Consider the following 57671-nt stretch of genomic DNA (forward strand, 5'->3'; position numbering starts at 1 on the left):
GTAATAAAAACGGAACTTGTTAACAAAACTGTAAAAGCATTTTTTTGGTTTATTTCGGCTTGGTATTATGATTAAACTCAGCCTTTTTGGCGAATTAAAATGATTGTAATTTTAAAGTGCAGAATTGTTTTGTGTTCTATTTTAGGAATTATAAACAGATTGTTAATCATCTAGATTTTGTTTCGTTTTTAATTTTTGTTTTTATAAAGCGTTGTCTTTTAGTTATTTATTTGTAAATTGATGGGGTGCAAAATTATTTAACACGAGTTGTGAGCTTGTAATTTTTAAATGTTAATTTTTTTGTAAAAATGGAAAATAAATGTATTTTTGGTAAACCAAATTGGTTATCCAGTTTGGTTTACCACTAAACACCGACTTTAAGCTGCTAAAATCTAGCTGCCTAATGTAAAGCTAAATAAACTTAAACTAAATTATTATGACAAAAACTCTACCTTTAAAAAAAGTCAAATCCTATAAATTAGCTCTGGCAACAATTGCGTGTCTAGTAGTTTCGTTGTCTTGGGGGCAACAAGTTATAGGTGAATTCCCAATTATGGATGGTGGTTTTGAAGCGCAACCAGCAGGAACAATGGGTAATGCTGGGTCTAATCAGGCTGGAACTGCTCAAACGGAATGGACTGTTTCTTCTTCTTCGCGAGCTGCAATTAGAGAAATCGAAAACGATGCTTCTAAAGCGCGTTCGGGAAACTACTCAGCTACAATGAAATTATTAGCTTCAGCTGGAGACAATATAAGATTGCAGAGTATTTCAACAGTTTCTCCTCAAGACATGAAAGTGTCTACAGAATATACAATTCAATTTTTTTATAAAGCAGCTGCAAATCCAGGAGATGATTTAGATCCGGGAATCTATCTAAATAATACAAGTGGTGGTAGCGCTGGTAATAAAACCGACCTAACTGCTTTTGTAGCGAACACATATACAAAAACTTATGCAACTAGAACTTCCGCTGATACCTTCAACGCTTCTAACTGGGCTGTAGCCAGAATGTCGGGTAGTAATGAAACAGAAGTGACCTTTGATGATTTTGTAGTTTATTCAGGTGCTTTAGATGAAACTGCGCCAGATGCTCCTACGGGAGGAACATATGATGTTTCTGGAAATATCGGATGGACTGCACCAGCAAGCGGTATAGATAACGGTGGATATGTAGTAGTTAAATATACAACTATGCCAAATGCAGATAACGATCCTAATCAAAATGGTATTTATCAAGTTGGAAACACCACAAATAATGGTACTGGTGGTTTGTCTGGAGAAATTGTTTATGTAGGAACATCAACCGCATTTACAGATACCTATGTTGCAGGTTCATATTATAAAGTGTATACAGTTGATAAGGCATTTAATTATTCTGAAGAGCTTGTTATTTCAGATTCTGTTTTAAGTGTAGATGAAGTGTTTGCTTCAAATTTTAAAATTTACCCTAACCCAGCAAAAGATTTTTTAAATATATCGACCTTAAATAATGTTAACATTGAATCTGTTAAACTGTTTAATTTGATTGGTAAAGAGGTGTATTCAGGAGGTTCATCAACACAGCAAATAAATATTTCAAATTTAAATAAAGGGTTGTACCTGTTAAAAATTGAAGCTGATAGTGGATCTCTAAACAAAAAAGTTATTGTTGAATAATTTAATAGTTGAATTAGTCTTAGAAAGAAAGGTTTAGTTTTAAACCTTTCTTTTTTATGTAATATAATGTTTTAAGAAAATTTTAAAAGTTAAAATGAATTTATTGAAAGTTTTAAAGAGGGTGTCAATGCTTATGGCGTTGTTAATTATGTTAGCTTGTAACGAAACAAAAAGCTTAAAAAAAGTAAGTGTTGATGGTGAAACAAAAGTCTCGCATCCAAGTTTAATTATAACAGCACAAGGTGTAGAAGATATTCGTAATAACCTAGGTAGTATACCCATTTTCGATAAAACTTTAGAAGAAACAAAGGCAATTGTAGATGCCGAAATAGAAAAAGGAATAGATGTTCCGGTTCCAAAAGATTATTCTGGAGGTTATACACATGAGCAGCACAAAAAAAATTATGTTAACATGCAAAAAGCAGGTGTGTTGTATCAAATTTTAAATGATGAAAAATATGCCAAATATGTAAAGGATATGTTGTTTGCATATAAAAATTTATATCCTACACTACCTGTACATCCTCAACCGCGATCGTATGCAAGAGGAAAACTGTTTTGGCAGTGTTTAAACGATTCAAATTGGTTAGTTTATACAAGTCAGGCTTATGATTGTATTTACAACTATTTAAGTAAAGAAGAACGTGATGATTTAGAAATTACATTATTTAAACCTTTTGCAGATTTTATATCAATAGAAAATCCACAATTTTTCAATCGTGTACACAATCATAGCACTTGGGGTAGTGTAGCTGTAGGAATGATTGCTTTAGTTATGGAAGATGATAGTCTTTTAAACAGAGCGCTTTACGGTATTAAAGGTCTTGATATGGATCCAAGCATGAAAGATAATGATGGTGGTTTTATAAACAAGGATGGTAAAGCTGGGTTTTATGCAAATTTAGAAGAGCCTTTTTCTCCAGATGGTTATTATACCGAAGGTCCTTATTACCAAAGGTATGCATCATATCCTTTTTTAATATTTGCTCAAGCTTTACAAAATAAAAAGCCAGATTTAGGCGTGTTCAAATTTAAGGATAGCGTACTTTTAAAAAGTGTAAACGCTTTACTTAATTTATCGGATGCAGACGGAGATTTTTTTCTTTTAAACGACTCTCAAAAAGGAATGTCTTACTACAACAGTGCTTTGGTTTCTGCAGTAGATATTGCATATCAATTTGGCGGAAAAAATCCTGAGTTGTTAAGTATTGCTAAAAAGCAAGACCAGGTTACTTTAGATGATGCTGGATTATCGGTAGCATTAGGTATTAAAAACGATTTAGAAAAACCTTTTGTAAAACGTTCAGTTCAGCTTACTGATGGTCCAAATGGAGATCAAGGGGCAGTGGGTATTTTAAGAAAAAATCCTATAGAGGTTGTTTTTAAGTATACAGCTCACGGTTTAAGTCATGGCCATTTCGATAAACTATCATTTGCATTATTTGATAATGGTGATGAGGTAGTGCAAGATTATGGTTTAGCGCGTTATGTTAATATAGAACAAAAAGGAGGGGGAAATTATCTTAAAGAAAATAAAACTTGGGCCAAACAAACTATTGCACATAATACCTTAGTACAAAATCAAACTTCCCATTTTCAAGGAAAATACAGTATTGGAAGTAAGTATCATTCAAATCAGTATATTTTTAATGTATCTAACAATAATGTTCAGGTAGCAAGTGCTAAAGAAAGTAATGCATATCCAGGAACAAATATGCATCGTACAATGGTTTTAATACAGGATGAAAATTATACAAATCCAATTGTATTAGATATTTTACGAGTAAATTCATCAACACAAAATCAATACGATTTACCTTTTTATTATTTAGGGCAATTAATGCAAACTAATTTTGAGTATAATAAACTAGAGGTGCCTTCAGTATTAGGGAAATCAGATGGATATCAGCATTTATACAAAGAGGCTACAGCAAAATCTTCAGGTGATAACATGCAATTAAATTGGTTACACAATAATAAATTTTACACTTATACTGCAGTAACTAATGCTGCTGATGAAATTATATTAGCTAGAATAGGGGCTAACGATCCTGAGTATAATTTAAGAAACGAACCAAGTTTAATAATAAGAAAAAAAGGAGTTAAAGATGCTTTGTTTGTTTCGTCAATAGAGTCTCACGGAACCTATAATCCTGTTACAGAACTGGCAATTGACGCTTATAGTAATATAGATAAAATTGAAGTAGCTTATAATTCAGTAGATTATACAGCTGTTAGAATTATAATGAAATCTAAAGAAGAAAAGCTCTTTGTTATTTGTAATAATGATAACCAGGAAAATAAAACGCACAGTATTACTTTAAACGGAACGACTTACAGCTGGAAAGGTGTTTTTACTTTAATCTAGCTATAAATCATAGTTAAATTAAAATCTTCTAAAGCTAGCTAATTATGTTGTTAATTTAACAATCTCTTCGTTTAATATTTAAGATTAAGTGTAGTATATACCTAATTATATGAAGATTTTTATGGAATTAATGTTAAAATTTTGTTTTAGTTTTTATTAACAAAAAAATAACATATATTTGGTAAACCAAATTGGACAACCAATTTGGTTTACCAATAACTGAAAAAGACATAAAACTAAATTCGTATATGAAAACAAACTAGATACTCTAATGCCCGCATTGTTGGCTAACCATAAGTTTTTCTTCAGGTTAACAACATTACCATTCGTAATTAAAATTACAAACTTTTTAAATAGAACTATAACGATTTAGTTGGCATGGTTATTTGCCACTTTATTAACATATTTTATTAAACTAAAACAAACAATGAATTTAAAAAACAAATTAACTCTAGTTGCCTTGTTGTTTTTTGGTTTTACGGTTCTCGCTCAAGAAAGCGTTCTTAGTGGAACTGTTGTAGCCGAAAAAGATGGCATCCCTATTCCAGGTGTAAACGTTATTGTATTAAACACCACAAAAGGAACAACAACCGATTTTGATGGAAATTTCCAAATTAAAGTCGATGATGGCGAAGTTATTCAATTTTCTTACATTGGATTTCAATCTAAAACTGTAATTGCAGCAGGTCAAAAAAATCTTAACATTAAACTTGTTGAAGATTTAGCTAAGCTTGACGAAATTGTGGTGGTAGCTTATGGAGACCAAAAACAAAAAAACGTAACCAGTGCATTAACCAAAGTATCATCAAAAGATATTGAGGATGTTGCGGTTTCTCGTGTAGAAGATGCGCTACGTGGTAAAGTTGCAGGTTTACGTATTCAAACTGTGGCATCAGAAGCAGGTGGTGATCCAAAAATTACCTTACGTGGTCCAGGATCCATTACAGGAGATTCTTCTCCTTTGATAGTTGTAGATGGAGTAGTATTAGGTAATGATGCCGATATTTTAGCTTCTATTGATAATAATAATATTGAATCTATAAGTGTATTAAAAGATGCATCATCTGTTGCTATTTACGGTTCTCGTGGTGCAAATGGTGTAATACTTGTTACGCTTAAAAAAGGTGTTACAGGAAAAACAAGATTTTCATACAACACATTTACAGGGTTTAAATACGCTACAAAAAACAGTAATTTTAATACAACCATAGGTCAAGAAAGAGCTCGTTTAGATGGATTGCAGTCAACTGTAAGTGCAATAACAAATACAGATAATTACGATAGAATTATAAGTGATTATAATACAGCATATGCAGAGTTGGAGGCTATGGAATTTATAGCATCTCTTGGTGATGGATGGAAAAACTGGCAAGACGAAATATTTACAGGAGGTACAATTACTAACCATTCTTTTGCTGTTCGTGGTGGGTCAGAGCTTACCAATTATTCAGCTTCTTTTGGTTATTTAGAAGATGAAGGTATAACTATAGCAGATAATTTTGAGAAATATAATGCTAGGATAAAAGTTGATAGCAAATCAAAAAATAAGAAAATTAGATTTGGTGGAAATTTACGTGTTAACTACAACGATCAAGATAGATTACCAGCAAGATTTACAGATCCGTTAAGACAGTACGGTCATATTCCATTATACTTAAACGAAGATCATTTAGATTACGTAACAAACTTTTCTACAGCAGTAGGTGTATCTACAGATGCTGGTAAATTATTTGAAAATTTAGGTGTAGGTAGTTATGGCTTTTCTAGAGCATTCGATCATGTTTTTACAATAGATCCAAATAACCCACAATCTATCTTAAGAGATTCGAGCACAGGATTACCTGTTGCTAGCGATTTAACTTCTGGAGGGTTAACGCTTTCTACAACTAAAAATGTTCATCCTTTAGTGCACTTTTTAGAAAGATCTAGAAAACGTAAAAAATTAACACTAAATGCTTCTTCTTATATCGATTTTGAATTAGCTGAAGGTTTAAATTTCAGACAAACAATTTCTGGAGTGTTTAGACATAATAAAGCAAACGATGCAGATTATTATTACGGACAAGAAAACAGAGATCAAGAAGCATACAGATTAGAAAGTAGAGATGAAGTAAACCAATATGCATTCGAATCTATTTTAAAATACAATAAAAGTTTTGGGAAGCATAGTTTAAACTCTGTTTTAGGTTTTGAATATACTAGAAGAGATTTTTACACTCAAGAATCTGAAGCGGTTGGCTATACCAACGATTTTAACAATAATATTGCTTTAGCCGACGGCGGAACAACATTTACAGATAACGGTACAGATAAGTTAGTATCTTACTTTGGAAGACTTGATTATAACTACGATGAAAAATACTTATTTCAAGTTTCGGCACGTACCGATGGTAGTTCAAGATTTGGTTCTAATACAAGATTTGGGTTTTTCCCAGCAGCATCTTTAGGTTGGGTTCTTTCTCAGGAAGATTTCTTATCATCTAGTGATGTAATCAGCTTTTTAAAATTAAGAGCAAGTTATGGTGTTTCTGGAAACAACGAAATATCTAGCAATGTTTACGACTCGTTATATAGATTCGATGAAACATTTAGTACTGTAGGCTATAACTCGCTAACAGCAGTAAAAGCAACAACTTTGGCAAACCCTAACTTAGGATGGGAAAAACTTATAGAATTTAACCCAGGTATCGATATTACATTTGGTCGCGGATTGTTAAACTTCTCGGCAGATTATTATACTAGAACCAGTGAAGATTTAATTCTTTTTGCTCCAGTAGCTGCCGTTTACGGTGCAGATAACTGGTTACAAAATATTGGTGAAGTAAAAAATTCTGGTGTAGAATTAGAAATCGATTCTAGAATATTAAGCAACGAAAGCTTTAGTTGGAGAGTTTCTGGTAACTTCGCGTTAAACAGAAACGAAGTTGTAAGTTTAGGTAATAACGATCAAATAATTTCTACAATAGATCAAGATACAAGGCCAACTCAATTTATTGCTAAAGTAGGTCAACCAATTACATCTTTTTATGGTTGGGTTTACGAGAAAGAAATACCATTAGAGTGGGTAGATAATCCATTTAACCGTTTTAATAATGATTTTGCAAACGTTTATGTAAAAGATTTAAACAACGATGGTATAATTGATGATGAGGATAGAACAGAATTAGGAAGTCCTTATCCAGACTTTACTTGGGGCTTTAATTCAGATATAACTTGGAAAGCATTCGATTTTGCATTCCAATGGCAAGGTTCTCACGGTGCTGAAGTACGAGTAGCAGATTTAGATCAATTATATTACGCAAGTGAATCAGCAGTAAATCCAGTTTCAAATTTCCCAGATTTCGATTTAACTGTACACAGACGTTTTACAGACGATCATATTCAAGACGCATCCTTTGTGGCGTTACGTAATGTAACCGTTGGATATACTGTTCCAGAATCTTTTACATCAAAATATTCAATAGATAGATTAAGATTCTATTTAACAGGAGAAAATTTACTGTACTTTATGGCGAGTGACTATGAAGGTTTTAACCCAGAAGCACAAGGACAAACGTCAGATAATGCAAATACCCCATTAACATCTGGATATCAAAGAGGTGATGGACCTGTGGTAAGATCAATTTCAGCAGGAATTAACTTTCAATTTTAATTAATTATGAAAAAGATATACAAAAATATAATCATTTGTTTTGCATTCTTAGCCTTATTAACGAGCTGCGAAGAAGAACTTGATTTAAACAACCCAACAGCACTATCTTTAGAAGAATTGTTGCAAACTGAAAATGGTTTTGATTTGTTGGCAAATGGAGTTTTAGATGCTTATCAAAAAGTTCCTGCTAACGAGTTTTTATTAACAGAATTAAGATCTGATAATGTACGCGCAAACTCAGAAAACGGAAACTTTCCTGACATCAATGCTTACATTATAGACCCTAGTAACGGAGATGTAGCTACATACTATTCGAATAACATGGCTACAATTAAGCACGCTAATAATATTATTGATAATAGATTTTTAGCGCCAGAAAGCTACCAATATGCGGTAGGTGAAGCTTATTTTATGCGTGCATTGTGTCATTTTAATCTTGTAAGAGCATATCAAAATATTCCTTATATCGATAAGGTTTTAGATGTAGCAACAGAAGAAGCATTAGATTATCCACAGTTACCAGAATCTGAAGTGTACGAGAAAATTATTGAAGATTTTAAAACTTCAATAGCATATCTTAATGGCGTAACACAAAATAGATACCGACCATCTGAAGCTGCAGCCATTTGTTTAGCAGCCAAAGCTTATTTAAGCCAACCAAATCCTAATTACACAGAAGCCGAATTACTTTTAGCTTCAGTTGTAGAAAACAATGGTTCTTATAACTTAGATTTATTATCTACAGAAACAGACCCAAGTTTATCTACAGGAGAGAATAACTATAATTTAGTTTTAGATTACGGTAATATTTTTGGAAATGAATTTGTAGGATCGTACTCTGATGCAGATGGAACACCAGATGGTACATGGACCAATAATTCTGGTTTAGAAATAAATGAAGAAGTTATATTCTCAATCGCTTACGATTATGAAAGTAGCGATAATTATGTAACTAGTGATAGTGGTTTAGATGATCAAATTGAAACAGATTCAGAGTCGTTTAGTTTTGCTATGACCTTGCAAGGACCTTCAAATGGTGTAAACCTTGCCTCATTGGATTTTCTTGAAGTAATGACTCCAGAATTACAACCAGTTCGTTTTTACGCTTCTGTAAATGCATTAAATTATGGTTCTTTCTTATCAGATCCTAGTGTAGATGTATTTAACGTAAAGTTCCCAACAGATGGAGAAATAGGAGATAACGATTGGATTGTTTTACGTTATGCAGATGTATTATTATTATATGCCGAAGCTATATTAGCTGGAGGAGATAGTACTACAGATGCAAGAGCTATTGATGCTTTTAATCAAGTAAGAGCTAGAGCAGGTTTAGATGAAATAGCAAACCTTACTAGAGATATGTTACTTGAAGAAAGAAGAGTAGAGTTTGTTTACGAAAACCAAAGATTATACGATCTAATTAGATTTGGAGAAGCAGATACTGTATTACAAGCATTCTCTGATGCTAACAGCTTAAATTATAATCCAGATTTAAAATATCTACCTTTCCCTCAAAGAGAAATAGATAACTTACCAGATTTTTACTCACAAAATAGTGGCTATTAAAAAAGAAATATTATGAAAAAAATCCTATTTAACATAAAAAGCATAACACTTGCGGCTTTTATCTCATTAGCTTCTTGTGTTAGTGACGACCTTGCCGATGTTGGTGATTTAGAAGATTTCACTGGGCCAACACCGTTTTACAACTTTTCAGATATTACTACTTCAGAATTCGATTGTAACGATGTAGAGTTGTGGGCAAAATACGAATATAGTTTTCAAGCAGGTTCTAACCTAGCCGTAAATGGTACACAATACCAATGGGCTTTTACAGATGCAAGCGGTAATGCAGTAACAGATTTTAATTTGGTTAATCCAGATTTAAAAGTTTTAGAATTATTAATTGAAGCAGAATTAGCTACGGTTGTAGCGATAGAAGATGATATTGCCGATCTTGAATTTAAAATACCTTGTGAAGATGATGCTGCTAAATTAGCGGTTATGGAGGCAGAAATTGAAAGCTTAGAAGCACAATTAGAAGCTGCAGAAGCTGCACTTACAGACGAAACTTTACAAAACGTTGCAGATTATGAAGCGCAAATTGAAGCACTACCAGAAGCAACTTTACAAGATCAAGAATTAATTATTGAATTTCCAGAACCAGGAGATTACATCGTATACTTAACAGTAACCGATAATTTAGGAAAATCTGATATTACTGAAAAAATAGTAACAGTAGCACAAGCAGTTCCTTCTGTACCAGTTCCAGAAATTGCAGAGGCAGGTTTTGAGGATAATAGCTTATTCGATGGTTCTGGTGATGGTAGAGATTCATGGAGAGTACCAAGCAACGATGCATGGAGTCCAGTTGGAGGGGGTACTACTGTAATTCAAATTAACTCTAAATCAGAAGAAGGAATTTTACCTGAAGGTATTCAATCTGCAAAATTCCCATCAGATGGATCAAGAGTTGCTTATCAAGAAATTGAAGTTACACCAGGCGCCGAATATGTAATAACTTATTTTAGTGCGTTTAATATGGATGCAACTGGAGAAATGAATGTGTCTATTTTAACGCCAAACACTTCATCGTATGCAGAGGCACAATTAGAGGCAAATATTATCGCTTCACGAACCGATACCAACGATGGAAGAGTGGTTGATGTATTCAAGCAACATGCTATTACTTTTGAAGCTGGAGAAAACGAATCAGTAATCATTTTTGCTACTAATTCGGGAGACGAAGCAAGATTAGATGCTTTTGCTATAACCGTTAAACAATAATAAGTTTTAAAATTTTAAATTATGACTTACAATATAAATAGAAAAAATATAGTAGGTGTTTTCATTTTGGCCTTATCGCTATTTATGATTTCATGCTACGATGCGGGTTACGAACCGTTTGAAGCTCCAACAGGAAATGTAAATGATATACAACCTAACACTTTATTTACTACCAGTACAAGTGCAGACGATAATTTAACCGTTGTTTTTAGAAGTTATTCTACAGATGCAGCATCTTACTTATGGGATTTTGGTGATGGTAATACATCTACAGAGGCTAATCCAGATTATACATATGCAGAGGGAGGTTTGTATTTGGTTACATTAACAACTACAAGTTCAGATGGTTTAGTGGCAGAGGCTTCGTCTGAAGTGTCTCCAATTTCAGTAGATTTTAGTTTTACTTCAATCGATTCTCAGGTAACTTTTACTAATTTATCTACAGGTGTAGCTAGTTTAGTATGGGACTTTGGTGATGGAACTACAATTGATTGGGCTGAAGAAGATACTACAGACGACCCAAATTATAGCCCTGTATACTCTTACACAACAGCAGAAACATTTCAAGTAACCTTAACAGCTACTAACTATTTAGGTGTAGAGACTTCAGTTACTAAAAACATAGAAGGTTTAGTATTATCTACAGTACCAGATTTCACATTCGATGTGTCTTCATTAACAGTAGACTTTACAGATGCTTCAACTTTAGCTGTTTCTCATAGTTGGGATTTTGGTGATGGAAATACGTCAACAGAAGTAAATCCATCTCACACATACGCTGTTGCAGGAACTTACGATGTTACTTTAATAACAACTAATGATGCTGGTGTATCAAGAAGTATCACAAAACCAGTACCAGTAGGAGGTATAGAGGCTTCATTTAAAGTTATTGTGCAAAATAGTGAATGTAACGACCATACTGCAACTACTGGAGATAATGCAGATGCTTGGGATATGACGCCAAATAGTACGGTTATAGATGATGATTTAGGAGAAATAGAAAGTCCTTACAGAGCTTTATGGAATAATTCAGATTTAAACGCCTATATAGATGCAAATTTCTGTACTAACGAGCAACCAGGGTCTACTAGTGATGGTAATAAATTCGGTCCTAACGCTGGTGGAGGTCGTGGTGTTAAAATTAGCGAAGCTTGTCGTCGTTTATATCAATTAGTAGCTGTAGAGCCAGGTGTAGAATATACGTTTACAATAGACTCTCGCTCTGAAGCAGCAGGAATTTCTACTGAGGTGTTTATTTTAAATAATGAAATTACTACTGAAGACGCAATCAATACAGAAGCAGAAAGAGCAATCAATACAGATGCTTATTATGTTATTGATAACGATTTTAATAGTTCTAAATCATCAAGTACAGACGATACCTTTACTACAACAACGTTTACTTTTGAAGCAACATCCAATATAGCAGTTATTTATGTTAGAGCTTTAAACGCAGTTGATAGTAGTAATGAAGTGTTTTATGATAACATAGATATTATTACACCAGGATTTTAATGAATCTTAATTTTACTGTGATACCATAAAGTATTATAGAAGTTGCAAATTAATTGTTGGGTCTGTATTTTTATGCAGACCCAATAATTTTAAAAATATATTTAATATGAATAATTTAAAGAATACCTTTTTGCCTATACTTTTGTTTCTGTTTGTATTTAGTGCGAACTTGAGTGCTCAAGAAGATGCTTCAGAAGTAGAAAAAACTGAGGAAACAACAAAAAGTAAAAAAAAATTGTTTTCATTCTTAAAAAAGAAAGAAAATAATAGTAAATCTGAAAAAAGTCAAGAAGATAAAAAGTCAAAGTCTAAAAAAAATAAATATAAATTACCAGATATCGATTTAAGTCACTGGAAAGTTACTTTGCCGGTAACCAATGAAAAAGGTAAACCTTATGAAATTGAACCACCAGAAATCTTAGATTTTGCAAGTAATGAAGTTGCAAAACCTTATATGTATATTGATTCTACAGCTGGAGCTATTGTTTTTCATGCAATGCCAACAGCCTCTAAAACTAGAAATACAAAGTATACAAGGTCTGAGTTGCGTGAGCAGATGAAGCCAGGAAGCAATAGTGTGAATTGGACTTTTAAAGATGGTGCTTATATGAGAGGGAAAATCCAGATGGATGAAACTACACGTGATTCTAAAGGTAAATATCACAGAACCATCATAATGCAAATCCATGGGCGTTTAACTAATGAGCAACGAGATTTAATAGGTGAAGATGATAATAATGCACCTCCAATTCTTAAAATTTATTGGGATAAAGGCAAAATTCGTGTTAAAACAAAAGTTCTTAAAAACTTAAATGCTTCAAATGAAGAAATTTTGCATGAAAGTGCTTGGGGTGATGATGCAGGTTTTAATTTCGAGGAAGAAGTTGGTTTTAAGAAATTTGTACTTGAAGTTAAAGTGTCTAAAGGTAAAATGGTTGTTGTTTTAAATGGAAAAGAGCATAAAGTTTACGATAATATACACATGAAACGATGGGGTGTATTTGAAAACTATTTTAAAGCGGGTAATTATTTTCAAACAAGAGATGAAGGTGCTTTTTCTAAGGTTAAATTTTATGAGTTAGAGGTAAAGCACTAGTAGTTAATAAACCATTTAAAAAGCAAGAAATGACCGAATATAAGCTATTCGGTCATTTCTTTTTGCATATTAATTAAATGCGCCATGCTAGAAATTATCCGGTTATGTTTTTTTACAAACGGATTACTTTTATCCCAAACATAGCCAGCAAGTACAGCACAAATTTGTTTTTTAACTTCTAAGTTCTCTGGTCTGTGAAAAAATAGAGTTTGTAAGTTTCCAGTGTACCATTCTTTTACATATGAAGAGAAAACAGTAACGCCCTCAGATATATAGTCTGCATAATCAGTTTTCCAATTTACACACTCACCGTTTAATTCTTTAGAAATTAATTTAGCGGCTAATAATCCAGATTCTGTAGCAAAGGTAACTCCTGAAGAAAATACAGGGTCTAAAAATTCTGCACTATTTCCTGTTAATGCAAAACCTTTACCGTATAGTTTAGTTACCGCTTTAGAATAATTTTTAATATGTACAGGTTCAAACTCAAAAGATAAATTGCTAAACCTGTCATAATAATAATTCGATAGTTTTAGCATTTTATTCATTATCTCGGTGGTATTGCCTTTGTAAGATTCAAATAAGCTGTTTTTACCAACAAAACCAATGCTTGTTATACCATTAGAAAACGGAATTACCCAGAACCAAGTATCTTTATCTATAACATCAAAAGTAATTAAAGTACCCTCTTTTCCTTCTGGGCGTTTAATATCTTTAACATGTGTAAAAATTGACGAATGCGTAGGGATGTTTGAGGGTTTGTCTAACCCTAAAAACCTAGGAAGTACACGACCATAACCAGAAGAGTCTATAATAAATTTAGCTTCAATTGTTAGTTCTTCATTAGTTTTAGTTTTTACAGTCGTTTTTGAGGAGCCATCAGAATTAAAAAAAACATCGATAGCCTCAAGTTCAAACTCAATATTTACGCCTTGTTTTATAAGTTCTTGTGCTAGGGCATTATCAAAATCGGCACGAGGTACTTGCCAGGTCCAATTCCAACCCTGGGTATGTTTTTTACTAAAATCAAAATCGCAAACTATGTCTTTACTTAAAAATCTTGCGCCAGATTTTACTTCAAACTTTTCAGCCTTTAAGCAATCTAATAAGCCAACTTCTTCAAAATGATCCATGCAACGAGGTAATAAACTTTCGCCAATAACAAATCGTGGGAATTTAGATTTTTCAATTACCTTTACTTTGTAATTTTGATTATTAAGATGTGCTGCGGCAACAGCACCAGAAGGGCCAGCGCCAATTATTAAAACGTCAACGGTTTCGTTTGGAATATCCATAGATAACGGATTAATTACGTATTCTTTTTATATTTACGACGAACTTAACTATTTTCGCCCAAGAAATTAACAATAATATCCAATAAATTTAAAAATAAATATGCTAACCTACCAAGGCGGTCTAGAAATAGATAATTTCTTCAAAATAATTTTTAAAAACGAAACTTTTAAAATAGATGAAGCTCTTATTACAAAAATTGAAGAAAGCTTTAATTTTTTAATGGATTTTTCTCAGGATAAAGTTATTTACGGTGTTAATACAGGCTTTGGCCCAATGGCACAGTATAAAATTGAAGATTCTCAACGAATACAATTACAATATAACTTAATTAGAAGCCATGCATCTGGAGTAGGCCAGCCTCTGCCTCCAATGTATGTTAGAGCTATTATGCTAGCTAGATTAAATACACTATCGCTTTGTAAATCTGGTATACATAAATCAACAGTATTGTTAATGCAAGAACTTATAAATCGAGATATTACACCGGTAATTTTCGAGCATGGTAGTGTTGGTGCAAGTGGAGATTTAGTACAATTAGCACATTTAGCTTTGGTTTTAATTGGTGAAGGCGAAGTATTTTATAAGGGAGAAAGAAAAAATACAGACGAAGTTTTTAAAATAGAAAAGCTACAGCCAATTTCTGTAGAATTAAGAGAAGGTTTAGCTTTAATGAACGGAACTTCTGCCATGACAGGTATTGGGCTTATAAACACTATTTATACGCGTAAATTACTTGACGATATGGTAGTTTGCTCATCTGCAATAAACGAAATAGTACAAGCTTACGATGACCATTTATCTGAAGAGTTAAACGGAGCAAAACGTCATAAAGGGCAACAAGAAATTGCTAAACAAATGCGAAAACATTTGGCAGATAGCGAGTTAACACGTAAAAGAGAACACCATTTATATTCTAAAAACGAAGATGTATCTGTTTTTAAGGAAAAAGTTCAAGAATATTATTCTTTGCGTTGCGTGCCTCAAATTTTAGGGCCTGTTTTAGATACTTTAAATAGTGTAGAAGATATATTAGTAGATGAAGTAAACTCGGCTAACGATAACCCAATTGTAGATGTAAAAAAGAAGCATGTTTATCATGGCGGAAATTTCCATGGCGATTATGTAGCTTTAGAAATGGATAAGCTAAAATTAGCAGTTACTAAATTAAGTATGTTAAGTGAGCGACAACTAAATTATTTACTTAATTCAAGACTTAACGATATGCTTCCTCCATTTGTTAACTTGGGTAAACTAGGTTTAAATTTTGGCATGCAAGGTGTACAGTTTACTGCAACATCTACCACCGCAGAAAACCAAACACTTTCTAACCCAATGTATGTTCATAGTATTCCTAATAATAACGACAATCAAGATATTGTTAGCATGGGAACTAATGCTGCTTTAATTACCAAAAAGGTTATTGAAAATGCTTTTGAGGTTGTAGCAATAGAACTTATTACAATTGTGCAAGCAATTGAATATCTTGATGTTAAAAATAAAATATCGGCTCAAACCAAAAAAATATACGACGATATACGAGAAATAGTTCCTATATTTACAGAAGATATTGTAATGTATCCTTACGTAAATAAGGTGAAGCAATATTTAATGAAAGTTAAATAACTCTAAATTGTTTCTTGTCATGAAAAATCTGTTCGTTGTATTCGCATTTTTAAGTTTAAATTTAAGTATTTCACAAGAGTTAGCCCTAGCAAGAGTTAACGATAAATTTGGCTATATCAATAAAACAGGCGAATGGGTAATACAACCGCAATTTCTTAATGCTAAAAGTTTTTCGGGCGATTATGCCCAAGCCATGGCAGACGATAAATTATGGGGTTATATTGATAGAAGTGGTGAGTGGGTTATAAAACCAATCTTTAAAAAAACTAAAGCATTTCAATCGGATATCGCAATTGTAAACGATGGTATTTCATGGTATTATATCGATAAAACCGGAAGTAAAATTTTAACAGAGGTTGTAACGGATAAAGTTTACGATTTCTCTGAAGATTTGGCTGTAGTAAAAACTGAAGATAAAGTAGGTTTTATTAATAAAGAAGGAGAAGTAGTAATACCAAAAGAATACACAAAAGCTTTCGATTTTTATAACGGTTACTCTCGAGCTCAGAAAAATGAAAAATGGGGTTTGCTTGACAAATCGGGTAACGAGTATATAAAAATAGAATACGAAGAAATAGGAAACCTATACAATGGTGTAATTATAGCTAAAAAAGATGGCGTTTGGGGGTTAATAAAAGCTAAAGAGTTTATCCCTGTTGAAGGTGCTGTTAAAATTTGGGATTTTACTATTAACGGAAGTGTGTCTTACGCCAAAAAAGGTGAAAAAGTTGGTTTTATAAACAATAATGGTGAGTGGATTATAGAACCTAAATTTGTAAAAGTAAGAGGTTTTAAAAAAGGCTTAGCACCCTTTTACGAAAATAAACTTTGGGGCTATATTAATAAAAAAGGAGAAGTAGTTATTAAACCACAATATAAAGATGCTGAGGTGTTTAGTGAAGATGGTTTAGCACCAGTAAAAACTAAAAAACTATGGGGTTTTATTAATGCCAAAGGTGAATTAATTATTGAAGAAAAATATGGTATTACAGCCGGAAACTTCGGTATGTTTTTCGGAATAAAAACCGAGAAAGGCTTCGTAGATGGTTTGGCACGTGTAAAACACAACAAACAATGGGCTTTTTTAAACACAAAAGGCGAGGTGTTAAATAATACTTGGTTTCAAAACTTAGAACTTTTCAAATAAAAAATCTAAATATTTTAAATTATAATTTTAATGAAGTGTGCCCTAATAACTGGAGGATCTAGAGGTATAGGTAAAGCAGTATGCATTCAGTTAGCAAAAGATTCAGATTATCATATCCTAATAAATTACAATAGTAACGAAGCAGCAGCAAACGAAACCTTGAAGCTTGTCGAAGCTGAAGGTAATACAGGCGAAATTTTGCAATTCAATGTAGCTAATGCAGAACAAGTTCAATCTGTTTTAACAAATTGGCAAGAAAACAACCCAAAAGCAGTTGTTGAGGTTATAGTAAATAATGCAGGAATTACAAAAGACGGTTTATTTATGTGGATGCCTGCCGAAGATTGGAATAGTGTTATAAACACATCTTTAAGCGGATTTTACAATGTAACCAACTTTTTTATTCAAAAATTACTACGTAACCGCTATGGTCGTATAGTAAACATAGCGTCGGTTTCGGGTGTAAAAGGTACGCCAGGACAAACAAATTACTCTGCAGCAAAAGCGGCATTAATTGGTGCAACAAAAGCTTTAGCACAAGAAGTTGCAAAACGTAAAATTACTGTAAACGCTGTAGCTCCAGGTTTTATCAAGTCCGATATGACTGCCGAACTCGACGAAAAAGAGCTAAAAAGCTTAATTCCAATAAACCGATTTGGAGAGCCAGAAGAAGTTGCTCATGCAGTTTCGTTTTTAATTTCTAAAAAAGCGTCTTATATTACTGGCGAAGTTTTAAACATTAACGGCGGGATATACTCCTAATTTTTACTTAATGAACAGAGTTGTAATAACAGGAATGGGAATTTATTCTTGTATTGGCGAAAACTTAGCAGAAGTTAAAGAATCGTTATACAAAGGTAAGTCTGGTATTGTTGTAGATAAAGAAAGAATAGATTTTGGTTACCGGTCGCCATTAACAGGAATGGTGTCTAAACCAAACCTAAAAGGCATATTAACACGTAAACAGCGTATTAGTATTGGTGAAGAAGGTGAGTATGCATATATGGCAACTATTGAAGCTTTTAAAAACGCTAAAATAGATCAAGATTTTATCGATGCCAATCAAGTAGGAATTCTTTATGGAAACGATAGTACAACAAAATCTGTAATAGAATCTGTAGATAAAGTTAGAGAAAAAAAAGATACAACCTTAGTGGGTTCTGGTGCAATTTTTAAGGGGATGAATTCCTCTGTTACTATGAATCTTTCAACCATATTTAAACTTACAGGAGTTAATTTTACCATTAGTGCAGCCTGTGCCAGTGGATCACATTCCATTGGAATGGCCTATCAATTAATAAAAAGTGGATTGCAAGATTGTATTATATGTGGTGGCGCACAAGAAATAAATCCATATGTTATGTCTAGTTTCGATGGTTTGGGTGTGTTTTCAATGAATACTGAAAATCCAGGACAAGCTTCAAAACCATTTGATGCTAATAGAGATGGTTTAGTACCAAGTGGTGGGGCTGCAACTGTAATTTTAGAATCATATGATTCTGCAATAAAACGAGGCGCTCCTATTTTAGGAGAAGTAATAGGGTATGGCTTTTCATCAAATGGCGAGCATATATCAACACCAAATGCAGCAGGCCCAAGTTATGCTATGAAAATGGCCATAAAACAAGCGGGTATCAGTGCTGGCGATGTAGATTATGTAAACGCACATGCAACATCAACACCTGTAGGCGATGCTAACGAAGCAAAAGCTATTTTTGATGTTTTTGGAGAGCATGGTCCAGCGGTAAGTTCAACAAAATCGATGACAGGACATGAGTGCTGGATGGCAGGTGCTAGCGAGGTAATTTACTCAATGTTAATGATGCACCATGGATTTGTAGCACCAAATATTAACTTGGAAACGCCAGATGAGGATGCGAAAAAATTAAATTTAGTCAGCAAAACCTTAGATAAAAAAATTAATGTATTTTTGTCCAACTCTTTTGGTTTCGGTGGAACCAATTCAGCATTAATAATAAAAAAAATATAATTGCGCGATGACTAAAGAAGTTATTATTGAAAAAATAAACAACTTTCTTATTGATGAATTTGAAGTAGAAAGTGATGATATTTCGCCAGATGCAGATTTAAAAGAAACCTTAGATCTTGATAGTTTAGATTTTGTTGATTTAGTGGTTTCTGTTGAAGCTAATTTTGGAGTAAAGCTTGTTGGCGAAGATTTTGTTAACGTTAAAGTGCTTCAAGATTTTTATGATTTAATCGAGAATAAGCTTAGCTAAATTTGATTAAAACATTATAACTTTATATGGCTGCTAAATGGAAAGGTAAATCCAGAGGAACAGTTTTAGGTTACAAAATATTTGTGTTTTGTATAAAAAAACTAGGCGTAAAAGCAGCGTATTTTGTGCTTTATTTCGTTTCTTTTTACTTTGTGTTGTTTGCCAAAGATAGTTTTAAAGCCATTTACTATTATCTTAAAAACAGACAAGGTTTTTCTAAAATCAAAAGTCTTAAAAACGTTTATAATAGTTACTTTGTTTTTGGTCAAACTATTATAGATAAAGTAGCCATTTCTTCAGGGTTACGAAAAAAATTCACTTACGAGTTCGATGGTATTGAATTAATAAATCAAGCCTTAAAAAATAAAAAAGGAGGTATTTTAATTAGCGCGCATGTGGGTAATTTTGAAATTGCCGAACATTTTTTTGGCGATTTAGATGAATCTGCATCAATAAGTTTGCTTACTACTAATCAAGAGCATACTGCAATTCAAGAGTATTTAGAAAGTGTTACTACAAAATCTAACATCAACCTCATTATATTAAAAGATGATTTGTCTCATGTTTTCGAGATAAATGCTGCCTTAGCACGAAACGAAATTGTTTGTATTACAGGCGATCGTTACACAGAAAACACAAAGTTTTTAGAGAAAGAATTACTTGGTGAAAAAGCTAAATTTCCTGCAGGACCTTTTGTGTTAGCTTCACGATTAAGAGTTCCTGTGTTGTTTGTGTATGTAATGAAAGAAAGTAATTTACACTATCATTTATACGCAAGACAATCTAAAGCAAAATATCGCGATGTAGATTCTCTTTTAAAAGATTACACCGATAGCCTATCCTGGATTTTAAAAAAGTATCCATTACAATGGTTTAACTATTTCGATTTTTGGGGGAAACTCAAAAAATAGGTGTTGTTTATAACCAACTATTTAGTTTCATAATAAAAGTTAGGTTTAACGTTTTAATTATTTATTTTTACTCATAATTTTAAAAACACCCATGAAGCAAGTTTTAGTTTTGCATTATTCTCAATCTGGTCAACTAACAGAAATTGTAAATAATATAGTTGAAAATTTCAAGAATGATGAAGCTGTAAAGCTACACTATCATAATATCGAGCTAAAACGAAACTTTCCTTTTCCGTGGACAAAAAAAGATTTTTTTGGAGTATTCCCAGATACCTTTTTACAAAATTACCAAGAGGTAAACCCCGTTCCCGATGCTATTTTAAATAACACATACGATTTAATAATTTTTGGTTATCAAGTATGGTATTTAACGCCGTCGTTACCAATATCCTCTTTTTTACAATCAGAAAGTGCAAAAACATTGTTTTCAGGATCCAAGGTTGTAACTGTAAGTGGCACCAGAAATATGTGGATTATGGCTCAGGAGAAGTTAAAAATACACCTAAAAAAATTAAATGCTAACTTAGTAGGTAATATTGCGTTGGTAGACAGGCATAGTAATTACATAAGTGTAATAACTATTGTAAGGTGGATGTTTTCTGGTAAGAAAAAGAAATATTTAGGTATCTTTCCTAAGCCAGGAATAAGCCAAGTCGATATTGATAATGCGGTTAAATTTGGCCCAATAATAAAACAACATTTATTGGGAAATACCTGGGGTAATTTACAGGATAATTTGTTAAAAAATGGTGCTGTAGAAATAAAACCGTTTTTAATAACCGTAGATCGCAAGGCGAATGTTATATTTACAAAATGGGCAAATTTTATTCATAAAAGCAGCGAGCCAAATACAAAAAAACGAGAAACCTTGTTAAAATTTTTCAATGTGTATTTGTTTATTGCAATTTGGGTTGTTTCTCCAATTGTTTTTATCTTATTTTTGCTTACTTATGTTTTTAACATCCCAAAAATTAAAAAGCAGAAGAAGTATTACACTTCCGTAGAGCTATTAGAGAATACTAAATAACATATGAAAGAAGTATATATAACGCGTGTTTCAAAATTTTTACCCAACAAACCAGTTTCTAACGATGAAATGGAGGAAAAATTGGGTTTAATAAATGGTAAACATTCCAAAGGAAGACGCATTGTTTTAAGAAATAATCAAATTAAAACAAGGTACTATGCAATTGATGAAAATGGTCAAGTTACGCATAACAACGCCCAACTTACTGCAGAAGCTATCAATAGACTTTGTGATGATGATTTTAAAACTACAGATATAGAAGTATTATCATGTGGTACTTCAAGTCCAGATCATATTTTACCATCTCATGCTTCAATGGTGCATGGGTTTTTAAAAAACGGAAATCTTGAAGTAAACTCACCAACAGGAGCATGTTGTTCAGGAATGAACGCTTTAAAATATGGTTACTTTTCAGTAAAATGTGGCCAATCTAATAATGCTGTAGTTTCTGGCTCAGAGCGTAGTTCTACTTGGATGCGTTCCGATCTTTTTGAGGATGAAGTAAAACACTTAGAATCTTTAGAAGAAAACCCAATAATTGCGTTTAATAAAGATTTTTTAAGATGGATGCTTTCTGATGGTGCTGGTGCTTGTTTACTTGAAGCAGAACCAAAAGGAGAGCAACCTTTAAGAATAGACTGGATTGAAGGATTTTCGTATGCCTTCGAGCTAGATGCTTGTATGTATTCTGGTGGAGAAAAACAAGAGGACGGATTTTTAAAACCATGGCGCGAATACGCATCGGACCAATGGAGTAAAAAAACGCTTTTTGCGGTACAACAAGATGTAAAACTTCTTGGAGCTAATATTCTAGAAAAAGGAGTAGATAGCTTAAAGCGTACTTTTGCAAAACACAATATTTCTGCAGACGATATAGATTATTATTTGCCTCATATTTCTTCCTATTATTTTAAAGAAGGGTTGTACGATGCTATGAAAGAAGCAGGTATTGAAATTCCTTGGGAAAAATGGTTCATGAATTTGCAAAGCGTTGGTAATGTAGGTGCAGCATCAATATATTTAATGTTAGAAGAATTAGTAGCTTCAGGGCAATTACAAAAGGGACAAAAAATATTACTATCTGTTCCAGAAAGTTCCAGATTTTCATATTCTATAGCCTTATTAACCGTTTGCTAAAATTATGACTACACAATTTCCGGTAAAGGACATTACAAAATTAATACCTCAAAAAGCACCGTTTGTAATGGTAGATTCGCTTTTAGATTTTTCCGAAACAAAAGTAGAGTCTGCTTTTACTATTCTTTCAAATAATCTTTTTGTGGAAAATAATAATTTTACCGAGCCTGGTTTAGTAGAAAATATGGCTCAAACCGTAGCGTTACATACAGGTTATAATTACTATATTAAAGGAGAAGATGCGCCAACAGGTTATATTGGTTCTATAAAAAAAACAACAATAAAAAAACTTCCAAAAGTAAATGATGTAATAACTACCAAGGTAAATGTTTTACACGAAATTATGGGAGTTACTATGGTAGAAATCATGGTTTTTAATGCTCAAAATGAAGAGATTGCTTCAGCCGAAATGAAAACAGTAATAGCTTCTTAATGAATAATGATTTTTTAGAAATAAATATTAGTGAAGTTTTACCGCATCGCGCTCCTTTTTTAATGGTAGATAAAATAAATACCATTAATGATGCTGAGGTTACAACTCAGTTTTTTATTAAAGAATCTTCAATTTTTAACGATAATGGTTTTTTTGCCGAAGCTGGCTTAATAGAACACGCAGCACAAACCTGTTCTTGTATAGTGGGTAAATCGTTTTACGATAATAAATCAACGGTTAGGCTTATTGGTTTTATTAGTGCCATAAAAAAAGTTACAATATACAGTTTACCTAAAGTAAATACTACAATTACATCAAAAGCCAACTTAATTTCCCGTTTTGATGCAGACGATTATAGTTTGTGTAATATTGAATGCACCATATCTCAAGACCATAAAGAATTAGTATCTTGCAATCTCAATTTAATTATTCGAGAAATTAATTAAGCTATGAAAGCAAACGAAGTTCCTCAGGATAAAAGTAGTTTAGATTCTATAAATCAAAAAGAATTATGCTACGCGACCGACGAAAATGGTAATTACATAACTACAAAAAGTAGTGGTTGGACACCAAAAACAATTGCTTTAAACAATGCTATTGAAGATATTAAAGAGCGCGCCGAAGAAGCTAAACAACGTGTACTAAATAACGAAACAAGTCCTATTGAATATTACATGGAATTAAACCGAATGGATGTTACCATTCTTGCAGGTTACGTTGGTATTTGGCCATTTCGAGTAAAACGACATTTTAACCCGAAACGTTTTAAAAAACTATCAGATAAATTATTGCAAAAATACGCCGATGCTTTTAACATAAGTTTACAGCAATTAAAACAAGGAGATTTAAATGAAGATTGATTTTAAACATCACCAATCTGCACACTGCGAAAATGGTGTAGTTTCTAATTTAATGAAGCATAATGGTATAAACATTAGCGAACCTATGATTTTTGGAATAGGTTCTGGCTTAATTTATTGTTATATCCCATTTTTAAAAGTAAATCACGGGCCAGCAGTAACGTATCGTGTTATGCCAGGTTTAATTTTTAAGCGTTTTGCAAAACGCATTGGTGTAACCTTTAAACGCGAAAAATTTAAAAGTGCCACTAAAGCCAAACAACGTTTAGACGACAATATAAAAAATAACAATCCGGTTGGTTTACAGGTGGGTATTTACCATTTGTTATACTTGCCAGATCATTACCGTTTTCATTTTAATGCCCACAATATTGTGGTTTATGGCAAAGAAGGATCTGATTATTTAGTAAGTGACCCAGTTATTGAAAACGTTGCAAAACTAGACGAAAAGCAACTTGAAAAAGCACGTTTTGCAAAAGGGCCATTTGCACCAAACGGACAAATTTACTACCCAATTTCTTTTCCAAAAGAAAGTGAGATTCCATATAAAAAAGCCATTGTAAAAGGTATAAAACAAACTTGCCGAGATATGTTGGCACCAATACCCATAGTTGGTGTAAAAGGCATTCGAATGGTGGCAAAACTTATTAAAAAGTGGCCAAAGAAAAAAGGTATAAAAGTAGCCAATCATTATTTGGGGCAAATTGTTCGTATGCAAGAAGAAATAGGTACCGGTGGTGGTGGCTTTCGTTATATTTTTGCGGCTTTTTTACAAGAATCGAGTGCCATTTTAAATAATGAAAAACTCATGGAGCTCTCTAAGGAAATGACCGTAATTGGCGATTTATGGAGAGATTTTGCTTTGGAAGCCTCTCGTTTATACAAAAATCGTAAAGCGACAACGGGATCGTACGATAAGGTTTCAGAAATGTTATTTGAGTTAGCAGATAAAGAAGAAGTGTTTTTTAAAGCATTAAAAATAGCCATAAAATAGAAAATGATAGTAATAGATAAAATCTCAAAAAAATATGTAGGTGCCGATAATTATTCGGTGTCTAATTTGAGTCTGTCTATAAACGATCAAGAAATTTTTGGGCTTTTAGGGCCAAACGGCGCGGGAAAAACCACTTTAATTTCTATGTTATGTGCTTTGGTAAAACCAACTTCGGGGATTTTTACCATCAATAATTTAAACTACAAACAGCATAAAACCGAAATAAAAAAACTTATAGGTATTGTGCCACAGGAATATGCGTTGTACCCAACTTTAACAGCGTTCGAGAATTTAAAATATTTCGGTAGCATGTATGGTTTAAAAGGTAAATCGCTAAACCAAAAGATATTAAGTCACCTAGAAATTTTAGGCCTTGAGAAATTTGCAAACAAGAAAATTGATACTTTTTCGGGAGGTATGAAACGTCGCGTTAATTTATTAGCGAGTATTTTGCATAATCCTAAAGTTTTAATTTTAGATGAACCTACCGTTGGAGTAGATGTGCAGTCTAAAAATGTGATAATTAATTTTTTAAAAGAGCTTAACGCAAGCGGAACAACTATAATTTATACCTCGCATCATCTTAATGAAGCGGAGCAGTTTTGTACTAAAGTGGCAATTATTGATCACGGAAAAATAATTATTGAAGGAAAGCCAAAGGATTTAATTAATAAATCTGATGAGTTACATAACCTTGAAGATGTATTTATAAGTTTAACGGGTAAAGAACTTCGCGATTATGCATAAGTTATTAGCATCGGCATACAAGGAATTTTTATTGTTAAAACGAGATTTTGGTAGTGTTATCATCTTGTTTGTAATGCCTTTGGTACTAATAATTACAATTACTTTAATTCAAGATAGCACCTTTAAAACCATCGAAAATACTCAAATTCCTATTTTGGTAGTTGATAATGATAAAGGTGAAGTTGCCAAAACCATGTTAGAAGGTTTGCAATCTTCGGAAGCTTTTGAAATTATTATGAGTGCTACTGAAGCTGAAGCGAAAGATTTGGTCTTTGGTGGTGATTATCAATTGGCAGTAATAATTCCAACTCATTTAACTTCAGATTTAAATAAAAAAGTAAATAGCAACGTTGATAATTTACTGCAAAATTTCGGAATAGACTCAGAAAGCAATGCTTCAGAACAACCAGAGGTTACAAGTAAAGAAGTACGCTTATATTTCGATCCTGCAACACAAGTATCATTTAAAAATTCGGTTAAAAATGGTATCGATAAAATGATATCAAAAATTGAAATGAAAACCATTTATACCAGTTTTCAAAAGCAATTAAGTGATAATCCAGACGATGTCGTTTTTAAAACCGATAATTTTGTAACGTTTAAAGAAATACTTCCAAAAAAGGATAATGAAGAATTTATCCCAAACTCCGCACAACATAATGTGCCTGCTTGGTCGTTATTTGCCATTTTCTTCATAATTGTACCTTTATCAATAAATATTGTAAAGGAAAAAAGTCAAGGCACCTTTGTTAGGTTGCGTACAAATCCAGTAAGTTATGCCACGGTTTTAGGTGGTAAAACGGTTGTGTATTTAGCGGTTTGCCTTATTCAATTTGCATTAATGCTGGCGGTTGGTGTATTCGTATTTCCCAAAATTGGATTACCGACACTCGATGTTTCTGGCAGGTTGCCATTGTTGTTTGTAGTTAGTATTTTTGCAGGCTTAGCAGCAATTGGCTTAGGTGTTTTAATTGGAACTATTGCAAAAACCCAAGAACAGTCGGCGCCATTTGGAGCTACCTTTGTAGTTATTTTAGCAGCGATTGGAGGCGTTTGGGTGCCCGTTTTTATAATGCCAAAGTTTATGCAAGTATTATCGAATATTTCGCCTATGAACTGGGGATTAAATGCCTATTACGATGTGTTTTTACGCAACGGCAGTTTAGCCAGTATTTTGCCAGAATTAGCATTGTTGTTATTGTTTTTTATAGTAACTACATTACTGTCAATATTTTTTAACGAAAAGAAACATGCGGTCTAAACCAAAAGAAATAGAACATACAAGTAAAGTGCGCGTAAGGTTTGTAGAAACCGATCCGTTAGGTATTGTATGGCACGGAAATTATATTCAGTATTTCGAAGATGGTAGAGAAAACTTTGGAAGGCATCATGGTATTTCATATTTAGATCAAAAAGAATACGGTTTTGCAACACCAATAATAGAATCGAAAACCAAACATAAACGCCCTTTAAAATATGGCGATGTAGCCACAATAAAAACTATTTTTGTAGATAGTTCGGCCGCAAAAATGATTTTTCGCTACGAAATTTACAACCAAGAAAATGAGTTGGTTTGCACCGGAGAAACTGTTCAAGTTTTTGTAGATAAAATAGGGCAAGGTGAATTGTGGTTAACACCACCAGATTTTTTTACAGATTGGAAGAAAAAAGTAGGTTTGCTAGATGAGTAAAGTATATTTGTCATATAGCAACATTATCTCATCTTTAGGCTTCAATAGCGCTTCGGTAGCGAAAGAAGTGATGCTTGGTAATTCCGGATTGAAACAAATTAAGGATACTTCGGTAATGCCAGAACCTTTTATGTCATCTTTAGTTGATGATGATGCGTTAACGGCAGCTTTCAACAATAAAACAGAAAAAAAATATACCAAACTTGAAAAGATGTTTATTACATCGCTTCAAGATACTTTAGGTCGATCTAACATTGCGTTAACCGATCGTGTTGGCCTCATTATTTCAACAACAAAAGGCAATATAGATGCTTTAGATGCTGAAAACGATTTCCCAAAGGAACGTGCTTATCTCGATGTTTTAGCTAAAAATGTAGCCCATTATTTTGATTTTAAAACGGAACCTATAGTGTTATCAAACGCTTGTGTGTCTGGTGTTTTGTCGGTTGCGGTGGCTAAACGTTACATAAAAAGTAACATGTTCGATCATGTGTTTATTGTGGCGGGTGATTTGGTTAGTGAGTTTATTTTATCGGGTTTCAATTCCTTTCAAGCATTAAGCTCAGAAATTTGTAAACCATACGATAAAAATAGAATAGGTATTAATATTGGCGAAGTAGCCGTGAGCGCGCTAGTTACTAAAAATGAAGACGATTTAAGTGACGAAGCCGTTGAAATTTTAGGTGAAGCATCTTGTAACGATGCCAATCATATTTCAGGACCATCGCGTACTGGCGAAGGCTTGTACAGAAGTATAGAATCGGCTTTAGCGCAATCAAATTTAACTTCAGAAGACATCGATTATATTTCCGCCCACGGTACAGCAACCATGTATAACGACGAAATGGAAGCGATTGCATTAAACCGTTTGGGTTTAGAAAAAACACCAATGAATAGTTTGAAAGGGTATTTTGGACATACACTAGGCGCATCAGGTTTACTAGAAACCATAATAGGTATGTACGCCTTAAATCAAAATGTGCTAATAAAAACCTTAGGTTTTGCAGAAATGGGTGTAACACAACCTATAAATGTTATTGAAAACACTGTAGAAAAGCCGTTGTCCACGTTTTTAAAAACAGCTTCGGGTTTTGGCGGTTGTAACACGGCGGTTATTTTTAAAAAAGTAAAATAAGATTGATAATTAATAATGAAAAATCAGTTTAAAATATCGTCTTATTGCCATGTTAAGCAAAATAAAATTAGCCTTAACGGAACTGTTTTGTTTTCAGCTGAAGCTGAAGAATCAAAATTTTTAAAGCAAGCTTATAAAGCCTTAGATGTTAATTATTCCAAGTTTTTTAAAATGGATAAATTAAGTCAGTTAGCCTTTTTAGCAGCCGATGTTTTGTTGCAACACGAAAATATTTCCGAAGAAAACCAAGAAAATATAGCCTTGGTTATGGGAAATAAAGCATCGAGTTTAGATACCGATAGAAAACACCAAGACAGCATTCAAGATAAAGCAAGTTATTACCCAAGTCCTGCGGTGTTTGTGTATACCTTGCCAAATATTATGTTGGGAGAAATTAGTATTAAATACAAATTGTACTCAGAAAACAGTTTCTTTGTATTCGAAAATTTTAAAACCAACTATTTTTATAATTACACGAATAGTTTAATTGACGATAAAAAGGCCGATAAAATTTTATGCGGTTGGGTAAATGTAGATGATGAAGATTACGAAGCCTTTTTATATCTTGTAACTCCCAACGGAAATTTACAACATACAGAACAACAAATAAATACATTATATAACGAATTATGGAAGCTTTAAAACAAGAATTGAAAGAAAGCCTTGTAGAACAATTAAATTTGGAAGATATAACACCCGCTGAAATTGCTGATGACGATATGTTATTTGGAGATGGTTTAGGGTTAGATTCTATTGATGCTTTAGAGCTTATTGTAATGCTCGATAAAACTTACGGCATAAAATTAACCGACCCAAAACAAGGTCGTGCTATTTTCGAAAGTATTAACACCATGTCTGCATACATTGCAGAACACCGTACAAAATAATTACAAAAATGGGTAAAGGCGTTGCAATTACAGGTATGGGTATTATATCTGCTATTGGAAACAATATAGACGAAAATCGCGAAGCACTTTTTGCTGGTAAAACAGGCATTGGTCGCGTGGTTAAAATTAACACCAATCATAAAAACGAAATTATGGTTGGTGAAATTGCTTATACCAATAGCCAACTAGAAAGCCTATTGCAATTACCCGAAACCAATAATTATTCAAGAACCGCTTTGTTGGGTGCTGTTGCTGCTAAAGAAGCTGTTGAAAGTGCTTGTATTTCTGATATAAACGAATACAAAACCGGTTTAATATCAGCAACCAGTGTTGGTGGTATGGACATGACCGAGAAATACTATTACGAGTATTTAGAAGATAAAACGGTTCAAAAATATATTGAAGCCCATCATGCGGGCGACTCTACCCAAAAAATAGCTGAACAATTAGGGCTTAAAAATAGTTTGGTAACAACTATTAGTACTGCTTGTTCTTCGGCTGCAAATGCCATTATGTTGGGAGCAAGACTTATAAAATCTGGTAAATTAGATCGTGTTATTGTTGGTGGTGCCGATTGTTTATCGAAATTCACGATTAACGGATTTAAAAGTTTAATGATTTTATCAGACACCTATAACACACCTTTCGATGAAAACCGAAAAGGTTTAAATTTAGGTGAAGCTGCCGCCTTTTTGGTGTTAGAATCTGATGCTGTTGTTAAAGCTGAAAATAAAAACGTATTGGCTTATTTAAAAGGTTATGGTAATGCCAACGATGCGTTTCATCAAACCGCATCATCAGAGAATGGCGATGGTGCTACTTTAGCTATGAAACAAGCCTTAAAAGTGGCAAATTTAAATGCAGAAGCGATAGATTATGTAAATGCGCATGGAACAGCTACGGGAAATAATGATTTATCTGAAGGAAAAGCTTTTTTACGCGTGTTTAATACAATGCCGCCGTTTAGTTCTACAAAACCATTTACAGGACACACTTTAGCTGCTGCTGGTGGTATTGAAGCTGTGTTTTCGGTATTGGCTTTACAGCATAACGTTTTGTATCCAAATTTAAATTATAAAACACCCATGTCGGCATTTAATCTTGTGCCAGAATTGGAGTTAAAGGAAAAACCGATAACAAACATTTTATCAAACTCTTTAGGTTTTGGTGGGAATTGTTCAACCTTAATATTTTCAAAACAAGCGTAGTTATGGAAAAGGTTTACATAAATGGTTTAGGAAGTATTTCTGCTCAAAATACGTTTGATAATTCTGAGTTTTTAAACACAGTTGAATTTTATACGGAAAACGTTATTCCGGCAATAGATGTTAATTATAAAGCATTTATTTCACCAGCAGCTGCAAGACGTATGGCAAAAGGCATTAAAATGGGAATTGCGGCCTCAAGAACCGCTTTACAAGAAGCAAATTTAGAAAATGTAGATGCCATTATTACCGGAACTGGAATGGGTTGTGTGCGCGATTCCGAAAAGTTTTTAAGTGCTATTTTAGATAATGACGAGCAATATTTAACACCAACACCGTTTATACAATCTACGCACAATACAGTTGGTGGCCAAATAGCTTTAGATATAGGTTGCAAGGGTTACAATTTTACCTATGTGCATGCGTCCGTTTCGTTTGAATCGGCCTTGTTAGATGCGCTTTTACAATTAAAATTAAAGGAAAGCCATTCTATTTTAATAGGTGGAGTAGATGAATTGGCACCACATACTATAGAAATTCATAAAGCGGTAAATCATATAAAATCTGAAGTTGTTGAGGCTTCAAAATTACTGGAAAATAAATCAAAAGGTGCTGTATTTAGCGAAGGCGCTAATTTCTTTGTGATTTCAAATGAAAAATCTGAAACGAGCTACGCTGAGGTTGTTGGTGTGAAACTAATTAACACTTTGGAAGCCGATGAATTAGAAACAGAGCTTAAAGCGTTTTTAAAAGAACAAAATCTCAGCATGCAAGATTTAAGTACTGTTGTTTTAGGCTGTAATGGCGATGTAGAATTCGATGGGTTTTACGATGTTTTAGTCGAAAATAGCTTAAAAGACACGCCGCAATTATATTACAAACATTTGTCGGGCGAGTTTCATACCGCATCCTCTTTTGGGTTTTGGCTTGCTGCCCGAGTTTTAAAATCACAAACCATTCCAAAAGCTGTGGTTTTAAAAGGCGACATGCCTTCAGAAATAAAAAATGTATTGCTTTATAACCAGTATCGTGGGCAAAATCATAGTTTTACTTTATTAAAATCATGCTAAATTTTAAAACCATAAGCATTGTTAGTTGTATTGCTTTACTTGGTTTAATTATTTGTAATAGCAGTTGGATTTTCATGGTTTTGGTAGTTGTAATTTGGTTTGTAATTACAGGTTTAGGCTCGGGTTTAATTGGTTGGAATTATCATTTAAAATCGGTACTTTCAAATGCAGAAACATCTAAAAATGCAGTTTCAATTACCTTTGATGATGGCCCAAATACAGAGTTCACGCCTAAAGTATTATCGCTTTTAAACCAGTTTAATGCAAAAGCCACTTTTTTTTGTATTGGTAAACAGGCTAAAAATTATCCAGGAATTTTAAAACAAATTATTGCCGAAGGTCATACCATTGGCAATCATACGTTTTCACATGCGAATAACTTCGGATTTTTTTCTACCAAAAAAGTCATTTCAGAATTAAAGAAAACGAATGCAGTGATTGAAGAAATTACAGGACTAAAAATGAAATTTTATAGACCTGCATTTGGAGTAACAAACCCTAATATAGCTAAAGCGGTGAAGGTTTTAGGTTTAACCTCGGTAGGTTGGAATGTGCGTTCGCTCGATACAACTTCAAGAAGTGCAGAATCTGTTTTAAATAGAATAACAAAATGCTTAAAAGCAGGCGATATTATTCTGTTGCACGACACTAGCGAGAAATCGCTCATCGTTTTGGAACAATTATTGTTATTTTTACAAAAGAAAAATTTAGCATCGGTAACTGTTGATGCTTTATGCGATTTACAACCTTATGAATAAAATTTTATTGGTCTTTTTGTTTATGTCATCTTTAGTTGGTGCGCAGCAAAAAATGACAAATACCGAAGCCGAAACATTAAAAGCTTTAGTGAAAAATAGAGCGTCGCAAACTAAAACTATTGTTAGCGATTTTACGCAGTATAAGCATCTCGATTTTTTATCGAATGATATAGTAACACAAGGAAAATTACATTTTAAATCGCCCGATTTTGTAAAGTGGGCTTACGTAAAGCCGTTTCAATACAGCGTTATATTTAAAAATAAAACCCTATTTATAAATAACGAAGGCAGTAAAAGTGAAGTAGATGTTGGTTCGAGTAAAATGTTTACAGAGCTTAATAATTTAATCGTTAAAAGTGTAAAAGGCGATATGTTTGATGATGTGCAGTTTGCTATTACTTATTTTAATATTGAAGAAGGTAGCTTAGTTCAGTTTGAGCCTAAAGACTCAAAAATGAGTGAGTTCATAAAAAGTTTCCATATAGTTTTTAGCGAAAAAGGCGATGTTGAGACTATAAAAATGATTGAGTCTTCAGGCGATTATACAAAAATTGCATTTACAAACCGTGTATTAAATTCAACAATTAGCAATGCGATTTTTAATAATTAGTTTTTGTTTTGTGTTGGTTTCATGTGGTTCGTATAGTAAAAAATACGAGTTGCAAAGTGAACCCGTTGTAACAAAATCAATTGAAAATAAGTATTTCGACTCCAAAGTAACCGATTATGTTTACAAATCGAATATAACGGTTTATGGTAATAATTTTGGAGGTTTATTAATTGTAAAAAAACTTGCAGAAAACAATCATCGTGTGGCGTTTACTACCGAGTTTGGTAACAAAATTTTCGATTTTTCTTTTGCTGATGATGGCTTCAAAGTAAACTATATACTTGAAGATTTAAATAAAAAAATGCTGATTAATATTTTGCAAGAAGATTTTTCAACCTTAATAAAGTCCAATCTTCCGGTAACGGCAGCTTTCAAAAAAGATAACTTCAATGTTTTAAAATCCGAAAGTGCTAAAACCGATTTGTACTATTATTTTTTAAATTCAGATTTATCTAAAATTGAAAAAGTAAAACATCAAAAGGCTAAAACAATTTTTTTATTCAGCAAAATAAAGAATAATATTGCACAACAAATTGAGATTGTGCATCAATCTATAAAATTACACATTAAACTAAACGCCTTAAATCAATAAATAATGAAAAATAAACTACTTAGTTTGCTGCTTTTTTTACTGGTTTCAATAAGTTTTGCGCAAGTAACATTTAAACCAGGACTTCGTTTTGGAGCTAATTTTTCAGAAATTACTAAAGCTGAGACTTATAAAGGCAAAACGGGGTTTTACATTGGTGTGTTTGGTGAATTAAAATTTACAGAATTTTATGCATTACAGCCCGAAATATATTATGGTACTCAAGGCGCCGAAGCATTATATACAGATCAAGAGGATATCGATTTAAAATACGTCACGCTAGGGTTGGCCAATAAGTTTTTTATAGCAAAAGGTACAGGTTTGCATTTAATTGTTGGCCCAAGTATAGATGTTAACGTGGATTATAACTGGGTAAATATTGTAAATGATGAAGTTGATTACGACTTATCTCCAATAGATATTAGCATATTTGGTGGTTTAGGTTACGAGTTTCCGTTTGGTTTAGTTGTTGAAGCAAGAATAAAACAAGGTTTAGTAGATCTTGATTTGTTTAACGATAATGATTATGATGATAACAATGACGATACAAATAACTATAATGACGAAAATCAGTTAAATAAGGTATTTCAGTTAGGTGTTATCTATAAATTTAAATTTTAAATATGCTTTTAAAAGATTTCTATATAATAAACAGTATACAAACCGAAAACGGGCAAACTATAGCTGCTGTAACTATTAATAAAAACCATGAGGTTTTTAAAGGTCATTTCCCTGGAAACCCTGTAACTCCGGGTGTTTGTATTATGCAAATAGTGAAAGATATTACTAGTAAAGTGGTTGAAAAATCGCTTTTTATGGAATCGTCTAGTAATGTAAAATTCATGGAAATTATTAATCCAGAAGTTACTCCAGATTTAGAGTTTATTTTAAATATTACCGAAGTTGAAGGCGTTTATAAAGTAAAAAACGTAACCAAGTTTAACGATACTATTGCACTTAAACTTAGTATGAATTTAAAAGTGGTTTAAAATGAAACTATTAATTTCTTTTTTATTGTTTTTGGTTGTTGTACCACAAAAAATCGATTTAAAATCGGTTAGAGAAACGTACAAACAATCGGCCGCAAGCCAAGAAAAAACAGAGCAACTCGATAAAATCTTAGCGGCTGTAACAAAAAATGATAAACCAGCGTTGGTTGCTTATAAAGGCGCGGTTATTGCCTTAAAAGCTAAAAATGCTGAGAAAATTAAAGATAAAAAAGAAGGGTTTATTGAAGGCGTTTCGTGGGTAGAACATGCTATTGAAAAAAGCCCGAACGATTTAGAATCACGATTAGTTAGATTAAGTATTCAAGAAAACTCACCTAAAATTTTAGGATATAATAAGCATATTACTGAAGATAAAACGAAACTTTTAAATGCTTTAAAAAGTATTTCCGATAGTGATTTGAAAAATTATATAGAAGATTATATCTTGCAATCGAAAGTTTTTACTGATGAAGAAAAGGCCGAAATTTCAATGTAATTTGAAAAAATAAGCACTTTCAGTAAAATAAAAGCAAATGAAAAACCAATCAACCAAAACCAGCATTTGCGTAATCATTCCAACCTACAACAATGTAAAAACATTGGTTCGGGTTATTGATGGCGTTTTAAACTATTCTAACAACGTAATTGTTGTAAATGATGGTTCTACAGACAGCACGCCAAATATTCTTGAAAATTACACCGAAAAGGTTGATGTTATAGCCTTTGAAAAAAATCAAGGAAAAGGAAAAGCGCTACGCGAAGGTTTTAAATTTGCCATTACTAAAGGTTACGATTTTGCCATTACTATAGATTCTGATGGGCAACATTTTCCTGAGGATATTCCTAGTTTTATTAATGCTTTAGAAGCGCATCCAGATAAAAATTTATTGCTTATTGGTTCAAGAAATATGAGTCAAGAAGGTGTGCCTAAAAAAAGTAGTTTTGGTAATAAATTTTCTAATTTTTGGTTTTGGTTTGAAACCGGAATAAAATTAGAAGATACACAATCTGGTTACCGACTTTACCCATTACACGCTATAAAAAAACGTAAATTTTTCACTAATAAATTCGAGTTCGAAATTGAAGTTATTGTTCGTTTAGCCTGGGCAGGAATTGAAGTTAAAAACATGCCTGTAAAAGTGTTGTATGATATGAGTGAACGGGTTTCGCATTTTAGACCAACAATAGATTTTGCCAGAATTAGTGTATTAAACACAGTTTTAGTTCTCATAACTGTACTTTACATAAAACCTCGAGATTTATTTCGCAGATTAAAAAAAAAAGGCATTAAACGTTTTTTTTTAGAAGACTTTTTAGGAAGCCAAGATTCAGCAAAAAAGAAGGCACTTTCGGTTGGTTTAGGTGTTTTTATTGGTTTATCGCCGCTTTGGGGATTTCATACGGTTACAGTTATTTTTTTAGCCATGCTTTTTAAGTTGAATAAAACCATTGCCTTTGCATTTTCCAATGTTAGTTTGCCTCCGTTTATACCTTTTATAATTTATTCTAGCTCTAAAATAGGGCAGTACATTTACGGTGTAGAATTTAGTTATAAACTAGACGATTTAACTAAAGATTTCGTGATTCTAGAACACCTGGAAACCTACATTGTTGGAAGTTTCGTTTTAGCAACTATAGCTTCGCTAGTGTTAACTGCACTCAGTTTTTTATTGTTTAATTTAGTTAGAAATAAAAACGTAATTGTAAATAATGGCTAAGATTTTCTTCAGCATATATAACACGATCCAAAAAAATAAAACCCTTGGTTTTACGGGTTTTTTAATACTGTTGTTAGGCTTAATTTTTGTGTCAACTAAAATTGAGTTTGAAGAAGATATTACCAAACTTATTCCAATAAATAAAGGCAACGAAAACGCTAGTAAAGTGTTTAAATCGATGAAGTTTGCCGATAAAATTATAGTAAATATAGCTTTAGAAAATGAAGGCAATTTAAATGATTTAACCGCATTTGCTGATGCTTTTTTAGATAGTTTAAATGCAACTTCTAGTCAATATGTTGATAATATTCAGGGTAAAATTGATGATGAAGCCACCGTAAACACACTCGACTTTGTTTACAACAATTTACCACTTTTTTTAAATGCTGAAGATTATAAAACTATTGAAAACAAATTAAGAAAAGATAGTTTAGCAGCCATTACTAAAAATAACTACAAAACCTTGGTATCGCCTTCTGGAATTGTTTTAAAGAAAACCATAGTAAAAGATCCTTTAGGTTTATCTTTTTTAGGATTGAAAAAACTACAAAGTTTAAGTCTTGGAAACGATTTTAATTTATCTAACGGTTATTTGCTTACCGCCGATAAAAAACATATTCTGTTATTTATTTCACCAAAGTTAAAATCGAGTGAAACGGCACAAAATGCTAAACTTTCCGAAAATTTATATGCTTTAGCCTACACTTTAAATTCAAGTTTTGAAGGTAAAGTTAGTGTTGATTATTTTGGAGGTGCATTAGTAGCTGTAGAAAACGCCAAACAAATAAAACACGATATACAGTTTACGGTTAGCATTACCTTAACTATACTTTTGGTAATACTCATTGTATTTTATAGAAAGCTCTTGCTGCCAATTATTTTATTTGTTCCAACCATTTTTGGCGGACTTTTGGCAATTACTGTGTTGTTTTTGTTCCGTGAAAAAATATCGGCTATTTCTTTAGGTATTGGTTCGGTTTTATTAGGTGTAACGCTAGATTATGCATTGCATATTCTTACTCATATTCGCGATAATAACAATATAAAATCGCTTTACAAGGAAATAACAAAACCAGTTTTAATGAGTAGTGTAACCACCTCGTTAGCTTTTTTCTGTTTGTTGTTTTTAGATTCGCAGGCGCTTCAAGATTTAGGCTTATTTGCAGGTGTAAGTGCTTTAGGAGCTTCTGTTTTTGCTTTGTTGTTAATTCCGCATTTATATAAAAAATCTCAATCAAAAAATTATTCCAATACGGTTATTGATGCTTTTGCAAGTATAAATTTTCATAAAAATAAATTTGCTTTTATAGTTATTGCTTTGGCAATAATGGTGTCGTTATTTACTTATAATAAGGTTGGTTTTAATAAAGATTTAAGTAAGCTAAATTTTGAGCCGCCTAAATTAATGAAAGCGCAAAGTAATTTAGAGGAAATTACAAATGTGGCGTCCAAATCGGTTTATGTAGCAGCTCATGGTAATACATTACAAGAAGCTTTACGAGTAAACGATTCCGTTTTTAATCTATTAAATGGATTAAAGAAAAATAAAGAAATTATAGATTTTAGTTCGGTTGCAGCTTTGGTACAATCTGAGAAAAATCAGAAGGAAAAAATAAAACAATGGCAACAATTTTGGAATGAAAACGATAAGGATTCAGTAAAATTAAATTTAATAGAAAGCGGTAAAACTTTAGGATTTAAGCCAGAAACGCATCAGAAATTTTATAATTTAATTAATGAAGACTTTCAAGCTATTCAGCCTTCAAAATTTTCAGAATTAAATGTTTTAAATGTTGATGATTTTATCAGCGAAAGCGAAAACTTTTATACCATATCATCTTTAGTAAAACTCGATGAAGCTAATGTAGAGGCGTTTTCAAATCAATTTAAAACTGTTAAAAATGTTGTTGTTATCGACAGAAAAGGCATTAACGAACAATTTTTAGGAAATCTTAAAACCGATTTTAATCATTTAGTTTTATATTCTTTAATAGTAGTTGTTATCATTCTATTGCTGGCTTACAAGAGTTTTTCTTTAACCTTTATAACCGTTGTGCCAATTGCTTTAACATGGTTTGTAACCATTGGCTTAATGGGGCTTTTGGGTATTAAATTTAATATTTTTAATATAATAATTTCCTCATTTATTTTTGGTTTAGGTATCGATTATGGCATATTTATAACCAATGGATTATTGCATGAATATCGTACTGGAGAACCGGTGTTAAACACCCACAAAACATCTATAATTTTATCTGTAATTACCACTATTTTAGGTGTTGGTGTACTTATTTTTGCTAAACACCCTGCCTTGTATACTATTTCAGTAGTGTCTTTAATCGGTATTTTATCGGCCATGATTATGGCATTTACGATACAACCGCTATTGTTTAAATTATTAATAGGAAGTAAAACATCTAGACCAAAAACGGTGTTCGAGTTACTACACAGCACCATGTCGTTTACGTATTATGGTTTGGGTACGGTTTGTCTTTCGGTAGTGGCAACAATTTTCATAAAAATACGCCCCTCTAAAAAAGAAGCTTATATGTTAGCATTTCATAAGTTAACCTCTCGCTTTTTAACCTCGGTATTAAAATCAAATCCTTTTGTACCTAAGTATATTATTAATGATGTAAAAGAAGATTTTGAAAATCCAGCCATAATCATAGCAAATCACACCTCATTTTTAGATACTTTAACAATTGAAATGGTGTCTTCAAAAATTATATTTTTGGTAAACGACTGGGTTTATAACTCGCCAGTTTATGCCAGAGCCATGAAATTAGCTGGATATTTTCCAGTGTCTGAAGGTATAGAAAACGGATTAGAGCAATTAAAAGAAAAAGTAGCACAAGGTTATAGTATTATGGTGTTTCCAGAAGGTTCTCGTTCGTTTACAAATAAAATAAATAGGTTTCACAAAGGCGCATTTTATTTAGCAGAACAATTTAATTTAGATGTGTTGCCTATTATGATTCATGGTAATTCTGAAGTTAACTCCAAAGGCGATTTTATTATTAGAAAAGGAAAAATTACCATTAAAGTATTAGAACGAATAAAGGCTAACGATGTTTCTTTTGGTGAAACAACTAGAGCAAGAACCAAGTTGATTAGTCAGCATTTTAAAACAGAATTTTTTAAGTTTAGAAAGGAAAGCGAAGATGCAACCTATTTTCATCATTTGGTGTTATGCGATTTTAGATATAAAGGCGATGCGCTATACAAATGGGTTAAAACAGATTTAGAAACTTATAAAAATCAGTATTATAAAATTTTACAACAGCTTCACGAAAGCAAACAAGTTTCTCATATTTCAGATAAAAACGGTCAGTTAGATTTTTTAATGGCATTAAATAATGCAGCACTAAAAATAGAAAGCTATATTGAAGATGAGAGCGTTAGAAAAATTCTAGAAAATTCATATTTATCGAATACACATTATAAAATTGATTATTCTGGTACTTTTGAAGCCTTCAAAGAAAAACTAAGCACTTCAGAGGTGTTAATAATAGATTCAGAAATTGATATTTATCAATTAAAATCATTAGAAAATATTAAAACATTGGTACTGCTTAAAGAAAGTTGTACATTAAGCCAAATGTTAATTAAAACACATGGTTTTAACTTGTTTTTACAAGAAAAAGAGCTCGTTATATTAAAAAAATAATCAAATTTAAATGAAAGAACACTACGATGTAGTTATTGTTGGAAGCGGATTAGGAGGTCTTGTTAGTGCTATTATTTTGGCTAAAGAAGGCAAAAGCGTATGTGTTCTGGAAAAAAACCAACAATTTGGTGGTAATTTGCAAACCTTTGTAAGAGATAAAACCATTTTCGATACAGGTGTGCATTATATTGGAGGTTTGGCTGAAGGACAAAACTTGCACAAGTATTTCTCGTATATAGGTGTCATGGATGGTTTAAAGCTCAAGCGTTTAGATATTGATGGTTTCGATGTGGTTAGTTTTGATAATTATGAAGGCGAATTTCCTTATGCACAAGGCTACGATAATTTTAGAGAAAAACTTATTGAAAAATTTCCAGAAGAAGAAAAAGCAATTATAGCCTATTGTGATAAAATGATAGAGGTTTGCCAAAAGTTTCCTTTGTATTCGGTAAAAAAAGGAAATCCGTATGACATAGAAATTTATCAAGAATCTGCAAAAGGATTTATTGATGCTTTAACAGATAACGAAAAGCTAAAAGGTGTTCTTGCAGGAACAAATTATTTGTATGCAGGCTATAAAGAAAACACACCATTGTATGTGCATGCGCTATCGGTTAATTCGTATATAGAAAGCGCTTACCGTTGCGTAAATGGTGGTAGCCAAATAACTAAATTGCTTATTAAGCAGTTAAAATCGTTTGGTGGTGAAGCCTATAAAAATCATAAAGTAAGTCATTTTAAAACTGAAGAAGGCCGAGTTACAGAGGTAATTTGTGCAAACGGAAAAGTAGTAAGCGCAGATACATTTATTTCTAACATAGAGCCTAAGTTAACCTTGCAAATGTTGGGCGATAGCCCTTTAAAAAAGGCCTATGTAAACAGAATAAATTCAATAGAAAACACCATAGCGCCTTTTAGTTTGTATATTGTTTTTAAACCAGATAGTTTTAAATATTATAACCATAATTTTTATCATTTTCGCGATGTAAATAAAATGTGGGATTCTCAAGATTACACTCAGGAAACTTGGCCAGAAGGTTATATGATGTCTTTTGGTGTTGGTAAAAATACCGAGGAATTTGCCGAATGCGTAACGGTTATGACCTACATGCGCTTTGATGAAGTTGAAAGCTGGAGCGATACCTTTAATACAGTAAAAGAGAAAAACGACCGAGGTGAAAGTTATGAAGCTTTTAAAACTAAAAAAGCTGAAAAATTAATAGACGAATTAGAGAAGAAATTCCCAAATATTAGAAGTTGTATTGCAGAATATTACACGTCCACACCGCTATCTTACCGCGATTATATTGGCAGCCATAACGGGTCTATGTACGGTTATGTAAAAGATATAAACAAGCCATTACAATCTATTGTTTCACCTAAAACAAAAATTAAAAACTTGTATTTTACAGGACAAAGTTTAAATATGCATGGTATTTTAGGCGTTACTATTGGAGGCGTTATAACCTGTTCGGAAATTTTAGGAATGGATTATTTGGTCGATAAAATTAACGAAGAAACACAAATATCTAAAACTATAAACTAGTTGTTGGCATGAAATTGCTATTCGGGCAAATACATAAAGCATTTTGCATATCAGCAGTAATTGTGCTTTTGGTTTCTTGTGGTGTATCTAAATCACTTCACGATAAGCCAGATGTATCTCAGTTTAATTCAGAAATACCAACTCGAAAAACTGTAAACGATTCTACTTTTGCTTTAGTCGATAACTATCTAACTAAAAACAAACAAGGCCAATGGGAATTGTTGGTTAGCGGAAATCCGTTGCAATTAGGTTTAAAAACAGGACGGTTAACCCAAGAATTATTTGCTAAACAAGAAGCTTATTTTTTAGGAAAAGTAGAAACGATGGTACCCTCAAAATTTAAGCAGAAATTATTGCGCAAATTAATGGCATGGTACAACCGTAAAATGTATTTGCATATTCCTGAAGAATTTAAAACCGAAATTTATGGATTAGCCCAATACGCTGGTGATGATTACGATTATATTGCCGACGATTATTTGCGCATTTTGTACTTGCACGGAGCACACGATATTGGTCATGCCTTTCAAGATTTAGCTTTAGTTGGTTGTTCATCATTTGCGGTTTGGGGCGATAAAACCAGCGATGGCAGTATGCTAATAGCGCGGAATTTAGATTTTTATGCAGGCGATGATTTTGCTAAACAAAAAATAATAGCCTTTGTTAAACCCGAAAGTGGTTACAATTTTATGTCTGTAACTTGGCCAGGGATGATTGGTGTTGTTTCTGGAATGAACGAAAAAGGCTTAACCGTAACAATAAATGCTGGAAAGTCTAAAATTCCTCTGGTGGCAAAAACACCAATTTCTATTTTAACACGCGAAATTTTGCAGTATGCTTCAAACATTGAAGAAGCTGTAGCTATAGCTAAAAAACGTCAAGTTTTTGTTTCAGAATCTATTTTTATAGGAAGCGCTGCAGATAAAAATGCTGTAACCATCGAGGTTTCTCCTAAAAATTTCGGAGTGTATCAAGTGCCAAATTCTAATCAGTTAATATGTACTAATCATTTTCAAAGTAACGCTTATAAAACCGATGAGCGTAATGCCGAACATATTCAAGAAAGCCACTCAAAATACAGATACGAACGTTTACAAGAGCTTATAAATGAAACCGATAAATTAACGCCAGAAAAGGCTGTTAATATATTGCGCGATCGCGATGGTTTAAATAATTTGGCATTAGGTTATGGTAACGAGAAGGCATTAAATCAGTTGCTTGCGCATCATGGCGTGGTGTTTAAGCCGGAACAAGGTTTGGTTTGGGTGTCTTCAAACCCATATAATTTGGGTGAATTTGTAGCTTATAATTTAAATGAAGTTTTTACTGAAGCGGATTCAAGTTTTCAGTCGCATCAAACTTCAAAATTAAACATTGAAACCGATCCGTTTTTATATTCTGAAGCTTATAAAAATTATGAAAATTATGGTGTTGAAAGTAGAAAGTTATCAGAAGCAATATCAAATAACACACATATTAACACGAACGATTTAGAGGTGTTTAAGCAGTTAAACCCCAATTTTTGGGAAGCGTATTATTTAGTAGGAAAGTATTTTTATGAAAAGAAATATTATACGGCTGCATTGCTTAATTTTGAAGCGGCCTTAACTAAAGAAGTTACAACGGTTCCAGACCAGGAGCGTATAAAAACGTATATTAAAAAAATAAAAAGGAAGTTGTAAATGATTCCCGATATAGAAAAAGCATCTCCACAGGAAATAAAAGTTTTTCAAGAAGAAAAATTAAAAGCGTTGTTAGCTTATTTAAACAAAAATTCGGCTTATTATCAACGTGTTTTTGCTGCAAATAATATTGATGTTTCTAATATAAAAACCTTAGAAGATTTAATAAAAATACCAGTTACAACAAAGGACGAGTTACAAAAGTACAACGACGATTTTTTATGTGTGCCAAAGCATAAAATTCGCGATTATGTAACCACTTCGGGTACTTTGGGCGACCCTGTAATTTTTGGTTTAACCGATAAAGATCTAGATCGTTTGGCTTATAACGAAGCCATTTCCTTTGCTTGCGCAGGTGTAAAAGAAGGCGATGTTGTGCAACTTATGACCACCATAGACCGCCGATTTATGGCAGGTTTAGCCTATTTTTTAGGTGTTAGAAAATTAGGTGCAACCATAATTCGTGTAGGCGCAGGTGTTCCAGAATTGCAATGGGATTCTATTTTAAAATTCAATCCTACCTATTTAATTGTGGTGCCATCATTTTTATTGAAACTTATTGAATATGCCGAATCACACGGTATCGATGTCAATAAATCAGGAGTAAAAGGCGCGATTTGTATAGGTGAATCGTTGCGAAATCAAGATTTTACCTTAAATACTTTAGCCGAAAAAATTACAGCAAAATGGGATATTAATTTGTATTCCACTTATGCTTCAACCGAAATGAATACGGCATTTACCGAGTGCGAACATTCCAAAGGTGGACATCAGCATCCAGAATTAATTATTACAGAAATTTTAGATGATAATAACAAGCCTGTGCCAACAGGTGAGGTTGGCGAATTAACCATTACAACTCTTGGGGTAGAAGGTATGCCATTATTGCGTTTTAAAACTGGCGATATGGTAAAAGCGCACACCGAAGCTTGTTTATGCGGGCGCACTACCACAAGGCTTGGTCCAGTTGTTGGCCGAAAAAAACAAATGATTAAATACAAAGGCACCACGCTGTATCCGCCAGCAATGGATAATATTTTAAACGATTTTACCGAGGTTGAAAGTTACGTTATCGAGATAAGCCATAACAATATTGGCACCGATGAAATTTGTATAAAAATAGCGACCACTAATAATTCTAAAGATTTTTTAAACGCCATAAAAGATCATTTTAGAGCTAAACTTCGAGTGACTCCAAAAATAGAATTGCATCCAAAGGAAATAATAGAAAAAATACGCTTCCCAAAAATGAGCAGAAAACCTGTTTTGGTTATTGATAAGCGATTGAAATAGTAAGTTTTTAATAAAAAAAACGCCCTAAAACATACGTTTTAAGGCGTTAAATGTGGAGTCGGAGAGAATCGAACTCTCGTCCAAACAAGTAACCAAAGGGCTTTCTACACGTTTATTCTTTTCTTAGGTTTTCGATTGTAAGCTGGTTAAAGACAACCTACTTACAACTTAGCTTCTTTAGTTTCGCTTAAGCATCAAAGCACCACTTAAACTATATTGACATTTACGATGCCTCAAAATGGAACGCCGTCAATCAAGGCTTTCCGGAGACATAAAGCTTGTACACCTTGTGTACCTAGGCCAATCTTACTATAATTCAGATTATGCAGCTAAAGCGTAGTTATTCTCGCCGTTTAAAATTTGGTCTAGCCTTTTACGTGTTTCAATGCCATTACACGACGTGCTTACCGTTCAATTAATCTCGCTGTCAAAACCAGTCGACCCCATAATTAAATAGTAAATTTTAATTTTTCGTAATTAAATTAATTCCCAACTAAATTCGGGAACGCATTAATTAACTTGTCACTTCAAGTGTCGCATCTTAAGCGCGATGTATCGAGAAGTGGGCGTTACCCTATCGGGTCAGGCTTTCGGTAGTCGCTCTCTGCGAGGAGCTCCAACAATACCTCAATCCTTAACGCGGGCGGCAAAGATATTAAAAAGTTTGTAAACCTTTTTTAATATAAGTAAATTACATCAAAAAGTATTCCAATGTAATAGGTTATGCAAATTGTCAGTCACCCAAAAGTAACTCAAGTATTCAATAATTATCCAGAACATGTAAAACCAAAAATGGATAAACTACGCTGTTTAGTTTTACAAACAGCTTCAGAAATAAAAGATTTAAAACACTTAGAAGAAACCTTAAAATGGGGAGAACCAAGTTATTTAACAAAAAACGGAAGCACCTTACGAATAGATTGGAAACCTAAAACACCTAATCAGTACGCTATGTATTTTCAATGTACTACGCAATTGGTATCAACATTTAAAATATTATATAAAAACACATTAACATTTCAAGCAAACCGAGCTATTATATTTAACTTAAATAGCACGTTTCCAGAGTTAGAAATAAAGCAATGTATTACCCTTGCATTAACATATCATAAAGTAAAACACATACCATTACTAGGCATGTAATAATTATAATTGATTTTATAACCTAAAAAGAATACATTTGTTTTTAATACATTTTAAAACTACATGAAACAAACTGCGTTAGTAACAGGTGCAGCCTCAGGTTTAGGTTACGAATTAGCCATTTTATTAGCAAAAGATAAGTACACATTATTTTTAGTGGATATTGATGAGGATAAGCTCAAAGATGTTAAAAGTGAGTTAGAGCAAAGTCATGGTGTTGAGGTAATAACCATAGCAAAAGATTTAAGTAAACCTAATGTAGCCATAGAAATAATGGAAACCGTAAACCAACCTCTAGATGTTTTAATAAACAATGCTGGTTTTGGTTTATTTGGTTCGTTTGTAGAAACCAATTGGGAACGCGAGTTACAAATGCTAAACGTACACGTGTTATCGGCAACACATTTAACAAAATTGGCTTTGCAAGGTATGGTAAAACGCGGTTCTGGTAAAATATTAAATATGTCATCTTTAGCAGCTTTTCAACCAGGGCCATTAATGTCTATTTATTACGCCTCAAAAGGATATATGTTATCATTTACAGAAGCTATTGCTAACGAGTTAAAAGGCACAGGTGTTACCGTTACCGCATTATGTCCAGGGCCAACTAAAACAGCCTTTCAAGAAACAGTATCTGCCAACACTAGCGAAAACAAAATTAAATTTAATATGGGTTGCGCCGCATCGGTAGCAGAATATGGTTATAAAGCCATGCAAAAAGGCAAACCTTATGCTATACCTGGTACATTTAATAAATTTTTAGCAACACTACCAAGGCTTATACCGCGTAACATGGCTGCAACCATAGTAAGAAAACTTCAAGAAAAAAATAGAAACGACCAACATTAATGTGGTCGTTTTTGTTGTTCTAGTGTTTTAAACACCCAAAAGCCACCGCATAAAAATACACCAAAGGTTATTGTGAAAATCCAAGATTCTTTCATGTATTCTGGGTTAACTAATAAGTTTGCAATATCAATAAATAAATTCATAGGATTGCTAACAATGTCCCAAGAATTATACCTGAAAAATCGACCTAAATACACCCCGAATGCAGATGCGAATAATATTAAAATAGATAGGTAGTTTGCTTTTTCTGTGTTAAGTTTTTTTGCTATTATTTTATTAAAATCTAATAACGAAAAGTAAAACAATAGTAAACCACTTAAAGCAAATGCAGAAATTACTAAAGCATCTAACCAAAAGTAATTACTATGGTTGTATTTTAAATGAACAAAATCTGTTACAATGTATGGGGCATTAGGTAAAAAAAGCAGCCAGCCACAAAGCCATAACACCAAACCTACGTTTTGTCGCTTGGGGGAGCGTTTTAAATAAGTGGTTATGGCATAAGGTATGACTGCTAAAAATAAATTCCATATTAAAAATAAGTAATGAAAAGAGTGGGCTAGTTTCATTCTTACAAGAAGTAAAAAAAAGCTAGAGCATAATGTTATTGAAAGCGTGCTTAATGCTGTGTATTTATTAAATGATAATTCTTTTATGTTTTCCATAATACTTGAAATTTTAAGATAAACCTTGCCTAATTTTAATATGTTTTTAAACAAGGTTTATTAATTAACTAATAATATTAACCGTTGTTCCAGTCTATTTTTCTAGATATAAACATAACTGTTGTTAGTATTAAGAATAAACCAATACTACCAACTAAAAGCGCATAATTTTCTAATTGAATAATTACATAAATAAAGGCGTAAAGTGTGGTTAATGAAGTTCCTATGAATAGCGGAAACTTAAGTGTTTTTAATATGGTTTTAGAGTAAAGTGTTATTAAGGTTATAACCGAAGTGCCTGCTATAAGGTAGGCCTTTAAAAAGGAGCTGTGCTCTGAAATAGATATTAGTAATGTGTAAAACATGGTTAAAGCCAACCCTATCATTAAATATTGAAAAGGGTGTATGTTTATTTTACTAAGTGTTTGAATAAGGAAAAAAACCAAAAAGGTTAAACCAATAACTAAAAAGCCATATTTAGCAGAACGTTCACTTTTTTGGTACTCATCTACCGGAATCATAAAATTTACACCAAAAGAAAAGGCTGTTAAATTTGGCAAGCTGTTAAAATGTTGTTGGGAAAACGGACGATTTAAATCTAAAATTTTCCATTTCGCATCAAAACCAGAGTTGCTAATTTTGTCGCCATTGTAAGGCAAAAATTCACCAATAAAATTCGCTGTTTTCCAATTTGACGTTATTCTAGCTTCTGTTTGTCTTCCTGTTGGTATAAAACGTATTTGTTTACTTCCTTTTATATTAAAGTTTATGTTATATGCTATGGGGCTGTTAAAATTTAAACGTTTTAATGTTTTGGTTTCTAGTGTATGTATGGAAGCATTATTGTAGTCTGTTTGTTTTTGCCCGTTGTATTTAGACGATAACTTATATTCTGTTTTATTTAATTTTAGGTTAGCTTTATTTACGCCTTTAACGTTAGATGATTGAATAATTATTTTAGCCTTGTCCCACAGAATATCATCATCATTAACTTCAATTTCGCCAAAGTCTGGTTTTGTAAAACTTCCTGTTAAGTTTATATCGCTATTATAAACGGCTGTTTTATATATACCTCGTTGTTTAGTTTCTGGGTTTATGCTGGAATTTATGTTTAAAGATTCAGAAAAAAAATAAGCGTTTTTTACAATAACATTGGTTTCTGTAAAAACTTGTTTTGTTTTTTTATCTGTAACTGTTTTTTCAGAATAGCTTTTGTAAGGCACTTTTAAAATCGGGCCGTAAATAAATACTTCGTTTCCCCATTGCTTATTTATTTCATTAACTACTGTAGTTTGTCTGTAAGAACGTTCATGTATTAAGTTTTGAATAAATACCAAAGGAATAAGTAATACAAGGGTTAAAAAGCCTATCATTAACATTCGTGAGGTTATTGATGTTTTTAACCAATTAAATAATCGGTTAGGTTGTGGTGTGTTTTGTTCTTCGTTCATAGTTTTAATTTATTAAAGTACTTTGTATTTCAAAGTTAAAAGTGAAAAAAATATATTACTGTTTGTTTATTAGTTTTTCTAGTGCGTTTATGTGTTTTTTAAACTCGAGTTCACCTAATTTAGTGGTAGAGTAGCGTGTGTTAGGTTTTCTGCCTATAAACTGTTTTTCAACCTTTATGTATTCAACCTTTTCTAAGGCCTTTGTATGGCTAGCCAGATTACCATCGGTAACTTCAAGAAGTTCTTTAAGCATTTTAAAATCGGCGTATTCGTTAACCATTAAAATAGACATTATGCCTAATCTAATCCTGTGGTCGAATGCTTTATTTATGTTATTTATAATGCTCATATTTCTGTTTGTAGTCTAGTTTTCTTATTTCGAAAATGTGAATAAAAATTATATAAATAAAACGAAATTAAAGTTAAAAAAGGTAATTCTAAAAATATTCCATAAAGGAAAGCCAAAGGAGATGCCGGAGCGTTTTTAATGTTAAGAACGTATTTTAATAAAAAAAGCAAACGGTTAACCAATTGAAAATAAAATAGTAAAGCCAAGGGTATTATACAAATAAAGGAAAGCCAATAAAACACCTTATTAGTATGATAATAAATTCCAGAAATTAATATTACTGCACTATATATTAGACCAACAAATAAATAATCTGGGTTTTTAAATATAATTACGGATATAATACCGATTAATATACCAATTAATATTACAGAAAAGTTCTTATTCATACTCTGTCGTATTTAAAATGCATTAAAGCACCATAAATAATATGCATAATACCAAAGCCAATAACCCAAAGCCAAAATCCGTAACCAGGAAAGGTGGCAGCAACCAAACCTAAAATTATATCTATAATTCCAAGATATTTAATATCACCAAAACTATATTTTGACGCATTTACTAAAGCTAAGCCATAAAAAATTAACATTAAGGCTGCTGTTTGGCCATATTTACCTTGATAAAGCAATATTAAAATGTAAGTACCACCCGTAATGAGTGGGATTAAAAAATTGGAAACAAGTCGCTTGGAGCTGGTATCCCAAATTTTTGCTCCTTGCTTTTTTGCTTTTTTAGTGGTTAATATAATACCCGTTACAATACTTAAAATAGCAACTAATGCCAAAATTAACATGCACAGTTTAAAAATATAACCGTCTAAAATTAAATAACCCCGATCAGAGTTTTTAACTAAAAAGTATGCCGTAGCAGCACCAATTATAGCATATATGCCTGCAAGTATACCAGATAATCCACTTAATGAAATAAATCGAGAAGATTTATTCATTAGGTTTTTAATTTCTGATATGTCTTTTAAATAATTTTTTGATTCCATTCTTAGAGTACTTTGAAAAACAAAGTAAATGATTTATAAAATATGCTAGATGTTAGTTAGTGTTAAATAATTGTTAATTTAATGTAAAATTAATATGTTTGTTTTCTGTAAAAACTTGGTAAGCAATGAAAATTAATTGGAATTCTACTAGCTCGTTTAGCGATGAGGTATTGAGCACAAAACTTAAAATAGAGTATGAGTTTAGAAAGAGGACCATGAAATTTATTATTGAAAATAACATACCCGAGTGTTGCGAAGATTACAAATGTGTGGTTTTTGATTTTTTTGTAGATGAAAATTGTTTTAAAATTTCAAAAGAAACCCACGAGCCTTTATATTCGAAATTTATAGCTTTAAATGAAACTTTTAAATTAGATGAAACCGGTTGATGCTTACTTTATAAATCAGAAAGAGCCATACCAGTCTATAATGCTTTACTTGCGAAGTGTTATTTTAAAAACCTTACCAGAAGCAGAAGAGTACTACAGTTACAAAATTCCGTTTTATCGTATTGATAAAAAGCCGCTACTTTACCTAAATGTTTTAAAAGGAAAAACTTATGTTGATGTGGCTTTTGTACAAGGCATTTTATTCGAGTCTGAGTTTCCAGAACTAAAAAACGACAATAAGCGCAAACAAGTAAGATCGTTGCAAGTTTATAGTCTTGAAGATTTTAATCAACAGCCATTCGAAATTTTATTAATTGCAGCTGCAACAAAACTTAAAGCGAGTAAAAAAGCCTGGTTTATTTAAAAACTGCTTACTAGTTTTTTAATTTCTACCAATCGGGTTAGTAAACCTTCCAGATTATCTAAATGCAACATATTGGCACCGTCACTTTTTGCGTTCGCAGGATCGAAATGCGTTTCGATAAACAAACCATCAATATTATTTACTACACCGGCGCGGGCAATAGTTTCAATCATGTCTGGACGACCACCTGTTACTCCAGCAGTTTGGTTAGGTTGTTGTAAAGAATGCGTAACATCTAACACCACAGGAGCGTATTGTTTCATGGTTGGAATACCACGAAAATCTACAATCATGTCTTGGTAGCCAAACATGGTACCACGATCGGTTATCCAAGCTTTATCGCTACCTGCATCTTTTACTTTTTGTACGGCGTGTTTCATGGCTTCAGGACTCATAAATTGTCCTTTTTTAAGGTTTACCACTTTACCAGTTTGGGCAGCAGCAACAACCAAATCGGTTTGCCGAACTAAAAAGGCAGGTATTTGTAAAACATCGACATATTGAGCGGCTTTGGCTGCATCGCTAACTTCGTGAATATCGGTAACGGTTGGTACATCAAATTTTTCTGAAACTTTAGCCAAAATCTCAAGTGCTTTTTCGTCGCCAATGCCTGTAAAACTATCTATTCGGCTACGGTTGGCTTTTTTAAAACTTCCTTTAAATACATACGGGATTTCTAATTTATTGGTTATGTTTACTACTTTTTCGGCAATACGCATAGCCATGTCTTCGCCTTCTATGGCACAAGGGCCACATAATAAAAAGAAATTAGTATTACTTGTATGTTTTATTTTAGGGATGTCTTGAAGCTTCATGTGCAGTTTAAAATTTAATAGAACAAAGATACTATTAATGCCCGAATTTAATATGTTCGATTTTACGATTTAAGAAATTTACCTTGGCAAATATGCGCATTAGCGATTGAACGGTTAGACTGCGCTTACCGCAGGCTAAATGTTTGAGCGCCTCGCAGAGCGCGAGTAGTGAAAGCGCGACACTTTGCAACCTATTAATAAACATTGTGTTAGGTTAAAATGTTAGTGGGTTGCAAAGGGTAATGCCCAAATAAAAAAAATGTGTTGAATATCGATAATTTATAACTACCTTTGCGCCCTTAAAATAAGCACTATTATGGCTACTATAAAAAACATTGCAATTATTGCGCACGTTGACCACGGTAAAACAACTTTGGTTGATAAAATTATGTATCACTGTCAGTTATTTAGAGAAAATGAAAATACTGGCGATTTAATTTTAGATAATAACGATTTAGAGCGTGAAAGAGGAATAACTATTACGTCTAAAAACGTATCGGTTATTTATAAAGACACTAAAATTAATATTATTGATACGCCTGGTCACGCCGATTTTGGTGGAGAAGTTGAACGTGTTTTAAATATGGCCGATGGTGTGTTATTGTTAGTTGATGCTTTTGAAGGGCCAATGCCACAAACGCGTTTTGTTTTACAAAAAGCAATTGATTTAGGTTTAAAACCTTGCGTAGTTGTAAATAAAGTTGATAAAGAAAACTGTACGCCAGATGAGGTTCATGAAAAAGTATTCGATTTAATGTTCGAGCTTGGTGCAGAAGAGTGGCAGTTAGATTTCCCAACAGTTTATGGTAGTGCTAAAAATAACTGGATGAGCGAAGATTGGCAAAAGCCAACTGAAAATATTGAGCCATTGCTTGATATGGTAATTGAGCATATTCCAGAACCTAAAATTGAAGAAGGAACAACACAAATGCTTATTACTTCGTTAGACTTCTCTAGCTTTACAGGACGTATTGCTATTGGCCGTTTAACAAGAGGTCAGCTTAAAGTAAACCAACAAATTAGTTTGGTTAAGCGTGATGGTTCTATTGTAAAAAATAGAATTAAAGAATTACACGTTTTTGAAGGTTTAGGAAGAATTAAAGTTGATGAAGTACAAACAGGTGATATTTGTGCTATTGTTGGTTTAGATGGTTTTGAAATTGGTGATACTGTTGCCGATTTTGAAAACCCTGAAGGTTTAAAAACCATTGCCATTGATGAGCCTACAATGAGTATGCTTTTTACAATTAACGATTCGCCTTTCTTTGGTAAAGACGGAAAGTTTGTAACCTCTAGACATATTAAAGAGCGTTTAACCAAAGAGCTTGAGAAAAACTTAGCTTTACGTGTTGAAGAAACAGATAGTGCCGATAAATTTATGGTTTTTGGTCGTGGTGTATTACACTTATCGGTTTTAATTGAAACCATGCGTCGTGAGGGTTACGAATTACAAATTGGGCAACCGCAAGTAATTATAAAAGAAATTGATGGTGTAAAATGTGAGCCTGTTGAAGAAATGACTATTGATTTACCAGAAAACGTTTCGGGTAAAGCGGTAGAGTTAGTGACTATGCGTAAAGGTGAAATGACCAGTATGGAAGCTAAAGGTGAGCGTATGGTTTGCGAATTTATTGTACCATCGCGTGGTATTATTGGTTTACGTAACCAATTACTAACAGCAACTGCTGGTGAGGCTATTATGGCACACCGTTTTAAAGAGTATCAACCATTAAAAGGTGGTATTCCTGAGCGTCAAAATGGTTCGTTAGTATCTATGGAAAATGGTACAGCTATTCCTTATTCTATTGATAAATTACAAGATAGAGGTAAGTTTTTTATAGATCCGGGTGAAGATATTTATGAAGGACAGGTAATTGGTGAAAATTCGCGTCAAGACGATATGACGGTTAACGTAACTAAAACTAAAAAGTTAAGTAACGTACGTAGTGCAGGTGCCGATGATAAAGCTAAAATTGTTCCTGCAATTAAATTCTCTTTAGAAGAGGCTTTAGAATACATACAAAAAGACGAATACGTTGAGGTAACACCAAACCACTTACGTTTACGTAAAATATACTTAAAAGAAGTAGATAGAAAACGTAATAAGTCGATTTAGAAAAGTTTTATAAATACATAGAAAAAGTGGCTAGTTTTTTACTAGTCACTTTTTTTTGTTTGAATGTTTTGTGACTTAATTGTTTATTCTGATTTGTTTTTAATAATATATTACAAGATTGATATAATTTACTTTTTAACGATAACATTAATATCTCATAGGTTTAAAATTATGATTAATGCAAATGATTTGTATATTTAAGCACGTTCTAAAGCGTTTAAGAATATTAGGCTGTTTTTTTCGTTACAAAATTTAGTCTTTTAAATTAAAATATATTAATTGAAGCAATTAATAACATATATAAACAATAAAGTTTTAGTGAAGATAACATCGTTACATATGGTAGCGATAATTACCAGAATAATTGCAGGTATACTAACCTCCAAAGCCATAGCTGTAATGGTGGGGCCTTTTGGTTTAGCTTTAATTGGTAACTTAAGAAATTTTGTAGCTGCGTTTCAATCTTTGGCTACTCTAGGTCTTTACAAAGGTATAGTTAAATATGTAGCTGCGTTTAAAGAAAATTCCAAAGCGCTTACTAAAACACTTTCAACGGTGTATTATGTAGGTTTTATAACTACAATTATAGTATCTTGTTTTTGTTATTTTGGTTCTGAGTGGGTTAATGATATTATTTTTCCTAGCTATAATGAATTTGGTTACGTAATTAAAATATTTGCTATTGCTTTGCCTTTTTATGCTTTAAATATGTTTTCATTTTCAATAATGAATGGATTTTCAAAGTATAAAATATTAATCATACTAAATATAATTGGGCAGATTTTAAGTGTATCTATAGTTTTAATTTTAATTTATCAAGAAAAATTAAAAGGCGCATTAATTTCTGTTGCTATTGCTGAGTCAATTATTTTTTTAATAACACTTGTCGCTATTATAAATAGGCAGAGTATGTTGCCTAAAATACAAGTGAAAGAAGTAGATTTTAAGTTTTTTAGGAAATTTTGTTTTTATTCGGTAATAGCACTTTTTACAGCTGTATTATTACCATTAGTAACTATTGGTATTCGGTCTTATATTATAGAAAATATAGGTTACAAAGAAGCTGGTTTTTGGGAAGCAATTACACGATTATCAAAGTACTACTTAATGTTTATTAGTTCTTTAATTTCTCTTTATTTATTACCACGTTTTAAAGATATTAAAACAGTAAAAGCTTTTAGGCTCGAAGTTTGGAGCTTTTATAAAACAATAGTGCCAGTATTAATTGCTGGGATGTTGCTTATATATTTATTAAAAAAATATATTGTTTTAGGTGTTTTTACAAAAGAATTTCAGCCCATTGAAGACTTATTTTTATGGCAATTATTAGGTGATTTTATTAAGGTATTGTCTATAGTAATTGCTTATCAGTTTTTGGCAAAAAAAATGTTTTGGCACTACATTTTAACTGAAGCATTTTTAATTGTAAATATTTATATAACAAGTGTATATTTTATAAATACCTTGGGGAGTGTTAAGGGAGCTGTTGTTGCTCATTTTGTAAGTTATGTTATGTATTACACTATAATTCTACTTATTTTTAGTACCTCGTTTTTTGGGGCTGAACAAGATTATAAAGAAAATTTGTAGATTGAAATTTCTAAATTTTATTAATAAAGAAAATGCTAAGGATACTTTAAGTAAGTCTTTATTTAAAGCTATTTATGCAAATAGTATTATTGTTTTTGTTAAAATATTCTCCTCGTTTATAGTTTCGAAAGTAACAGCTGTTTTTTTAGGGCCATCCGGTTATGCTTTGGTTGGTAATTTTAAAAATGTTATTCAAGGTGTTTTGGGAGTTACAACAACTGGTTTTGAAAGTGGTGTTATTAAATACGTTTCTGAAAACAAAACTAATAAGGATAAGCTAGTTTTAATTTTAGCTAATATTTTTTTTCTAAATTTAATTTTATGCATTGCTGTATTTATTGTGTTGTTTTATTTCTCAGACTCAATTTCTCTGTATACATTAAAAACAATAGATTATGCATATGTGTTTAAATATTTAGCTATTTTACTTCCTTTACTTTCTTTTAATTTCATATGTCTTTATATAGCTAATGGACTTCAAAAAATTAAAATCTACACCATTTTAGTATGTGTGTTTAACCTTCTTAATGGTTTAGTAGTTTTTTGTTTAGTTTATTATTATAACCTAAAAGGTGCTTTATTATCGAGTTTAATAGTGCCTTCAGTAAGTTTTTTTACGGTGTTTTTTTTTAGAGAAATTCGTGAATTGATTTTTTGTGCTTTTAAAAGTATAAATAACATTTCAGTAGTTATACTAAAAAACATGTCGACTTATATATTTATGTCTATTTATTCGGCGTTGTTATTAAGCTTTAATTATTTGTTTATAAGAAATGCAATAATTGAAAATTTAAATATAAATATGGCTGGTTATTGGGAGGCTTTAAACAAAATTTCAATGTTTTATATGATGTTTTTTAGCTCCTTATTTACATTGTATTTATTACCCAAATTGACAACAAATAAAACAACTTTAGGTTATAAAAATATTATGTTATCTTATTTTAAAGTTATAATTCCATTAATGGGATTAGCCTTTTTTTTGTTGTTCATATTTAAATATAATGTAATAGAACTATTTCTTACTAAAGATTTTTTGCCCATTGCCAATTATTTTTATTTGCAATTAGTGGCCGATTTTATTAAGGTAATTGCATTTTCATTTGCTTACCAATTTCATGCAAAAAAAATTACTACATATTATTTAATTTCCGATACTGTTTTATATGTTTCCTTTTATTTTTTAAGTATTAACTTTTTGCCTAAGTTTGAGCTTTTTGGGGTGTTATACGGATATTTAATTAGCATAATTTTGTATTTAATTGCGGTTTGTTTGTTTTTATTTGTGTTTAGAAAAAATAAATTAAGTAACCATGAATAAATTATTAAAAAAACTATTATTGTTTTTATTACCTCTTTTAGCTAAATACTTTTTTCTACTGATTTTTATTGATTTAGATTTAATTGAATGGCGAGATATTCTTGAAGACTTTCTGTTTTTTGTTATTGTTGCGTCTATTGCCTTTAGGATGGTTTCGAGGTATAAAATATTATTAAACATTTTATGTTTTTTTTATGTTTTTTATATAGTGTTGGAAACAACTTCTTATATCGCCGTTTCTTCAAATTTTACATCGTCTTATATGTTTTTGCTAATAGAATCTAACCAGCAAGAATTAAGTGAGTTTATGTCTTCTTATATAAATTTTAAAATTATTGGTTTGCTGTTAGTTTTAATAGGTTTCTTTTTTATTCTTAAAAAATATGTTTTCAGTGTAAAATATAAAAGTAACTATTTTTTAGGTTTAATAAATCCGCTATTAATTATTGTTATCCTTAAGTTAACAGGATTGATTGAACAGAATGCATATCATAATATTGTTCGAGGGGTTTATGGATATTACGATTTGCAAAATAGTGTAAAACTAGATTCAAATATCTTAACTAGTGATTTAAATATCACTTCAAATAATGAGGTTTTAGTTTTTGTATTAGGTGAATCTACTACAATAAGGCATATGGAAATTTATGGTTATAATAAGCCTACTACACCGTTTTTAAGTAAAATAAAGGATAGTTTATTGGTTTATAATAATGTGATTTCTACAGATGTTTTAACGTTAAAATGTGTGCCTAAAATACTTACTTCGTTAAGTTCATCAACTGATAAGCAGGATATAATAAATATTGTTCAACTTTTTAATAGTGCAGGATACAAAACTCATTGGCTGTCTAACCAAAGAGCAATAAGTTATCATGACAATGCAATAAGTAAGATAGCTTCGTTTTCACATTCATTTAAATTTTATAATCATTTAATAGATAAACATACTATGGTTTTAGATGAAGTTTTACTTCCTGATTATAATGAAATTTTAAGCATGCCTGGTAAAAAAGTTGTATTTGTAAGGTTAATGGGGACGCATTTTGATTATAAAAATAGATATCCGTTAGAGTTTAATAAATTTGTTAATTCTTCCGGTAGTTCCTTGCATGAAAAAACGATAGCGGAATATGACAACGCCGTATTGTATAACGATTTTATATTACATGAGTTAATAGAAGGTTTAAGAAAAATAAATACTAAAAGTGCATTAATATACCTCTCAGATCATGGTGAAAACGTTTATCATGAAGGGACAGACTTTTTTGGCAGAAATGAAGAACGTTTAA

Annotated in this window: 52 protein-coding genes and 1 other RNA gene (1 of these 53 cut by a window edge); 46 read left to right on the forward strand and 7 right to left on the reverse strand. The window is 32.2% G+C overall.

The annotated features are described in order from the left end of the window. Positions 1–436 precede the first annotated feature (436 nt). The 7 genes from LG649_RS11485 (at position 437) to LG649_RS11515 (ending at position 13075) form a co-directional block, all read left to right on the forward strand. Positions 437–1657, forward strand: coding sequence for a T9SS type A sorting domain-containing protein (locus LG649_RS11485; protein ID WP_226543955.1), 1221 nt, complete (start codon positions 437–439; stop codon positions 1655–1657). 94 nt (positions 1658–1751) lie between these two features. Beyond that, positions 1752–4025: an alginate lyase family protein gene (locus tag LG649_RS11490; protein WP_226543956.1), complete on the forward strand. Its 2274-nt coding sequence runs from the start codon at positions 1752–1754 to the stop codon at positions 4023–4025. A 427-nt stretch (positions 4026–4452) separates the two neighbouring features. Further along, the gene (locus LG649_RS11495) at positions 4453–7677 is read left to right on the forward strand and encodes a SusC/RagA family TonB-linked outer membrane protein (protein WP_226543957.1); all 3225 of its coding nucleotides are present in this window, start codon (positions 4453–4455) and stop codon (positions 7675–7677) included. Positions 7678–7683: 6 nt separating this feature from the next. Continuing rightward, positions 7684–9243, forward strand: coding sequence for a RagB/SusD family nutrient uptake outer membrane protein (locus tag LG649_RS11500; protein ID WP_226543958.1), 1560 nt, complete (start codon positions 7684–7686; stop codon positions 9241–9243). A 12-nt stretch (positions 9244–9255) separates the two neighbouring features. Continuing rightward, on the forward strand, positions 9256–10464 hold the full coding sequence (locus LG649_RS11505) for a hypothetical protein (RefSeq protein ID WP_226543959.1): 1209 nt from the start codon (positions 9256–9258) through the stop codon (positions 10462–10464). A gap of 21 nt (positions 10465–10485) precedes the next feature. Further along, entirely contained in the window at positions 10486–11979 is a 1494-nt protein-coding gene (locus LG649_RS11510; RefSeq protein WP_226543960.1) for a PKD domain-containing protein, read from the forward strand. A gap of 106 nt (positions 11980–12085) precedes the next feature. Beyond that, positions 12086–13075 (forward strand): polysaccharide lyase family 7 protein, encoded by a 990-nt coding sequence (locus LG649_RS11515; RefSeq protein WP_226543961.1) that lies wholly within the window; start codon positions 12086–12088, stop codon positions 13073–13075. A 44-nt stretch (positions 13076–13119) separates the two neighbouring features. Here the strand turns inward: LG649_RS11515 and LG649_RS11520 are convergent, their stop codons facing one another. Beyond that, positions 13120–14370, reverse strand: coding sequence for an NAD(P)/FAD-dependent oxidoreductase (locus LG649_RS11520; protein ID WP_262904492.1), 1251 nt, complete (start codon positions 14368–14370; stop codon positions 13120–13122). A gap of 100 nt (positions 14371–14470) precedes the next feature. On the opposite strand from LG649_RS11520, the gene LG649_RS11525 reads away from it, so the two are divergent. The 31 genes from LG649_RS11525 to LG649_RS11675 all read left to right on the forward strand — a co-directional run bounded on the left by LG649_RS11525 (position 14471) and on the right by LG649_RS11675 (position 44333). After that, on the forward strand, positions 14471–15994 hold the full coding sequence (locus LG649_RS11525) for an HAL/PAL/TAL family ammonia-lyase (RefSeq protein WP_226543962.1): 1524 nt from the start codon (positions 14471–14473) through the stop codon (positions 15992–15994). Positions 15995–16013: 19 nt separating this feature from the next. Beyond that, on the forward strand, positions 16014–17141 hold the full coding sequence (locus tag LG649_RS11530; RefSeq protein WP_226543963.1) for a WG repeat-containing protein: 1128 nt from the start codon (positions 16014–16016) through the stop codon (positions 17139–17141). Between the two features lie 30 nt (positions 17142–17171). Beyond that, positions 17172–17903 carry a 3-oxoacyl-ACP reductase FabG gene (gene fabG, locus LG649_RS11535; RefSeq protein ID WP_226543964.1) on the forward strand — a complete coding sequence of 244 codons (732 nt, stop codon included), beginning with the start codon at positions 17172–17174 and terminating at the stop codon, positions 17901–17903. 10 nt (positions 17904–17913) lie between these two features. Next, the gene (locus LG649_RS11540; protein ID WP_226543965.1) at positions 17914–19131 is read left to right on the forward strand and encodes a beta-ketoacyl-[acyl-carrier-protein] synthase family protein; all 1218 of its coding nucleotides are present in this window, start codon (positions 17914–17916) and stop codon (positions 19129–19131) included. Positions 19132–19138: 7 nt separating this feature from the next. Next, entirely contained in the window at positions 19139–19381 is a 243-nt protein-coding gene (locus LG649_RS11545; protein WP_044633607.1) for a phosphopantetheine-binding protein, read from the forward strand. A 26-nt stretch (positions 19382–19407) separates the two neighbouring features. Then, positions 19408–20292: an LpxL/LpxP family acyltransferase gene (locus LG649_RS11550; RefSeq protein ID WP_226543966.1), complete on the forward strand. Its 885-nt coding sequence runs from the start codon at positions 19408–19410 to the stop codon at positions 20290–20292. Between the two features lie 91 nt (positions 20293–20383). Next, positions 20384–21319 (forward strand): dialkylrecorsinol condensing enzyme DarA, encoded by a 936-nt coding sequence (locus tag LG649_RS11555; RefSeq protein ID WP_226543967.1) that lies wholly within the window; start codon positions 20384–20386, stop codon positions 21317–21319. 3 nt (positions 21320–21322) lie between these two features. Continuing rightward, positions 21323–22456 carry a beta-ketoacyl-ACP synthase III gene (locus LG649_RS11560; RefSeq protein WP_226543968.1) on the forward strand — a complete coding sequence of 378 codons (1134 nt, stop codon included), beginning with the start codon at positions 21323–21325 and terminating at the stop codon, positions 22454–22456. A gap of 4 nt (positions 22457–22460) precedes the next feature. Continuing rightward, positions 22461–22889: a hypothetical protein gene (locus tag LG649_RS11565; RefSeq protein WP_226543969.1), complete on the forward strand. Its 429-nt coding sequence runs from the start codon at positions 22461–22463 to the stop codon at positions 22887–22889. Continuing rightward, complete coding sequence (locus tag LG649_RS11570; RefSeq protein WP_226543970.1) at positions 22889–23335, forward strand: ABC transporter permease; 447 nt, start codon at positions 22889–22891, stop codon at positions 23333–23335. Before LG649_RS11565 ends, LG649_RS11570 begins: the two co-directional genes overlap by 1 nt. A gap of 3 nt (positions 23336–23338) precedes the next feature. Then, positions 23339–23749, forward strand: coding sequence for a hypothetical protein (locus LG649_RS11575; protein WP_226543971.1), 411 nt, complete (start codon positions 23339–23341; stop codon positions 23747–23749). Then, a complete protein-coding gene (locus LG649_RS11580; protein WP_226543972.1) occupies positions 23739–24743 on the forward strand; it encodes a BtrH N-terminal domain-containing protein in 1005 nt (334 codons plus the stop codon). Before LG649_RS11575 ends, LG649_RS11580 begins: the two co-directional genes overlap by 11 nt. Before the next feature lie 3 nt (positions 24744–24746). Continuing rightward, the gene (locus LG649_RS11585; protein ID WP_226543973.1) at positions 24747–25490 is read left to right on the forward strand and encodes an ABC transporter ATP-binding protein; all 744 of its coding nucleotides are present in this window, start codon (positions 24747–24749) and stop codon (positions 25488–25490) included. Then, complete coding sequence (locus LG649_RS11590) at positions 25483–26751, forward strand: ABC transporter permease (RefSeq protein ID WP_226543974.1); 1269 nt, start codon at positions 25483–25485, stop codon at positions 26749–26751. The genes LG649_RS11585 and LG649_RS11590 overlap by 8 nt, the downstream gene beginning before the upstream one ends. Beyond that, positions 26741–27181, forward strand: a complete 441-nt coding sequence (locus LG649_RS11595; RefSeq protein WP_226543975.1) for an acyl-CoA thioesterase — start codon at positions 26741–26743, stop codon at positions 27179–27181. The genes LG649_RS11590 and LG649_RS11595 overlap by 11 nt, the downstream gene beginning before the upstream one ends. Next, a complete protein-coding gene (locus LG649_RS11600; RefSeq protein WP_226543976.1) occupies positions 27174–28316 on the forward strand; it encodes a beta-ketoacyl synthase N-terminal-like domain-containing protein in 1143 nt (380 codons plus the stop codon). The genes LG649_RS11595 and LG649_RS11600 overlap by 8 nt, the downstream gene beginning before the upstream one ends. A gap of 15 nt (positions 28317–28331) precedes the next feature. Then, a complete protein-coding gene (locus tag LG649_RS11605; RefSeq protein WP_226543977.1) occupies positions 28332–28958 on the forward strand; it encodes a beta-ketoacyl-[acyl-carrier-protein] synthase family protein in 627 nt (208 codons plus the stop codon). Beyond that, complete coding sequence (locus LG649_RS11610) at positions 28946–29203, forward strand: phosphopantetheine-binding protein (protein ID WP_044633620.1); 258 nt, start codon at positions 28946–28948, stop codon at positions 29201–29203. Before LG649_RS11605 ends, LG649_RS11610 begins: the two co-directional genes overlap by 13 nt. 8 nt (positions 29204–29211) lie before the next feature. Beyond that, positions 29212–30411 (forward strand): beta-ketoacyl-[acyl-carrier-protein] synthase family protein, encoded by a 1200-nt coding sequence (locus tag LG649_RS11615; protein ID WP_226543978.1) that lies wholly within the window; start codon positions 29212–29214, stop codon positions 30409–30411. A 2-nt stretch (positions 30412–30413) separates the two neighbouring features. Further along, the gene (locus tag LG649_RS11620; RefSeq protein ID WP_226543979.1) at positions 30414–31478 is read left to right on the forward strand and encodes a beta-ketoacyl synthase N-terminal-like domain-containing protein; all 1065 of its coding nucleotides are present in this window, start codon (positions 30414–30416) and stop codon (positions 31476–31478) included. After that, positions 31472–32236 (forward strand): polysaccharide deacetylase family protein, encoded by a 765-nt coding sequence (locus tag LG649_RS11625; protein WP_226543980.1) that lies wholly within the window; start codon positions 31472–31474, stop codon positions 32234–32236. The genes LG649_RS11620 and LG649_RS11625 overlap by 7 nt, the downstream gene beginning before the upstream one ends. Next, positions 32229–32846, forward strand: coding sequence for a LolA family protein (locus tag LG649_RS11630; RefSeq protein WP_226543981.1), 618 nt, complete (start codon positions 32229–32231; stop codon positions 32844–32846). Before LG649_RS11625 ends, LG649_RS11630 begins: the two co-directional genes overlap by 8 nt. Continuing rightward, the gene (locus LG649_RS11635; RefSeq protein WP_226543982.1) at positions 32827–33438 is read left to right on the forward strand and encodes a hypothetical protein; all 612 of its coding nucleotides are present in this window, start codon (positions 32827–32829) and stop codon (positions 33436–33438) included. Before LG649_RS11630 ends, LG649_RS11635 begins: the two co-directional genes overlap by 20 nt. Positions 33439–33441: 3 nt before the next feature. Further along, a complete protein-coding gene (locus tag LG649_RS11640; protein ID WP_226543983.1) occupies positions 33442–34056 on the forward strand; it encodes a porin family protein in 615 nt (204 codons plus the stop codon). A gap of 2 nt (positions 34057–34058) precedes the next feature. Continuing rightward, complete coding sequence (locus tag LG649_RS11645; RefSeq protein WP_226543984.1) at positions 34059–34424, forward strand: hotdog family protein; 366 nt, start codon at positions 34059–34061, stop codon at positions 34422–34424. Position 34425: 1 nt separating this feature from the next. Beyond that, complete coding sequence (locus LG649_RS11650; protein WP_226543985.1) at positions 34426–34920, forward strand: hypothetical protein; 495 nt, start codon at positions 34426–34428, stop codon at positions 34918–34920. A 37-nt stretch (positions 34921–34957) separates the two neighbouring features. Next, entirely contained in the window at positions 34958–36142 is a 1185-nt protein-coding gene (locus LG649_RS11655) for a DUF2062 domain-containing protein (RefSeq protein WP_226543986.1), read from the forward strand. Positions 36143–36230: 88 nt separating this feature from the next. After that, complete coding sequence (locus LG649_RS11660; protein WP_226543987.1) at positions 36231–39812, forward strand: MMPL family transporter; 3582 nt, start codon at positions 36231–36233, stop codon at positions 39810–39812. 10 nt (positions 39813–39822) lie between these two features. Then, a complete protein-coding gene (locus LG649_RS11665) occupies positions 39823–41358 on the forward strand; it encodes a phytoene desaturase family protein (RefSeq protein WP_226543988.1) in 1536 nt (511 codons plus the stop codon). A gap of 8 nt (positions 41359–41366) precedes the next feature. Further along, a complete protein-coding gene (locus LG649_RS11670) occupies positions 41367–43040 on the forward strand; it encodes a C45 family autoproteolytic acyltransferase/hydolase (protein WP_226543989.1) in 1674 nt (557 codons plus the stop codon). After that, entirely contained in the window at positions 43041–44333 is a 1293-nt protein-coding gene (locus LG649_RS11675) for a phenylacetate--CoA ligase family protein (protein WP_226543990.1), read from the forward strand. Between the two features lie 50 nt (positions 44334–44383). Here LG649_RS11675 and ssrA read toward each other — a convergent pair. Beyond that, positions 44384–44778, reverse strand: a transfer-messenger RNA (tmRNA) gene (gene ssrA, locus LG649_RS11680). Positions 44779–45056: 278 nt separating this feature from the next. On the opposite strand from ssrA, the gene LG649_RS11685 reads away from it, so the two are divergent. Both LG649_RS11685 and LG649_RS11690 read left to right on the forward strand, forming a co-directional pair. Next, positions 45057–45476 (forward strand): DUF1801 domain-containing protein, encoded by a 420-nt coding sequence (locus tag LG649_RS11685; RefSeq protein WP_226543991.1) that lies wholly within the window; start codon positions 45057–45059, stop codon positions 45474–45476. 63 nt (positions 45477–45539) lie between these two features. Further along, a complete protein-coding gene (locus LG649_RS11690) occupies positions 45540–46325 on the forward strand; it encodes an SDR family NAD(P)-dependent oxidoreductase (protein WP_226543992.1) in 786 nt (261 codons plus the stop codon). Here the strand turns inward: LG649_RS11690 and LG649_RS11695 are convergent. From LG649_RS11695 to LG649_RS11710, 4 genes are all read right to left on the reverse strand, one after another. Beyond that, complete coding sequence (locus LG649_RS11695; RefSeq protein ID WP_226543993.1) at positions 46322–46990, reverse strand: DUF1361 domain-containing protein; 669 nt, start codon at positions 46988–46990, stop codon at positions 46322–46324. The genes LG649_RS11690 and LG649_RS11695 overlap by 4 nt on opposite strands. 77 nt (positions 46991–47067) lie before the next feature. Next, the gene (creD, locus tag LG649_RS11700; protein WP_226543994.1) at positions 47068–48441 is read right to left on the reverse strand and encodes a cell envelope integrity protein CreD; all 1374 of its coding nucleotides are present in this window, start codon (positions 48439–48441) and stop codon (positions 47068–47070) included. A 55-nt stretch (positions 48442–48496) separates the two neighbouring features. Beyond that, a complete protein-coding gene (locus LG649_RS11705; RefSeq protein WP_226543995.1) occupies positions 48497–48790 on the reverse strand; it encodes a winged helix-turn-helix domain-containing protein in 294 nt (97 codons plus the stop codon). 385 nt (positions 48791–49175) lie between these two features. Beyond that, positions 49176–49784, reverse strand: a complete 609-nt coding sequence (locus tag LG649_RS11710; RefSeq protein WP_226543996.1) for a hypothetical protein — start codon at positions 49782–49784, stop codon at positions 49176–49178. A gap of 125 nt (positions 49785–49909) precedes the next feature. Between LG649_RS11710 and LG649_RS11715 the strand changes: the two genes are divergently transcribed. Both LG649_RS11715 and LG649_RS11720 read left to right on the forward strand, forming a co-directional pair. Further along, positions 49910–50173 (forward strand): hypothetical protein, encoded by a 264-nt coding sequence (locus LG649_RS11715; RefSeq protein ID WP_226543997.1) that lies wholly within the window; start codon positions 49910–49912, stop codon positions 50171–50173. Beyond that, entirely contained in the window at positions 50160–50537 is a 378-nt protein-coding gene (locus LG649_RS11720; RefSeq protein ID WP_226543998.1) for a DUF1801 domain-containing protein, read from the forward strand. The genes LG649_RS11715 and LG649_RS11720 overlap by 14 nt, the downstream gene beginning before the upstream one ends. On the opposite strand, the gene kdsA is transcribed toward LG649_RS11720, so the two are convergent. Continuing rightward, positions 50534–51352, reverse strand: a complete 819-nt coding sequence (gene kdsA, locus LG649_RS11725) for a 3-deoxy-8-phosphooctulonate synthase (protein ID WP_226543999.1) — start codon at positions 51350–51352, stop codon at positions 50534–50536. The genes LG649_RS11720 and kdsA overlap by 4 nt on opposite strands. Before the next feature lie 316 nt (positions 51353–51668). On the opposite strand from kdsA, the gene typA reads away from it, so the two are divergent. From typA to LG649_RS11745, 4 genes are all read left to right on the forward strand, one after another. Further along, positions 51669–53468, forward strand: a complete 1800-nt coding sequence (typA, locus tag LG649_RS11730; RefSeq protein ID WP_044633200.1) for a translational GTPase TypA — start codon at positions 51669–51671, stop codon at positions 53466–53468. Between the two features lie 279 nt (positions 53469–53747). Further along, on the forward strand, positions 53748–55058 hold the full coding sequence (locus LG649_RS11735; protein ID WP_226544000.1) for an O-antigen translocase: 1311 nt from the start codon (positions 53748–53750) through the stop codon (positions 55056–55058). A 1-nt stretch (position 55059) separates the two neighbouring features. Further along, complete coding sequence (locus LG649_RS11740) at positions 55060–56379, forward strand: O-antigen translocase (protein ID WP_226544001.1); 1320 nt, start codon at positions 55060–55062, stop codon at positions 56377–56379. Then, a protein-coding gene (locus LG649_RS11745) for a phosphoethanolamine transferase (protein ID WP_226544002.1) crosses the window boundary here: on the forward strand, positions 56372–57671 show its 5' portion. 248 nt of this gene lie beyond the right edge of the window; the window shows 1300 of its 1548 coding nt (coding positions 1–1300); it begins with the start codon at positions 56372–56374; its stop codon lies beyond the right edge, outside the window. The genes LG649_RS11740 and LG649_RS11745 overlap by 8 nt, the downstream gene beginning before the upstream one ends.

It is taken from the genome of Neotamlana laminarinivorans (assembly GCF_020523925.1).
GTDB classification, from domain to species: Bacteria; Bacteroidota; Bacteroidia; order Flavobacteriales; family Flavobacteriaceae; genus Neotamlana; species Neotamlana laminarinivorans.

Excerpts from the sequence above, each read along its gene's own strand:
- LG649_RS11485 (WP_226543955.1), top strand. The coding sequence starts at position 437 with ATGACAAAAACTCTACCTTTAAAAAAAGTCAAATCCTATAAATTAGCT.
- LG649_RS11490 (WP_226543956.1), top strand. The coding sequence starts at position 1,752 with ATGAATTTATTGAAAGTTTTAAAGAGGGTGTCAATGCTTATGGCGTTG.
- LG649_RS11495 (WP_226543957.1), top strand. The coding sequence starts at position 4,453 with ATGAATTTAAAAAACAAATTAACTCTAGTTGCCTTGTTGTTTTTTGGT.
- LG649_RS11500 (WP_226543958.1), top strand. The coding sequence starts at position 7,684 with ATGAAAAAGATATACAAAAATATAATCATTTGTTTTGCATTCTTAGCC.
- LG649_RS11505 (WP_226543959.1), top strand. The coding sequence starts at position 9,256 with ATGAAAAAAATCCTATTTAACATAAAAAGCATAACACTTGCGGCTTTT.
- LG649_RS11510 (WP_226543960.1), top strand. The coding sequence starts at position 10,486 with ATGACTTACAATATAAATAGAAAAAATATAGTAGGTGTTTTCATTTTG.
- LG649_RS11515 (WP_226543961.1), top strand. The coding sequence starts at position 12,086 with ATGAATAATTTAAAGAATACCTTTTTGCCTATACTTTTGTTTCTGTTT.
- LG649_RS11520 (WP_262904492.1), bottom strand. The coding sequence starts at position 14,370 with ATGGATATTCCAAACGAAACCGTTGACGTTTTAATAATTGGCGCTGGC.
- LG649_RS11525 (WP_226543962.1), top strand. The coding sequence starts at position 14,471 with ATGCTAACCTACCAAGGCGGTCTAGAAATAGATAATTTCTTCAAAATA.
- LG649_RS11530 (WP_226543963.1), top strand. The coding sequence starts at position 16,014 with ATGAAAAATCTGTTCGTTGTATTCGCATTTTTAAGTTTAAATTTAAGT.
- fabG (WP_226543964.1), top strand. The coding sequence starts at position 17,172 with ATGAAGTGTGCCCTAATAACTGGAGGATCTAGAGGTATAGGTAAAGCA.
- LG649_RS11540 (WP_226543965.1), top strand. The coding sequence starts at position 17,914 with ATGAACAGAGTTGTAATAACAGGAATGGGAATTTATTCTTGTATTGGC.
- LG649_RS11545 (WP_044633607.1), top strand. The coding sequence starts at position 19,139 with ATGACTAAAGAAGTTATTATTGAAAAAATAAACAACTTTCTTATTGAT.
- LG649_RS11550 (WP_226543966.1), top strand. The coding sequence starts at position 19,408 with ATGGCTGCTAAATGGAAAGGTAAATCCAGAGGAACAGTTTTAGGTTAC.
- LG649_RS11555 (WP_226543967.1), top strand. The coding sequence starts at position 20,384 with ATGAAGCAAGTTTTAGTTTTGCATTATTCTCAATCTGGTCAACTAACA.
- LG649_RS11560 (WP_226543968.1), top strand. The coding sequence starts at position 21,323 with ATGAAAGAAGTATATATAACGCGTGTTTCAAAATTTTTACCCAACAAA.
- LG649_RS11565 (WP_226543969.1), top strand. The coding sequence starts at position 22,461 with ATGACTACACAATTTCCGGTAAAGGACATTACAAAATTAATACCTCAA.
- LG649_RS11570 (WP_226543970.1), top strand. The coding sequence starts at position 22,889 with ATGAATAATGATTTTTTAGAAATAAATATTAGTGAAGTTTTACCGCAT.
- LG649_RS11575 (WP_226543971.1), top strand. The coding sequence starts at position 23,339 with ATGAAAGCAAACGAAGTTCCTCAGGATAAAAGTAGTTTAGATTCTATA.
- LG649_RS11580 (WP_226543972.1), top strand. The coding sequence starts at position 23,739 with ATGAAGATTGATTTTAAACATCACCAATCTGCACACTGCGAAAATGGT.
- LG649_RS11585 (WP_226543973.1), top strand. The coding sequence starts at position 24,747 with ATGATAGTAATAGATAAAATCTCAAAAAAATATGTAGGTGCCGATAAT.
- LG649_RS11590 (WP_226543974.1), top strand. The coding sequence starts at position 25,483 with ATGCATAAGTTATTAGCATCGGCATACAAGGAATTTTTATTGTTAAAA.
- LG649_RS11595 (WP_226543975.1), top strand. The coding sequence starts at position 26,741 with ATGCGGTCTAAACCAAAAGAAATAGAACATACAAGTAAAGTGCGCGTA.
- LG649_RS11600 (WP_226543976.1), top strand. The coding sequence starts at position 27,174 with ATGAGTAAAGTATATTTGTCATATAGCAACATTATCTCATCTTTAGGC.
- LG649_RS11605 (WP_226543977.1), top strand. The coding sequence starts at position 28,332 with ATGAAAAATCAGTTTAAAATATCGTCTTATTGCCATGTTAAGCAAAAT.
- LG649_RS11610 (WP_044633620.1), top strand. The coding sequence starts at position 28,946 with ATGGAAGCTTTAAAACAAGAATTGAAAGAAAGCCTTGTAGAACAATTA.
- LG649_RS11615 (WP_226543978.1), top strand. The coding sequence starts at position 29,212 with ATGGGTAAAGGCGTTGCAATTACAGGTATGGGTATTATATCTGCTATT.
- LG649_RS11620 (WP_226543979.1), top strand. The coding sequence starts at position 30,414 with ATGGAAAAGGTTTACATAAATGGTTTAGGAAGTATTTCTGCTCAAAAT.
- LG649_RS11625 (WP_226543980.1), top strand. The coding sequence starts at position 31,472 with ATGCTAAATTTTAAAACCATAAGCATTGTTAGTTGTATTGCTTTACTT.
- LG649_RS11630 (WP_226543981.1), top strand. The coding sequence starts at position 32,229 with ATGAATAAAATTTTATTGGTCTTTTTGTTTATGTCATCTTTAGTTGGT.
- LG649_RS11635 (WP_226543982.1), top strand. The coding sequence starts at position 32,827 with ATGCGATTTTTAATAATTAGTTTTTGTTTTGTGTTGGTTTCATGTGGT.
- LG649_RS11640 (WP_226543983.1), top strand. The coding sequence starts at position 33,442 with ATGAAAAATAAACTACTTAGTTTGCTGCTTTTTTTACTGGTTTCAATA.
- LG649_RS11645 (WP_226543984.1), top strand. The coding sequence starts at position 34,059 with ATGCTTTTAAAAGATTTCTATATAATAAACAGTATACAAACCGAAAAC.
- LG649_RS11650 (WP_226543985.1), top strand. The coding sequence starts at position 34,426 with ATGAAACTATTAATTTCTTTTTTATTGTTTTTGGTTGTTGTACCACAA.
- LG649_RS11655 (WP_226543986.1), top strand. The coding sequence starts at position 34,958 with ATGAAAAACCAATCAACCAAAACCAGCATTTGCGTAATCATTCCAACC.
- LG649_RS11665 (WP_226543988.1), top strand. The coding sequence starts at position 39,823 with ATGAAAGAACACTACGATGTAGTTATTGTTGGAAGCGGATTAGGAGGT.
- LG649_RS11670 (WP_226543989.1), top strand. The coding sequence starts at position 41,367 with ATGAAATTGCTATTCGGGCAAATACATAAAGCATTTTGCATATCAGCA.
- LG649_RS11675 (WP_226543990.1), top strand. The coding sequence starts at position 43,041 with ATGATTCCCGATATAGAAAAAGCATCTCCACAGGAAATAAAAGTTTTT.
- LG649_RS11685 (WP_226543991.1), top strand. The coding sequence starts at position 45,057 with ATGCAAATTGTCAGTCACCCAAAAGTAACTCAAGTATTCAATAATTAT.
- LG649_RS11690 (WP_226543992.1), top strand. The coding sequence starts at position 45,540 with ATGAAACAAACTGCGTTAGTAACAGGTGCAGCCTCAGGTTTAGGTTAC.
- LG649_RS11695 (WP_226543993.1), bottom strand. The coding sequence starts at position 46,990 with ATGGAAAACATAAAAGAATTATCATTTAATAAATACACAGCATTAAGC.
- creD (WP_226543994.1), bottom strand. The coding sequence starts at position 48,441 with ATGAACGAAGAACAAAACACACCACAACCTAACCGATTATTTAATTGG.
- LG649_RS11705 (WP_226543995.1), bottom strand. The coding sequence starts at position 48,790 with ATGAGCATTATAAATAACATAAATAAAGCATTCGACCACAGGATTAGA.
- LG649_RS11710 (WP_226543996.1), bottom strand. The coding sequence starts at position 49,784 with ATGGAATCAAAAAATTATTTAAAAGACATATCAGAAATTAAAAACCTA.
- LG649_RS11715 (WP_226543997.1), top strand. The coding sequence starts at position 49,910 with ATGAAAATTAATTGGAATTCTACTAGCTCGTTTAGCGATGAGGTATTG.
- LG649_RS11720 (WP_226543998.1), top strand. The coding sequence starts at position 50,160 with ATGAAACCGGTTGATGCTTACTTTATAAATCAGAAAGAGCCATACCAG.
- kdsA (WP_226543999.1), bottom strand. The coding sequence starts at position 51,352 with ATGAAGCTTCAAGACATCCCTAAAATAAAACATACAAGTAATACTAAT.
- typA (WP_044633200.1), top strand. The coding sequence starts at position 51,669 with ATGGCTACTATAAAAAACATTGCAATTATTGCGCACGTTGACCACGGT.